Here is a 50,317-nt window from a genome sequence, read left to right as displayed (position 1 = left end):
GCCCCACCCGTATGCGCCCAGCGGTCCGCGACCACCCGATCGAGACTCCCGTTCGAAACGCATCTCTCAAGATCGGAACGACAACAGCTTCTGAGCAACCATTGAGCCAGGCCGACAGGACCGCGTGCAGATCTTGATTCGGAAACCTCGATCTTCCGTTTCGCGAGCGAGGAACAGCCCATGCCAAGACCCGAGAAGCAGTTGACTCCGGACGCGTCCCCGCGTGACTGGTTCGGTCATGAACTGCGGACCTGGCGTAAGAAGCGCGGTCCTCTCACGCACGCCGAGTTGGGCGTGAAGGTGCAGGTCAGCGGTTCACTCATTGAGAAGATCGAGAAGGGGACTGCTACCTGTTCGAAGGACTTGGCTGAGCGCTTGGACGAGGTCCTGCAGACGGGCGGAGTCCTCGCCCGGGCGTGGGGGATGGTGTTCGGGCAAACGGAAAAAGCCCGCCCCGAAACGGAAAGTGCACCTCCTGGCAGGGCGGAGGTACCGGTTCAGATCCATGAAGGTCGCATCCTGGGCAGAGGTAGTACAACACCTCCGAGCGGGAGCCCTGCCTCTGTGGACCGTCGCGCCTTCCTCGCCACGAGCGGCCTTGCCGCCATCGCCCCCATAGACCTCGTCCACCTCGTGACCCCAGCAGCCCCCCGGGAGATCCCGACTCAGATCCGCCCGCGCGAGATCAGACAGTTGAAGTCGCTGGCCGATGTCATCCATCGCGAGGACAACGAGTACGGAGGCGGCGGCGCGGTGCGAGAACTCGCCCGCGGCGCCATCATGTGGGGTGCCTCCCTGCTGCCGGTGCCCTGCCCCGAGCCCTTGCGGCCTGAACTCCTAGCCTCTGTCGCTCGGTTGGGGATTGTCGTCGGCGCCTCACAGTTCGATGCGTACGCCCACGACGATGCCCGAGTCAGCTTCCGGCTAGCCGCTGAGTGCGCGGAGGAAGCCGGGGAGTGGCACCTACGCGCCAAGACGTACTCGTTCATGGCCCGGCAGGAAATCTGGGTCGGAGATCCGGATAGTGGCTTAACCCACGCGGAGAAGGGTCTGGTGCGTTCCGACCGACTGACCGCGACCGAGCGTGCCATGCTGCACACGGCACGCGCCCGCGCCTTCGGCAAGATGCGCGACGTAGCCAACACCCTGCGTGCGGTCGGAGAAGCCGACGCCGCGTTCGAACAGTCCGACCCGGCGCAGGATCCGCCGTGGATGGCCTACTACGACTACGCCCAGCATCATGGCGACACTGCCCACGCGCTGTTCGACCTCGCGGTCCATGCGGACCAGGACCCCGGGCAGGCGGCCCGCCGCTTCGAAATCGCGGTGAAGGGACATGTCAACGCCTTTGCCCGCTCGCGCGCCATCTCCGAGACAAAACTCGCTTCTCTGGTCATGGCCAAGGGAGACGATCCGCGGCACGCGGTCGTACTCGGCCACCGAGCGCTGGATGACGTCGGCAAGCTGACCTCCTGCCGGGCCGCCGAGGATCTGCGGGAACTCGCCCGGTTCGCAGGCCGGCACCGGAACCTTCCCGAGGCCAGTGACCTGCGCGAGCGCATCGCGGCTACGGTGCAGGCGTGACTACTTCGCCCACGCCCACCCACGCCGTACTTGAGGAGGCGTGCCTCGCAGCCGGCCTCGACGCGACCAACGCCCAACCAATACGGATCGCCGAGAACGCCATATGGCGTCTGCCCGGGGGAGTGGTGGTGCGAATCGCCCGGCCCGGACAGTCCGCCGCCGCAACGCGCGAGGTTCAGGTCGCCCGCTGGCTGGCCGCCAAAGGCGTGCCCGCCGTACGCGCCCTTGACCTGCAGCAGCCGGTAGCAGTCAGCGGGCACCCAGTGACGTTCTGGCAAGAGCTGCCACCACACGCAATCGGGAGCGTCACCGACGTCGTCGTGCTCCTCAAACAACTGCACACCCTGCCGAAACCAGACCTGCCACTGGGTGAGCTGGACCCGTTCGTCCGGCTGGTTGAGCGCATCGACGCAGCGATCACAATTTCTGACGATGACCGGCTGTGGCTGAAGAGTCGGCTTGAGGATCTCAAGCAGCAATGGGCGTCGAGGCCGAAGGGCCTGCCGGAGTGTGTAGTCCACGGGGATGCATGGGTCGGCAACGTGGCGCGCACGGAGGCTGGCCCGATGTTGCTCGACTTCGAGCGCGCTTCATTCGGCCCCCCGGAGTGGGATCTCGTGTCGACCGCGGTGAAGCTCACCACGACCGGCGCGGTGTCTGCGGAGGACTACGCCGCGTTCTGCGAGACCTACGGCGCTGACGTCACGGAGTGGGAAGGGTATGAACTTCTCGCTGGCGCGCGAGAGTTGCGGATGACGACGTACGCCGCACAGCACGCCGCCAGCCGCCCGGAGTGGCGGCGCGAGGCGCAGTACCGCATCGATTGCCTGCGCGGCCGGACAGGGGCACCGCCGTGGCGATGGAAGGCAATCATGTAGTCCGCGGACAGGCTGACAACCAGATACTCACGCAGGGACGCTATCGGTGTTCGGCATGCGTGAACATCAGGTGGGCCGGGCGGTCAGCACTGGGCGAAATGGATGCCTGGTCTGAACCCGGCAGCCGTGACTTCGGCGCTCAGCCAGGTGTGGTGGCAGATCCGGCAGGACAACGGCCCAGGAACGGAGCCGAAGATCACGGCCCGCTTGGCGTACAACGGACACTGCGCGGTGACATTGCGGGCGCTTCCCCGGCCAGGGACGGAGTTGGTCGTGGCCCGTTGGGGGAAGGACTGGATTGTGCCGAGTCTTGCGCGGACGTATGCCAGCTCCGCTTCGACCATGTTGAGGGAAGACCGGCTGCGAGAGGAGTCCGGCGTGGATGAAGTCCGTCCGGAAGGGGGGGGCTGATTCCAGCCGCCCGGGTGGGGCCGCCGAACGACGTCGCGGCCAACCCCGCAGGTGCGCCGGCGGCGCACGTACGACCGGGTACGGCGGGTGCTCGCGGAGTTGGAGTAGGGGTGGCCGGCTAGGCGTGCCGGAGTTCAGCGTCGGACCACCACGGCCGCCGTGCGGGATGTCGGTGTTCAGCGCGGGGCTGCCGCAGCCGCGGTAAGGATGCGGTGTAGGGCGGAGATTGGGATCGTCGGGTTGGTGACCGCTGTGCATGCCGTCTCGCGGTCATGCAACAGCCCGGCCAGGACGCGGGCCGGCAGCCGCGGATTGCGCACCGCGGTGTCGCGGACGTGGGCCTCCGGGTCGTCCAGCAGCCGCACCGCGTCGGCCGGTGACAGCCGGGGGTTCTCAGCCGCGCGGCGGCGCACCTCGGCTTCGGGATCCCGGGCCAGGCGTGCGACGTCGGCCGGTGTCGACTCCGGATCGTCCAGGGCCAGGCGGCGCATCCGCCCGCTGGGGTCGGCGGTGTAGCGCAACAGGCCCGCGCGGGGGAAGTTGGGGTGGCTGCGGGGCCGGTCGGGGTGACTGAAGCTGCCGCCCCACCAGCGCCATACCTCCAGCAGCATGTCGGCCGGCGCGTCCTCGCACGATTCGGCGAGGAACAGGCGGACCACCCGGTCCTCGTCCCGCGCCAGGCGCGCCACGACATCCGGCGGGAGGTGCCGGGCCCGAGCCACACTGCGGCGGACCAGTGGGTGGGACGACGCGGCGAGACGGCGCATCGCGTCGGCGTCGCCGTGCAGGTCCTCGACCCAGGGCAGGGTGTGTGACATCGACGTCGGGTCGAAGTCGTGGCGGACCGCGGCACGTTGCTCCTCGGCGAGGTCGGGGCGCAGCGCCACCGCGGAGCAGATGTCGTCCTGCGGGTCCTGTGCCAGCACGGCGACGCCGTGTGCGCCCAGGCCCGGGTTGGCGGCCAGCGCCCGACGTACCTCCGCGTCTCCGTCCCGGACCAGCTCCGCCTCCAGGTCGGGCTCGAGGCGGCACCGTTCGAGCGCCTGCCGCGGGTCGGGCAGGGCGGCGAAAACCTCGCGAGGCATGGGTACGCCGCTGTGGTGGGCGAGCAGCGCAGCCGTGCGCACCGCGTAATCGGTGTCGGCCAACAGCCGCTCCCGCAGCTGCGCAGCAAGCTCCTCCCACCGGGCACAGGCGGCCGCCCGCACCCGGGGATCGGCGTCGGCCACGAGGCCAGGGAGGTGCTGTGCAGGGAGCCCCGGGAGTTCGGCGGCTCGCGCGCGGGACGGGCCGGTGAGGAGGTCGTCGTACAGGTCCTCGGGGAGTTCGGCGCTCCAGACGCAGGCGCGCTCCGCGCAGAGCGCGCGTCGATGGGGCGACGGCTCGGCGCGGACCAGACGTACCCACTGATCGGACGTGAGCTTGGGCCGGAAGGTGTCGGCGGGCCTTGACCGCACCCGCGGATCGGGGTGCGTCACGGCGGCGTCGAGGACGGCGGGCCGGTCGCATCCGTGCAGGAAGCCCTCCTCCACATCCAGCAGCCGGATCAGCAGTTCGTCCGTCGCAGCCGGATTGAAACCGATCCCCTCCGCCCAGTGCAGAGGCCACGCACGTCGGCCGGGCACCGCCGCCCACACCTCGGCGCGCTCGACCTCCGTCTCGCGCCCGGCGGCTTCGGCGGCCTCCTCCAGCTGCTCCGACAGTCGGTCGAGGGCCGTCACCCGAGGCCCGCCCTCGCCGGGCACCTCGCCCAGCAGTACCTGCCCGTCGAGGGAGAGCGCCACGAACCCGGGGTCGCCGGTCAACTCCGGCACGCCGCTCCCGGCGTGCCGGGCCCGGGTCCACCACGAGTCGTTGCCGCCGATCCGGTGCTTGAGGACGGCCACCAGAAACTCGCCGTCGACGTCGCGAAGACGGCGCCACCACGCGGCATCGAGCGCTTCCCGGGCCACGCCGTCCGGCGCCGCGATCCCCCGCGCGATCCGCCAGCCGGCCTCCGGCGGGAACAGGCTGCCCGGGCGCACATCCTCGACGACCGTGAGTCCGGCGCGTTCGAGTAGTTCGTGGAGTTTCTTCTGGTGCCGCACGCGGTCATGATCCCCGTCGGCTCGCTGTGGGACAAGGCTTTCAGCCCAGGCCCAACCGGCCCTCCTCACTCGCGCACACGTCATTGACTGCGACGTCGTCCGGGCGGTCCCACCCGGGCGGCTGGAATCGCCCCCCTGGGCATCGGCAGCTTTCTCAGACTCCGGCAGAGACCTGCCCATGCCGACACGGGGGCCGCTTCGAGCCGTCATGGATTTTCACGAACCGGGGCCGCTTCGAGTCGTCGTGCTGGGGCCGAATTGCCGACGTCGTAGCCACCGCGGTAACTGGCCCCCGGTTCGGCAGCTTCCTTTCCTTATTCGCCCACGGCAGAAGAGAAAGGCGCTGGAAAGGGTGGAAGTCGCAGTAGGGGTATGTCAACGTACAACACCCTGAACCATGTGGCCGGTCAGCCCGTCCCCGATGTAACGAGGAGCTTGCTCTGTCCGCGAACGCTGCCGATGTGTCCGCCTTCTCTTTGCCCCACCAACGTACGCGACGCACTCGGAACGTGGATCGCGTGCGGACGGCGAGCGCAACATAGACGACGATCGCCGGTTACTGAGATTGAACTCGTGGTGTCGGAGGGGCTGACGGCTCATCGCTCGTGCGGTATCACCGGGGCATGCGGTATCCACAAGGGGGCGGGTTGACCGCCGAACGGCAGCAGTTCCGCGAGGGGTTACGGCTGAAGGCGGCCGAGAGGTTCGCCCGGGGCGAGGTGAGCTCGGTGATCGCCAAGGAACTGCGGGTCAGCGTCCGCTCGGTGCAGCGGTGGCGGAAGATGTGGGACGAGGGCGGTCCGCGGGCTCTGCGGTCACAGGGGCCGGCGTCGCTGCCGAGGCTGAGCCAGAAGCAGTTCGCCCAGTTGGAGGCGGAGCTGGCCAAGGGGCCGACCGCGCACGGCTGGGAAGACCAACGCTGGACCCTGAGCCGTGTGAAGACGGTGATCGGCCGGCGTTTCCACCTGACCTACACGGTCCAGGGCGTGCGCAAGCTGCTGGTGCGCAACGGCTGGTCCTGCCAGGTCCCGGCCCGACGCACCATCGAGCGGGACGACGATGCAGTGGCCGGATGGGTCAAGGAGGTGTGGCCCTGCGCGGAAGACTCGCGGCGGCCCGTGGAGCCTGGCTGGTCTTCGAGGACGAAGCCGGCTTCTCCATGACGCCGCCGCAGGCAAAGACCTGGTCACAGCGCGGCCGGACCCCGGTGGTGCGGGTCCGTGGCCGCTCCCGCAGACGGATATCCATCGCCGCGCTGACCTGCTACAAACCCGGCCACCGGTCCCGGCTGATCTACCGGCCACGCCGGGACGACGGCCGCCGCGACGGCCGCAAGAGCTTTTCCTGGCGCGACTACCGTGACCTGCTGATCGCCGCCCACCAGCAGCTCGGCGGCCCGATCGTGCTCATCTGGGACAACCTCAACGTCCACAAAGCCGCCGGTCTACGGGAGTTCGCCGCATCCCGGGACTGGCTGACCATCTACTACCTGCCACCCTACGCACCCGACCTCAATCCCGTCGAAGGGATCTGGTCCCTCCTGCGGCGCGGCTGGCTCTCCAACGTCGCCTTCAGCACCCCCGAACACCTCATCCAGCGCATCCGACGCGGCCTACGGCACATCCAGTACCGCAGCGACCTCATAGACGGCTGCCTCGCCGAGACCGGCCTGGCCATCAGACCCACCTGAGCCCAGCGACACCACGAGTTCAACCTCAGTAGCAAAACCGGCGATCGTGAAGATCCTCGAAGCACGTTCGCGTGCGCGGCTGTGCTTGGCGGTGGAGCTGCGCGAACCTGCAGATGCCGCTCTGTGCCATGGCGCGGAACGGCGCGGTCTGTTGCCTATCAGATGAGCCAGTGCCTAGCCGGCGTAGGCCACGCACAGAAGGAGAGTGAGTACCTCCTGTCCGATCCGATCAAGAAGCTCCCGCCCAGCTCGAAGGGGCAGGTGCGATACCGGTTCGTGGTCGATGTGGGAGTCGATCCTGCTACCGGAAAGCGCAGGCAGTTGACTCGTACGTTCGCCACGCTCAAGGAAGCGAAGGTTGAGTACGCGCGCATCACCAACCGTCGCCAGGAAGGGACGTTCGTTCCTCCCAAGCCGATCACTGTCAATGAGTGGCTAGATCGATGGCTGGCCATGAAAGCGGATGATTTGGAAGAAACCACGATCTACAACTACCGGATTACCTTGGATCGGGTTCGCGGGAAGTTGGGTCACATCCGGCTTCAAGAGCTCACGGAGGAAGACGTAGAAGAGTGGATGCACTGGGCGCTGAGGTATGGACGCGCACGCGGCGGAAAAGCTGGCACTCCGCTCGGGGTGACCAGTGTGGAAATGAGCCTTGCGCGATTGAAGGATGCCTTGAATAGGGCAGTAACGCGGCGGCTGCTGACCATGAATGTGGCCCAGCACGTCACAATTCCACGCAGGGCGCGTAAGGAGGACCGGAAGAAGAAGCAGGAAGTGAAGCCATGGAACGTCCAGGAAGTCCGGATGTTCATTCACGGCGTCAGGACGGAACGGCTCTATGCTCCCCTTCTGCTGTCCCTCATGGGTCTGCGTCCTGCTGAAGTTTGCGGACTTCGATGGGAGGACGTCGACTTGGGCAATGCCACGATCACCATAGCCAACACCCGGACGATGATGGGGAATCGATACGTCGTGGAAAAGGACACCAAGTCCATGGCCGGAGAACGTGATCTTCCTTTGCCGGCTCCAGTACTGATGGCCCTCAGGACGTTCAAGACTCTCCAGGCCAAGGAGAGGCTCGTCCTCGGTGAGGCTTACTCGGACTCCGGATACGTCGTGGTGCACGAGACCGGGGAGGCTTTCACGATCAAGCAACTCCGCAGGCGCGCGTACCGGCTCATGGAGGTCCTTGGCCTGCGCAGAGTACGTCTCTACGACGCTCGTGCCTCCTGCCTCACCTTCCTCGCCAATAACGGCGTGCCGGATCACATCCTCGCCCGGTGGGCCGGGCACACGAACGTGAAGACCACGAAGAAGTGGTACGTGAAGCCAGACGTGGAAGACCTCCGCGAAGCCGCCACCACATGGGACGGCCTGCACGGTGAGGCGGAGGGTCGTGCGTGAGTTCGGCGGCGGTTCCCAAGGGTTGGTTTTCAGGTGGCGATCGGAGCGTCCCGAAAGGTCTCCCGCTACGTCGTCCCGTCCTTCGGGACGGCACCAGTGCTTTGCTGCAAACTGGGAACAGCTGGCAGCTGTGCTGATAGAGGAAGCAGCGCGTCGACGGGAGGACCGGGCGAGAGTGCGGCCGGCAGGCCACGCTGCGTCAGGAGAGGGCGTACACGCTGAAAGGCTCAGGCTCGATCGACGAGGCCGTCGGCAGTGCCCGACGATCGAGCCGCGGGTGCATCGGGCCGCCGGCTTCCCCGGGCTGTGTGAGATTTTGTGAGACGTGAGAGGGTCTGGGGCGTGAGTGAGACACCGCCGAACACCCTGCAATACCGCTTTGACGGGCCGGAAGATGCTCCGGTTCTGATCCTGGGACCCTCGCTGGGTACCACATGGCACATGTGGGACCGTCAGGTGCCCGAGTTGATGAAGCAATGGCGTGTGTTCCGGTTCGACATGCCGGGACACGGAGGCGCCCCCGCCCACCCCGCGGGCTCGGTCGCCGATCTCACCGCGCGGCTGCTCGCCACCCTCGACAGCGCCGGCGTGCAGCGCTTCGGGTACGCGGGCTGCGCGCTCGGCGGCGCCGTCGGGATCGAGCTGGCCCTGCGGCATCCCGAGCGGCTCGCGTCGCTCGCGGTGATCGCCGCCTCGCCCCGCTTCGGTACGGCCGACGAGTTCCGCCGGCGCGGTGTGGTCGTACGGACGAACGGACTCGACCCCATCGCCCGCTCCGCGCCCGAGCGCTGGTTCACCGGCGGTTTCGCCGCCGCCCAGCCCGCGATCACCGAGTGGGCCGTGCAGATGGTGCGCACCACCGACCCCGGCTGCTACATCGCCGCCTGCGAGGCGCTCGCCTCGTTCGACGTGCGTGCCGAGATCGGCAGGGTCGGCGTGCCGACCCTGGTGCTGGTCGGCTCCGAGGACCAGGTCACCGGCCCCGCCGAGGCCCGTACGCTGGTCGCCGGCGTCCCGGACGCCCGGCTCGCGGTGGTGCCCGGCGCCTCCCATCTGGTGCCGGTGGAGCAGCCGGCCGCCGTCACCGATCTGCTGGTACGGCATTTCTCCACGGCCTGGCAGCCCGCCTTCGAGTCCGTCACCGGCCACACCGCGCTGCCCGCGACGGCGACCATGGCGGGGCAGCGTGCCCCGGCCGTGGTCCCGGCGCAGCCCGCGCCCGTCGCCGAGATCGCCCCGGCCGCGGTGCCGCAGGAGACGCGGGGTGGCCGGCCTGGACCGTACGACACCGGGATGAAGGTCCGCCGGGAGGTACTGGGCGACGCGCACGTCGACCGGGTGCTGGCGGGGGCCGACGAGTTCTCCGGCGACTTCCAGGAGCTGCTCACCCGCTACGCCTGGGGCGAGGTCTGGGACCGCCCCGGACTCGACCGGCGCACCCGCAGCTGTGTCACCCTCACCGCCCTCGTCGCCGGCGGCCATCTGGAGGAGCTGGCCGTCCACACCCGGGCCGCCCTGCGCAACGGGCTCACCCCGGCCGAGATCAAGGAGGTGCTGCTCCAGGCGGCCGTCTACTGCGGCGTCCCGGTGGCGAACAGCGCCTTCTGGGTGGCCCAGCAGGTCGTCCGCGAGGAGACCACACCCCGGGAGTGAGCCGGGGCGCTCCGCGGGACCGTGCGCTCGGGGGGAGGATGGGATCCATGAGGTTCACCAAGAAATCGCACTCCTGCGTCCGTCTGGAGAAGGACGGCCGCGTTCTCGTCCTCGACCCCGGGGGGTTCAGCGAGGAGGACGCGGCCCTCGGCGCGGACGCCGTCCTGGTCACGCACGAGCACCCCGACCACTTCGACGAGGGCCGGCTGCGCACCGCCCTGGAGGCCAACCCGGCCGCCGGGATCTGGACCCTGAAGTCCGTCGCGGAACAGATCTCGGCGGCGTTCCCGGGCCGCGTGCACACGGTGGGCCACGGCGACACCTTCACCGCGGCCGGCTTCGACATCCAGGTGCACGGCGAACTGCACGCGGTGATCCACCCGGACATCCCGCGCGTCACCAACGTGGGCTACCTCGTCGACGGCGGGAAGCTCTTCCACCCCGGCGACGCGCTCACCGTCCCCGACCACCTGGTCGAGACACTGATGCTGCCGGTCATGGCCCCCTGGAACAAGATCTCCGAGGTCATCGACTACGTACGCGAGGTGCGGCCGCGCCGCGCCTACGACATCCACGACGCCCTGCTCACCGATCTCGCCCGCCCGATCTACGACCGCCAGATCGGCGCCCTCGGCGGCACGGAACACCTGCGGCTCGCCCCCGGCGGCGCGGCCGAGCTGTAGGAGGGGAGGGGCGACGGCGCCGGGCGGGCGTTGTCGGACCCTCCGGGTAGGTTGTGGGACATGCGCATCGCGACCTGGAACGTGAACTCGATCACCGCCCGTCTGCCGAGGCTCCTGGCCTGGCTGGAGAGCAGCGGCACGGACGTGCTCTGCCTCCAGGAGGCCAAGGTCGCCGAGGACAAGTTCCCGGTGGAGGAGCTGCGCGAACTGGGCTACGAGGCGGCGGTGCACGCGACCGGCCGGTGGAACGGTGTGGCGGTGCTGTCGAAGACCGGACTGGAGGACGTGGTCAAGGGACTGCCGGGCGACCCCGGTTACGACGGCTCCGTCGAGCCCCGCGCCATTTCCGCGACCTGCGGCCCGGTCCGCGTCTGGTCGGTGTACGTGCCGAACGGGCGCGAGGTGGACCATCCGCACTTCGCGTACAAGCTCCAGTGGTTCGAGGCGCTGAAGGCCGCCGTCGCCGGTGACGCGGCGGGCGGCCGCCCGTTCGCGGTGCTGGGCGACTACAACGTGGCACCGACCGACGACGACGTGTACGACCCGGCCGCCTTCGAGGGCTCCACCCATGTCACCCCCGCCGAGCGTGCCGCGCTCGCCTCCCTGCGTGAGGCCGGCCTGTCGGACGTGGTCCCCCGCCCCCTCAAGTACGAGCACCCGTTCACGTACTGGGACTACCGCCAGCTCTGCTTCCCCAAGAACCGGGGGATGCGCATCGACCTGGTCTACGGCAACGAGCCGTTCGCGAAGGCGGTCAAGGACTCCTACGTCGACCGCGAGGAACGCAAGGGCAAGGGCGCCTCGGACCACGCTCCGGTCGTGGTGGACCTCGACGTGTAGCGGGGCGCCCGGCGGTCGACGGACCCCGCGCGCCTGTGGTGCGCGGGGGGTGATGAATGACAGGCTGGAGGTATGAACATCCCTTTCCTGGGCGGCCGTCGCCGGAAGGGCGGCCTGCCCGATCCCGAGGGCATCGCCGGACTCCTGGCCGAGTGCGAAGCGTTGCGCGCCCAGGCGTACCGGGCGGGGGTCCGACTCGACGACTCCCCGGCCTCGTTGGAGGCACTGGACCAGCTGGTCCCGGGCTGGCGCGACGACGAGGAGGCGTCGGACTGGCTGGGCAACGACGCGGGGCTGTATCTGGGATCCGTCATCGTGCGCACCGTACCGGGGGCCGCCTGGGAGATCCGCTGCGACGGGCAGCCGGTCGTACGGCTGGTCTCCGGCCGGGAGTTCGACGTCGTGGACGCGGGACACGCGTGGGCGGCCAGCGGAGTACCCGAACTGTCCCAGCTGTACGCGGAGGTCGCGGAGGCCTGAACCGGGCCGGCGCCTTCCGCGGCGGTTCCCGTCGTCCCCTCTCCCACCGTCCGGCGTAAATACGGCTAATGACCGAAAGGCTCGTGTCGCGTCGTCCCGGCGATCTTGCCTCGATACGTTGCGGCGACCACCACAACGTGGAGAACGAGCAGAGGTGGGTATGGCCGTCGATCCGCTGACCGAACTGCGAGACGTCAACACGTACTTCGAGGGCCCGCGGGCGCCGCGGGACACCGGCCCGGCCGGCGGCGGGGCGCCGGCGCGGCCGCGCGCCGACGGTGCCGAAGACTCTCCAGCACTGAGCGGGTGACGTCAGCAGACCCGTCGGTCCGGACGTCGACTAGGATGTTCCCTCCGTCCCGGTGGGGGAGGGGACTTCGCGGCAGGAGCGCGGACGCCGCCGCCGGGAGGGGCCCACCGCGGACCTCGCCCGCGGGGGCGGCGGGTCACATCGGCCGGTCCCGTCCGGCGGCAGCCGGAGATCACTGCTCGCGCGGCGAACCGACAGTACGACGGGTCGTCCGCCGACGAGGAGAAGGTCAGCTGCGCGCCGGACGGGGAGCGCCGAGGCGCCGGTGGCGGGAGTGCCGGCGGGAGCGCCGGTCGCGGGAGTACCGGCCGGGTTCACTCCGCCCGGTGCGTCTTGCGCGGTGCCGGAGCGGGAGCCGGCAGCGGCGTCTGCGCCGCCTTGGTCACGTCCCCGACCAGTTCCACCACATCGGGGCCGTAGGCCTGGGAGTTGATCACCTTCAGCAGCAGCACGAAGGAGTTGGACCCGTGCTTGCGGGCCAGCCGCTCGTGATGGCGGGCGAGATAACGGGTCGCGGCCTGGTTGGTGATCGCGCGCTGGCCGCAGAACAGGAACACCGGCCGTGTCTCGTGCCGTTCACCGGCGGTCAGCCGGGCCAGCAGGACGTACTCGGCGACGCCCGGGTCCATGCGGTAGCGCTCGGGGCCGATCTGGAAGGCGCCCCGGTCCGGTCCCGGTTCCGGGTCGACATTGACCCGCACCCCCGGCAGCATGGCCGCCATATGGGCCACCATCCGCCGGTTCGAGCCGGGACCGCCCACGCAGAACTCGGTCCGCTCGCCGAAGCCCTGGTGCGCCGCGTCCTGCGTCACCACCTGGACATGCGCCCCGCAGTCCTTGATCAGCGCGGACAGTTCGAGCAGCGCGAACACGTCGAACCGGTGCACCGCGGGTTCCGCCGTCGCCGAATCGCGGTTGACGACGAGCAGGGACTCGGAGTTCTCGGGCAGGCCGAAGAAGGCCTGCTTGCGCCGGAGCTTGCGCTTCCACACAGAGGTACGGGCGATCCAGCCCAGCGCGGCACTGATACCCACGGCCAGCACGGCCAGCACGATATTGCGTACGTCGTCGGTCATGGGCGCGCATGCTAGCGGTCCGACGCAAACCCGTGTTCGACACCCGGGTGGCCGACCGTCCCCCGGACCACCCGCGCGGCACGCCTCCCGACATCGCTGACGGGAGCATGACGTCGAACTAAGCTGCGCGGACGGCCCTTTACCGGAGGTGCGGATGCGTCGCTCTGTCGTACGGAAGCTCGCAGTCCTGGCGGCCGGTGCCGCCGTGACGTCGGTGGGGGCGTTCGCGCCGCCCGCCGAGCACGACCGGCCCGCCTCACACGACTGGCCCGCTTTACACGACGGGCCCGCTTTACACGACCGGCCCGGCCGGCCCGCCCCGCACCCGCCCAAGGCCCCGGTGGCCGTCGGATACGGCGGCGCGGTCTCCAGCGTCGACGCCGACGCCTCCGCCGCCGGGATCGAGATCCTGCGCCAGGGCGGCAACGCCGTCGACGCGGCAGTCGCCACGGCGGCCGCGCTCGGCGTCACCGAGCCCTACTCGGCGGGGATCGGCGGGGGCGGCTACTTCGTCCACTACGACGCCAGGTCCCGCACCGTGCACACCCTCGACGGCCGCGAGACCGCGCCGCTGTCCGCCGGCTCCGGGCTCTTCCTGGAGGACGGCGCGCCGATCCCGTTCGCCGAAGCCGTCAGCAGCGGTCTCGGCGTCGGTACGCCCGGCACGCCCGCCACCTGGCAGCGGGCGCTCGACACCTGGGGCAGGCGCGGCCTCGGCACGGTCCTGAAGCCCGCCGAACGCCTGGCCCGCGACGGCTTCACCGTCGACGGCACCTTCCGCGCGCAGACCGCCGCGAACGAGAGCCGCTTCCGGTACTTCCCCGACACCGCCGAGCTGTTCCTCCCGGGCGGTGAACTCCCGGCCGTCGGCTCCACCTTCAAGAACCCCGACCTGGCCCGCACCTACGCGGAGCTGCGCCGCAAGGGCGTCGACGCGCTCTACCGGGGAGCCATCGGGCGGGACGTCGTCCGTACGGTCAACAGGCCGCCGGTGGACCCGGACTCCGGCTGGAACGCCCGTCCGGGCGACCTGTCCGCCCGGGACCTCGCCGCCTACCGCGCCACGGACCAGCCGCCCACGAAGACCTCCTACCGCGGCCTGGACGTCTACTCCATCGCGCCCTCCTCCTCCGGCGGCACGACGGTCGGCGAGGCGCTCAACATCCTGGAGCGCACCGACCTGTCCAGGGCGAGCGACGTCCAGTACCTGCACCGTTTCATCGAGGCGAGCCGCATCGCGTTCGCCGACCGGGGGCGCTGGCTCGGCGACCCCGCCTTCGAGGACGTGCCGACGAGGGAACTGCTCTCCCAGCGGTTCGCCGACTCGCGCGCGTGCCTCATCCAGGACGACGCCGTCCTCACCAGCCCTCTCGCCCCCGGCGACCCCCGCGACCCGAAGCCCTGCGCCACCGGAGGCGAGGCCGCGCCGACGACGTACGAGGGCGAGAACACCACGCACCTCACCACCGCCGACCGCTGGGGCAACGTGGTCGCCTACACCCTCACCATCGAGCAGACCGGCGGCAGCGGCATCACCGTGCCCGGACGCGGCTTCCTGCTCAACAACGAACTCACCGACTTCTCCTTCGCTCCGGCGAACCCGGCCGTGCACGACCCGAACCTGCCCGGCCCGGGCAAGCGGCCCCGGTCGTCGATCTCACCGACGATCGTGCTCGACCGGCACGACCGGCCGGTGGTGGCGCTCGGCTCGCCCGGCGGCTCCACCATCATCACCACCGTCCTGCAGACCCTCACCGGTTTCCTCGACCGCGGACTGCCCCTGGCCGACGCGATCGCCGCGCCGCGCGCCAGCCAGCGCAACACGGCGCAGACGGACCTCGAACCCGGCCTGTACGACAGTGAGCTGCGGCGGAGTCTGGAAGCCATCGGGCACTCCTTCCGGGAGAACCCGGAGATCGGCGCGACCACCGGTATCCAGCGGCTGCCGGGCGGCAAGTGGCTCGCGGCGGCCGAGAAGGACCGCAGGGGCGGCGGCTCGGCCATGGTGGTGCGTCCGGCACCCTAGTGCCGCGGAGGGGCGCCCCGGACGGAACCGGGGCGCCCCTCCGCGCGGCTCACAGCCCGGGCGCCGGTGCCTCCTGGGTACGGAAGGTCAGGTGCCCGTCCTGGGTGTCCACCGTCACCCGGCCGCCCTCCTGGACCCGGCCGTCCAGAAGCAGCCGGGACAGCTGGTTGTCGACCTCGCGCTGGATCGTGCGGCGCAGCGGCCGGGCGCCGTACTCGGGCTGGAAGCCGCGCTCGGCCAGCCAGTCCACGGCCCCATCGGTGAAGTCCACCGAGACGCCCCGGCCCGCCAGCCCGCGCCGGGTGGCCTCCAGCAGCAGGTCGGTGATCCGCCGCAGTTCCTCGGCGGTCAGCTGGCGGAACACCACGATCTCGTCGATCCGGTTGAGGAACTCGGGCCGGAAGTGCTCCCGCAGGGGCCGCAGCACCTGCTCGCGCCGCGCTTCCTCGTCCGCGTCCGCGCCGCCGGACGCGAAGCCCAGGGTGGCGCCGCGCCGGGTGATCACCTCGGAACCGAGGTTGCTGGTCATCACGATGACGGTGTTGGTGAAGTCCACCGTCCGGCCCTGCGCGTCGGTCAGCCGGCCGTCGTCCAGGACCTGCAGCAGGACGTTGAAGACATCCGGGTGGGCCTTCTCCACCTCGTCCAGCAGCAGCAGCGAGTACGGGTGTCGGCGGACCACCTCGGTCAGCTGTCCCGCCTCCTCGTGACCCACGTAGCCGGGCGGGGCGCCCACCAGCCTGCTGACCGTGTGCCGCTCCTGGTACTCGCTCATGTCGAGCCGTACCATCCGGTCCTCGCTGCCGAACAACGCCTCGGCGAGTGCCCGCGCCAGTTCCGTCTTGCCGACGCCCGTCGGCCCGAGGAACAGGAAGCTGCCGATCGGCCGGTCGGGGCTGGCGAGCCCCGCGCGGGAGCGCAGTACGGCGTCCGAGACGACGCGCACCGCCTCCTCCTGGCCGACGACCCGCTGGTGCAGGTGCTGCTCCAGGCCCAGCAGCCGGTCCTTCTCCTCCTCCGTGAGGCGGCTGACCGGGATGCCCGTCTGCCGGGCCACCACCTCGGCGATCGCCTCGGCGTCCACCCACAGGCTCTGGCCCTCGTCGACCTCGTCGTCGCCGCCGGCCTGGGCGATCCGCTCCTTCAGCTCCCCGATGCGGTCCCGCAGCCGCGTCGCCTGCTCGTACTGCTCGTCGGCAACCGCCTGGTCCTTGTCGCAGGTGAGCTGATCGATCTCGCGTTCCATGGCCCGTACGTCTGTGCCCTTGGTCCGGGCCCGCAGCCGCACCCGGGCGCCCGCTTGGTCGATGAGGTCGATGGCCTTGTCGGGCAGCCGGCGGTCGCTGATGTAGCGGTCGGACAGCTCCACGGCCGCCACCAGTGCCTCGTCGGTGTAGCGGACCTGGTGGTGGGCCTCGTACCGGTCCCGCAGGCCGCGCAGGATCTCGATCGCGTCCGCGGGGGTCGGCTCCGGCACCATGATCGGCTGGAAGCGGCGGGCCAGCGCGGCGTCCTTCTCGATCCGGCGGTACTCCTCCAGCGTGGTCGCCCCGACGATGTGCAGCTCGCCGCGGGCGAGGGCGGGCTTGAGGATGTTGCCGGCGTCCATCGAGCTGCCCTCGCCCCCGCCGCCACCGGCGCCGACGACGGTGTGCAGCTCGTCGATGAAGATGATCAGCTGGTCGGAGTGGGAGCGGATCTCCTCGACGATGGTGTTCATCCGCTCCTCGAAGTCGCCCCGGTAGCGGGTCCCGGCCACGACCGCCGTCAGGTCGAGGGCGACCACCCGCCGGCCGAGGAGGATGTCGGGCACGTCCCCCTCGGCGATCCGCTGGGCCAGCCCCTCGACGACGGCGGTCTTGCCGACACCCGCGTCACCGATCAGCACCGGGTTGTTCTTGCCACGCCGGGACAGCACCTCGACGGTCTGCTCGATCTCCTGGTCCCGTCCGATCACCGGGTCGATACGGCCCTCGCGGGCCAACGAGGTGAGATCACGGCCGTACTTGTCCAGCGTGGGGGTGCCCGTGGCGGGGTGCGGGCGCTCGGCACGGGACTGCTGGGCCTCCGGTGTCTCGGGCGGGGGAGAGGGGGCGAACCGGGCGGCGTTGAGGATGTGCCCGGCGGCCGAGTCGGGGTTGGCGGCGAGGGCACTGAGCACATGCTCCGGGCCGATGTAGCCGACGCCGCTCGCCCGGGCCAACTCGTGCGCGTCCAGGAGCGCCCGCTTCACGGCGGGGGTCAGGGACAGCGAGGTCGGCGGCGGGGCTTCGCCCGGTTCGTGCTGGACGGGGCCCGACCGGTCGTCGATCTGGGACGCGAGCGAGTCCGGGTCCGCGCCCGCCCGGCTGAGCAGGCTCCGGGTCGGCTCGGCGCTGAGGGCGGCGCGCAGCAGGTGCTGGGTGTCCAGGTCCCGGCTGCCGTGCTCGGCGGCGTACTGGGCGGCTCCGCGCACCAGTTCCCGGGCGGGCTGGCTGAGGAGCCTGCCGATGTCTATCTGACGGGGGCGCTGTCCGCCGAAGAAGCGGGCGAGAAATTCTGCGAACGGGTCACCCTCCGGGCCGACGAAACCATTCGTCATGGTCATCCGTTCCTTCGCTGGGTCGACGTGCCGGGGCCGGGTAACCCGGCCGGGGCTCGCTCATGTCAACGATGACACGATCCGTTTGGGCGGGCATGTCAGGAGGGGGACGGAGCACGGCCCGTGCGGCGACGGTCGCCCGGACGCAGCATCTGGCTCGTGGCCAGCTCCCGGTAGAGGGGGTTCGCCGCCAGCAGCTCCTCGTGCCGCCCCTGGCCGACCGTGCGGCCCCCGTCCAGGACGACGATCCGGTCGGCGTGCCGCACGGTGGACAGGCGGTGGGCGACGACCAGCACGGCGCACTCCCGCGCCACCTCCTTCATCACCGTGGTCAGCGCCGCTTCGTTGATCGCGTCCAGGTGGGAGGTGGGCTCGTCGAGCAGCAGCAGGGCGGGGCGGGCGAGCAGGGCCCTGGCCAGTGCCACGCGTTGGCGTTCGCCGCCGGAGAGCGTGCTCCCGCGCTCGCCGACGACGGCGTCGAGACCGCCGGGCAGCCGCTCGACGACCTCCTCGAGCCGCGCCAGTTCCACCACGCGCAGGAGTTCCCTCTCCGGGGCGTCGGGCACGGCGTAGGCGATGTTCTCCCGCAGGGTGCCGTGCACGACGTGGGTGTTCTGGTCCACGACGGCGACGCGGCGCCGGCACGCGTCGCGGCCCAGTTCGCCGGCCGCCCGGCCGTCGAAGAGCACGGTTCCCGAGTCCGGCTCGTAGAAGCCCGCGACCAGGGCGAAGACCGTGCTCTTCCCGGCGCCCGAGGGACCCACCAGGGCGACCTGACCGCGCGGGGCGACGGCGAAGGACACGCCTCGCAGGACGGGCCGGCGCGGTTCGTAGCCGAAGTGGACGTCGTCGAGGGCGAGGGCGGGCGACTCGCCGCCGTCGGCCGGTGCCCCTGGGCGGGACCGGACGGTGGGGCGGACCGGTGCGGCGACCGGACCGGTGTGCTCGACGGGCAGGCGCATCGCCTCTTCGACCCGCCGGTGGGCGCCCATGCCCCGCTGGATCTGTCCCACCGAGTGGAACAGGGAGGACAGCGGCAGGACGAGGTACGAGGCGTACAGCAGGAAGGCGACGAGGTCACCCAGGGAGCCCGACCGTCCGCCCACGCGCAGGCCACCGATGACGAGGACGAGGAGGAAGGAGCCCTGGACGGCGAGTTCGACGGCGGGACTCATCACGGAGGCGAGCTTCGCGGTGCGCACGCCCGCGTCATGGGCCTCGGCCACCCGGGCGCCGACGCGGGCCGCCTCCCGTGCCTCGGCGCGGTGCACCCGGACCATGGGGAGGGCGCCCAGTGCCCGCTCCAGGTCGGCGGCGATGGCCCCGATCGCGTGCTGCATACGCTCCGAGGCGCACCGGATCGCCTTGAGCAGCGAGGTGACGACACCGGCCGCGACGGCCACGGTCAGCACCACGAGGAGCAGCAGCAGCGGGTCGAGCAGCGCCATCAGGACGAGCGCCCCGGCGGCGACGATGCTCCCGGTCACCAGGTCGGCCAGGGCCTGGGAGATGACCTCTCGCAGAAGGGTCGTATCGGCGGTGACGCGCGAGACGAGGTCGCCGCCGCGGTGGCGGTCGTACGCGCGCATCTCCAGCCGGAGCAGCCGGTCGACCAGGCCGAGGCGGAGCTGCCGTACGACGCCCTCGCCCGTGCGCTCCAGGAGGAAGCGGCCCACCGAGCCGGTGGCGGCCTCGGCGACGAACAGCACGCCGAGCAGCCCCAGCAGCGGCCAGACGACCTGCCCGCGGCTGCTCGCGTCCACGGTCTCCCGGGCCACGAGCGGCTGGGCCAGCCCGAGCGCGGAGCCCGCGAGGGTCAGCAGGACGGCCAGCCCGATGGCCCGCCGGTGTCCGGCGGTGAGGCGGTAGAGCGTACGAATCGCCGCCCGGGTGGACCGATCCCCACCCGGGTCCGCCGGGAGCCCGCTGGGGTCGGTCTGCTGTCCTGCGTCCTGGGCCGGGTTCTCGGGAGCCGGCCCGTGTCCTGTGCCCTCGGCTAAGGGCTCGGGGGTTGGCCGGTGTCCTGCGTCCTCGGCTAAGGGCTCGGGGGTTGGCCGGTGTCCTGCGTCCTCGGCCGAGGTGTCGGGGGTTGGCCCGGTGGGGTCGGTCCGCTGTTCCGCGTCCCTGGCCGGGGTGCCGGCCGCCGGCCCGGTGGAGCAGGTCCGCCGACGCCCGTCCACGCCCGGGACGCCGCTCGATGCCCCGGCATGCGATGGGCTGTCGGGCGGGCGGGCGGGGCGGGTCCGGCGGGGGACTGCGGGGTGGTCGGTCGTCGGTCCGGGGTGTGCCGGGCCGGGGGCCGCTGGGGTGTGGGGTGTCGGTTCGGCGGGGGGCGGGTGGCCGGTCATCGGGACGGTGGAGGGGAGACGGGTTCCACGGAGACGAGTCGGGTGAAGTAGCCGTCGGGCAGGCCTTCGCCGACGGGGTGTCCCTCGGCCTCGATCCAGGCGTGCGCGGTGAAGGGCGGCACGACACGGACGCCCGTGCACCAGGTCGGCCACGTCCCCCGCAGCCGGCACAGCAGTGCGGCGCCCAGGGAGCGCGGCAGGCACCCCTTCGGTCCGCTGCAGCGCAGGCTGACGGCACACAGGGCGTCGCGCGCGGCCTGTGCCTCGACGGCGGTGGCGGGCGCCGCGCCGCGTCGCAGCACGCCCAGCACGCTGCGGATGCGGCGCGGCGGCAGCAGGGTGAGCACGAGGGCGGGCACCAGCACCAGCCGGGCGGCAAGCCGTTGCCCGAGCGGTACACCGGTGGGGCGTTCCAGCGCGCTGGGCGTCGTCATGAGGCCAGCCCCGCCTCGCGCAGGTCACCGACGAGTGCCTCGACGTCCCGCAGGGCCTGCGCCCGCTCGATGTCGAACTCGCGGACCAGGGCGGCGGCCGCGTCGGCGACCTCGCCGCCGTCCAGCAGCGTCCGTACCACCAGTGTGGCGGTGGGGTTCAACTCCCAGTAGGCACCGGCCCGTTCGTCCAGGAGCACGGTGCCGTAGTCGGTTTCGGCCGTGGAGACGTGCGCGTCGAAACGCAGGGACATGGCATTGCCTTTCTGTGCCGTGGGCAGGACCCCCACGGCCGCGGAGGGCTACGGGATACGGGTACCGCCGCGGCTGCGGGCCAGCCCGCGCAGCCACACCTCGGCGGCGATCGTCGAGTAGAGGATGGCGTCGGACAGCCCGGGGGAGGCCGGCCGACGGGCGAGACGGCGCAGCTCGGCGGCGTCCACCAGGCCCATCCGCGCCAGCCGGGAGTCCTCCCAGAGCGCCAGCAGGTCGGCACGGTTCTCGCGCAGCCCGTTGGAGGCGTCCATGGAGGCCGAGGCCTTGTTCGTCCTGCGCAGGCACGGTTCGGGAACCACCCCGCTCATCGCGGCGGTCAGCAGTGGCTTGTACCGGAACGGTGTGACGCGCTCGGCCGGGCGTACGGCGAGGCACGCCTCGATGACCCGGTCGTCGAAGAAGGGCGAGGCCATGGGCAGACCGGTCCGGGCCGCCATGTGGTCCCACTGCCGGATGACGCGGGTGGTCACCCGGATCTGCTCCAGGTCCGCGTGCATGCCCCGGTCGGGGTGCAGGGGCGCGGCCGACGCCGCGGCGTCGAGCAGGGCACGCCGCGCCAGCCGCTCGGCGTCTGCGGTCACCCAGTGGAACAGGCGGGGGGCCACGCTCCAGCCGAGTCCCGAGGCGACGGAGGACGGGGACGGGGCGCGCAGTTGGCCGGCGGCGTCGGCGAGCCACTTCCCGTACGGCCGTGTGTCGGCCAGGGCGCGGACGGTGCCGCCGAGCGGCCACTGCCACAGGGCCCGGAACCCGCGCAGATGCCGCAGGGCGTGCAGCGGACTGGTGCGCAGCAGCCGGTGGTAGTAGGCCTCGGCACACCAGGTCACGTGGTCACCCCCGATGCCGGTCAGATGCACGCGGCTGCCGCGCGCGGCGAGTCCGGGCAGGTGGTGCAGGGCACGGGAGCGGTCCATGACGCCGACGGTGGGTTCGTCCAGCACGTCGTCGATGTCCAGCAGATCGTCGTAGACCAGGGGCGAGGCGTCGGCGTCCCAGACCAGGTGCTCGACGTCCGGGAGGTACCGGGCGGCCTGCTCGGCCCAGTACAGGTCGGTGTCCGCCGGGTCTCGTCCCGGCCAGGTGGAGGCCACCACGCGGGCGGGGGAGCGGTCGGCGAGAAAGCACAGGGACGTGGAGTCCAGCCCGCCGGACAGGTCGCAGCTGACCACACCGCCGTGCCGGGTCCGCGCGCCGACGGCTTCCCGGAGTGCCGCCCGCACCGGGCCGGTCCCCTCGGCCAGCGGCACCACCGGCTCCGGCGGCGTCCACCAGCGGGAGTGCCGGGCGGTGTGCCCGTCCGGAGCGACGATCACCGCCTCGTGCGGGGGTACGGCGGTGACCGCGGGCCACAGTGACGTCTCGTGGAGCGGGTACGGGACGGGCCACATCAGCCGGACGGCCAGTTCCGCGGGATCGGGGTCGAGGCCGAGGGCGTCGGCGAGTATGTCGGCACGGGTGGCGACGACCCGGGTACCGGCGATCCTCGCGTGGAAGACCAGCCGCAGGCCCGAGGCCGTGCCCTGGGCGCGGATCCTCCCGTCGAGTGCGGCCACCAGGTGGAAGCTGCCGGGGAGGCTGCGGGCCAGCGCGCCGACCTCCGCGAGGTCGCGCAACCGCGCGGCCCTGCGCCGTAGTTCGTCCTCCTCCACGGGACAGCACCCGATGACGGCCAGGGCGGCGTCACCGGCGCGTACCGTGACGGACTCGTCGTCGTGCCAGTGGCCGACCAGCCAGGGCCGGCCCGAGGGATGGTTCACGATCCGGCAACCGGGCCGGGCGAAGGAGCGGGCCACGGCGGCCGCGTCCTCGCAGTCGGTGAAGACCGCGAAGTGCGCGTCGCCGGGGCCCGTCCCCGCACGTGCGTGCAGTGGTGTCATGACGTCGGGTCGGTGCCGTCGTCCGTCAGTTCTTGCTGAAGATCAGCCGGTCGTTGCCGTTCTTCAGCAGGAGCCCGGTCTCCTTGCGGAACGTCCCGAGGCGGACGAGGGTCGGCGCTTCGTATGCCTTCTTCATGACTCTCCTCGTGTGCTGACTGCCCGGCCACTCCCCTCGTCGACGTGCCCGTGGCTCATCGGGAGCCGGGGCGAGGAGCGGCGCGGCACCCAGCTAGCGCCAGAACTACCGGGCAGGGCAAGAAGGTGCGAAAAAGTACGACTATGTGTAAACGCTCAGGGATTCCGTCTGCCGGTCGGCTCGATCTCGTCCGCACGGGCGTTGCGCGTGTGCGCGCATGGTGTGGACGCCTACGAGAAGAAACGTTTTCACCTCGACTCCCGTGCCGGAATGCTCGCCCGGCGCACCGCTCCCGGCCTGGTTGCGGAAGGGAGCCGCCGGGGCGCGTTCGCGGAACTCTACCGCGCAACGCCGATTCCGCTTCGTGCGTGGTGACAAGGAGCGACCGGTTCTCACTCGGTTCGGCGGGCCGTCAGCACCCGCGGCCCGTTCTCGGTGATCGCCACCGTGTGTTCCGCATGCGCCGCCCGGGTGCCGTCGTTCGTGCGGAGCGTCCAGCCGTCCGGGGCGGCGTGGTAGGAGTCCGTGCCGCCGCCGATGAGCATGGGCTCGATCGCGAGACACATGCCGTGCCGCAGGGGCATCCCCCTGCCCGGCCTGCCCTCGTTCGGCACCGCCGGGTCCTCGTGCATACGGCGGCCGATGCCGTGGCCGCCGAAGTCCTCCATGATCCCGTAGCCCGCGCCGCGGCACACCGTGCCGATCGCGTGGGCGATGTCGCCGATGCGGTTGCCGACGACGGCCGCCTCGATGCCCGCCGCGAGCGCCCGCTCGGCGGCCCCGATCAGCGCCACGTCGGCCGGACGCGGGGTGCCCACGGTGAAACTGATCGCCGAGTCCCCGGCCCAGCCGCCCAGTTGGGCACCGCAGTCGATGGAGACCAGGTCTCCGTCGCGCAGCCGGTACCCGTCCGGGATGCCGTGCACGATCGCGTCGTTCACGGAGGCGCAGATCACCGCGGGGAACGGCGTCGGGGCGAAGGACGGCCGGTAGCCCAGGAAGGGCGAGGTGGCACCCGCCGCACGCAGCACCTCCCGTGCCACCTCGTCCAGCTCGAGCAGGGAGACGCCCACGTCGGCGGCCTCGCGCACGGCCGTCAGCGCGCTCGCGACGACCTGGCCGGCCTCGTACATGGCATCGATCGATGTGTCGGTCTTGAGCTCCATCATGCCAATTACTATACCGGTATTAGAATGGGCTCCATGGTGCGCACCCCCTTGACCCCCGAAGAGCGCGAACGCGGCGAGCGGCTCGGCCGGCTGTTGCGCGAGACGCGCGGCGATCGCAGCATGGCGGAGATCGCGGCGCGCGCCGGGATCTCCCCGGAGACCCTCCGGAAGATCGAGACCGGACGGGCCCCGACCCCGGCGTTCTTCACCGTGGCCGCGCTGGCCGGCGTGCTCGGGCTGTCGATGGACGTACTGGTGGAGCGCTGCGCGCCGGACCCGTCGATCGCCGCCTGAGCCCGGCCGCCAGGCCCGGCACCGGGTTCGCATCCCGCCGGAAAACTCACCGTAGCGCCGCTGTAACACGACGGGTGTTGCCTACGGAGCTGAGTACTCCGGAACCGGCGGGAGTTGACCATGACGGCTGAGCAACTCCAGGACCCGGTCCGGGAGTTCACGAACTACCTGCGGGATCTGCTGACGCGCCTCGATCGGTACGGCGGCTGGTGCCTGGTGTTCTGGCGGCGGGACCCCGAGAGCATGCGGGCGTGCCTGGAGGGGCGTGAGCCGCCGCCCTGGGACGTGATGGAGTCCCTGCTCCAGGACCTCGCCACCGCCTACGGTCCCGGAGCCGCCGAGGCCGAGGCGCCGGGGGCCCGCTCCCTGCACACGGCCGCGCTGGACGCGTACGACGCCCGGCCCGGGGCCCGGGAAGCCCTGAGCGACCGGCTCGACGTCATGCTGCGCGAACAGCGGTACGCGGCGGAGCGCCGTACGGAACTGACCCGCCGGCTCGCCTCCGCGGCCACCCCCGAGGAGGCCCGCGCCCTCCGCGACGACCTCGCCTGGGCCGAGGACGACCACGCACGCGCCACCGCGCGGTGCGCGGAGATCAACGCGCGCACGGCCGCCCTCGACCGCCACGCCCGCCGGGCGGGACACCCTCCGCCACCGCACGGCAGGTACGAGAACCCCCGCCCGACCCCCGACCCGGGCCGGACGTCCCCCGCCGGCCGGGGTGGGCCGTCCGGCCCCGGAGACCGCGCACACGCCGGCGGAACGGGACAGCCCGCGCCCGCCCCCGGGAGACGCAAGCGGCGCCGGGGTGGGGCACGCTTCGCCGGAGCGGCGGACGACGAGGGGAGCGGGCCCGTCCCCGTACCGCCCGCCGCCGTGCCGAGCCTGCCGGCGGTCGATCCCGGCGCGCGAGGCGCGCGGTTCGCCGGGGCGGCCGGGGAGCCGGAGGCGGAGTCCTGGAGCGAACGGCCCGCCGACGCGGCCGACCGGCGCGAGGTCGCCCGCACCGTGGCCACGCTCGCGCGGCTGCGGGGCGAGGGGCGCGGCGGCGAGGCGCACGCGCTGCTGAATGAGGTCGCGTACTCGCCCGCCGCACGGTTCCCGCTGCTGGCCGACGCGATGCGGCGGGCCGGGCTCGGTGCCGACTGGGCGACGCTGCTGTGGGAGGCCGCCGCCGCGCAGCCCGCCGACCGGCTCGCCACCGCGGCCGACGCGCTCGCCGCGGCGGGCCGCGCGGAGGACGGCGACCAGATCCTCAGACAGGGTGTCGTACGCCCGGCCGACGAGATCGGGCAGGCCGTGCTGACCCTGGACGCGCAGGCGCGGCACGGGGAGGCACGGGCCCTGCTCGACGCCTGCGTCCGGATGCGCACCCCGGTGGACGCGGCGCGCACGGCCGCCGCCGATCCGCGCAGGCTCGTCCCTCTGCTCCTGACCGCCGCGCGGGCGGTCTCCGACACCCGGCACCGCGAGCTGCTGCACGCGCTGCGCGTCGTGGGATTCGCCACCTGAGCGAGGACCGGCGCACCGGCCGGCTCACCCACAGGGGTGTCAATCACGATCGACTCCGCGGCCTTGACGACGATGGTCTTGGCAAGGCCGCCCGAGAGGCTTACGTTCGACCCTCTACGACCCCTTTCTACGGGCGTAGAGGCGCTGACGCCGCGTCCGAGGAGCAGCTCATGACCCATGTCGTACGTGCCGCTCTGGTCCAGGCGACCTGGACCGGTGACACCGAGTCCATGCTGGCGAAACACGAGGCGCACGCCCGCGAGGCGGCCCGGCGGGGCGCGCAGGTCATCGGGTTCCAGGAGGTGTTCAACGCCCCCTACTTCTGCCAGGTCCAGGACCCCGGACACTATCGCTGGGCCGAGCCCGTCCCCGACGGCCCGACCACCCGCAGGATGCGGGAGCTGGCCCGGGAGACCGGCATGGTGCTCGTCGTGCCGGTGTTCGAGGTCGAGCAACCGGGCCACTACTACAACACCGCGGCCGTGATCGACGCCGACGGCACCGTCCTCGGCAAGTACCGCAAGCACCACATCCCCCAGGTCAAGGGGTTCTGGGAGAAGTTCTACTTCCGTCCCGGCAACCTCGGCTGGCCCGTCTTCGACACCGCCGTCGGCAAGGTGGGCGTCTACATCTGCTACGACCGGCACTTCCCCGAGGGGTGGCGACAACTCGGTCTCAACGGAGCGCAGTTGGTCTACAACCCGTCGGCCACGCACCGCGGCCTCTCGTCCCACCTCTGGCGTCTTGAGCAGCCGGCCGCGGCCGTCGCCAACGAGTACTTCGTCGCCGCCATCAACCGCGTGGGCGTGGAGGAGTACGGGGACAACGACTTCTACGGGACCTCGTACTTCGTCGACCCGCGCGGACAGATCGTCGGCGACGTCGCCAGCGACAGCAAGGAGGAACTCGTGATCCGCGACCTGGACTTCGACCTCATCGACGAGGTGCGGCAGCAGTGGGCCTTCTACCGCGACCGCCGCCCCGACGCCTACGAGGGGCTGGTGCGGCCGTGACCGACGACCTGCTGGGCCGCCACCGCTCCGTGCTCCCCGACTGGCTCGCCCTCTACTACGAGCAGCCCCTGGAGATCACCCACGGCGAGGGACGCCACGTCTGGGACTCCGAGGGCAACCGCTACCTCGACTTCTTCGGCGGCATCCTCACCACCATGACCGCCCACGCCCTGCCCGAGGTCACCAAGGCGGTGAGCGAACAGGCCGGGCGGATCGTCCACTCCTCCACCCTCTACCTCAACCGGCCGATGGTGGACCTCGCCGAACGCATCGCCAAGCTGAGCGGCATCCCCGACGCCCGGGTCTTCTTCACCACCTCCGGCACCGAGGCCAACGACACCGCCCTGCTGCTCGCCACCGCCTACCGGCGCAGCAACACGGTCCTGGCGATGCGCAACAGCTACCACGGCCGCTCCTTCAGCTCGGTCGGCATCACCGGCAACCGCGGCTGGTCCCCCACCTCGCTCTCCCCGCTCCAGACGCTCTACGTGCACGGCGGCGTGCGCACCCGGGGCCCGTTCGCCGCACTCGACGACTACGACTTCGTCGCGGCCTGCGTCGACGACCTCAAGGACCTCCTCGGCCACACCCGTCCGCCCGCCGCGCTGATCGCCGAACCCATCCAGGGCGTCGGCGGCTTCACCTCGCCGCCCGACGGGCTGTACGCGGCCTTCCGCGAGGTGCTGCACGAGCGGGGCATCCTGTGGATCGCCGACGAGGTGCAGACCGGCTGGGGCCGCACCGGCGAGCACTTCTGGGGCTGGCAGGCACACAGCCGCAGCGGCCCGCCCGACATGCTGACCTTCGCCAAGGGCATCGGCAACGGCATGTCCATCGGCGGCGTCGTCGCCCGTGCCGAGATCATGAACTGCCTGGACTCGAACAGCATCTCCACCTTCGGCGGCACCCAGATCACCATGGCGGCCGGCCTCGCCAACCTCACCTACCTGCTGGAACACGACCTCCAGGGCAACGCCCGCCGGGTCGGCGGTCTGCTCATCGAGCGGCTGCGGGCGGCCGCCGCCCAGGTCCCGGCCGTACGGGAGGTACGCGGACGCGGGCTGATGATCGGCATCGAGCTGGCGAAACCCGGCACCGACGAGGCCGACCCCGAGGCGGCGTCCGCCGTCCTGGAGGCGGCCCGCGAGGGCGGCCTGCTCATCGGCAAGGGCGGCGGACACGACACCAGCGCCCTGCGGGTCGCCCCGCCGCTGTCCCTCAATGTCGCGGAGGCCGAGGAGGGCGCCGACATCCTCGAACAGGCACTGCGGAGCATCCGGTAGGAGCGGTACACCGAGCAGAAGGACGCGGCCATGACCACCTGGGAGCCACCGGCACCGGCCCTCTCGGTCCGGCAGGTCCTCGCCCTGGAGCGGGTCCTCGCCGGGGAGCCCGAGGTGGTGGCCGGCGCGGGCCGGCTGGACCGGCCGGTGCGCTGGGTCCATGTCGCCGAGGCGGCCGACGTCGGGGTGATGCTCAGCGGCGGCGAGATGGTGCTCACCACCGGTGTGCTGCTCGCCGGTGACGAGGGCAAGCAGGCGGAGTACGTCCGCTCCCTGCACCGCGCGGAGGCATCCGCCGTGGTCCTCGGGCTCGGCCGGGCCTTCCCGGCCCCGCCGGAGGCCATGCGACGGGCGGCTGAACGGTGCGGACTGCCCCTGGTGGTCCTCCACCGCCCCTTCCCCTTCGCCCAGTTGACCGAGGAGGTGCAGTCCCGGCTGGTACGGCGCAAGTTCGCCGCCGTCAGTCTCTCCGAGGCCGTGCGCACCGAACTCACCGCGCTGATCACCACCGGGGCACCGTTGCAGCGCCTGCTCGACGAGGTGGCCCGGCACAGCGGCTGCCCCGTCGTCGTCGCCAACCTCGCCCACCGGGTCCTCGGCACGGCGGGGGAGCGGCCGGCCGTGGACGACGTCCTGCGCGACTGGGAACGTGTCGCCCGGCAGGCCGGCGGCCGTGAGGGCGACGGCTGGATCCGCGCCGAACTCGGCGGACGGGGCGAGCGGTGGGGCCGGATCGTCCTGTGCGGCTACCGGGGCGACACCGCCACCGGACGGCTGCTCGCGGACCGCGCCGCGGAGGCCCTCGTGCTGCACCGCATGCTCGGTGGAGGCGCCTGCTCCTGGGAGGAACAGTCCGCGCAGAGCCTGCTGACCGACCTGGTCGGCGGTTCCGTACCGGCCCGGCAGCTGCTGCCCCGGGCGCGCGCGGCCGGGCTGCCGGTGAACCGGCGCACCTTCGTGCCGCTGGTCGTGCGCGGCCGGGACGCGGCCCGGCTCGATCGTGTGCTGCGCCTGCTCGGGCTGCCCGGGATCGTCGCCGAACTGTCCGGCTCCGCGACCGCCGTGCTGCTCAGCCTGGCCCCCGACCAGGACGCCGACGCCCTCACCACCCATTTCGCCGCGCGGCTGCGGGCCGAGCCGGAGGGGGTGCCCGTCGTGGTCGCGGCGGCCGGCGCCCGCACCTCCTTCGACGACGTGCCCGCCGGGCTGCGCGAGGCCCGGCACGTCGCGGACGCGGTGGCGGACTCCGCCGCGGCGCTCGACCTGCCGGTCGTGGTCCGCCTCCGCGACGTCCATCTGCGCGGACTGATCCGGCTGTTGCGGGACGACCCCCAGGTGCAGTCCTTCGCGGAGCGGGAGTTGAACGGCCTGCTGGGCGATCCGGACGAGGACCTGCTCCCCGTGCTGCGCACCTACCTCGCCACCGGCCGCAACAAGTCCCGGACCGCGCAGCTCCACCATGTCTCACGGCCCGCGCTCTACCGCCGGCTGGAGGCGATACAGGTCCGCCTGGGCGTGGACCTCGACGACTTCGAGCAGGCCGCCTCGGTGCACATCGCACTCCTCGCGCACGACGCGCAACGGCGCTGAAACAAGCGAACCACCTGCGGCAACGGCGGTGAGACATGGGCCCATCGAGGGGTGACACGGTGACACGCCGCACCCCCGCAGACGTGACACGGTGCACCTCACCGCGGGCGCACGGCCTCCCTAGGCTCACCGCACACCGAGCGACCGGAGGTCCCGATGAGCCGAGTGATCCGTGCCGCCGTCTTCCAGACCGCCTGGACCGGCGACAAGGAGTCGATGATCCAGGTCCACGAGCAGGCCGCCCGCGACGCCGCCGCCCAGGGCGCCCAAGTGCTCTGCTTCCAGGAGCTGTTCTACGGGCCGTACTTCTGCCAGGTGCAGGATCCGGCCTTCTACGCGTACGCCGAACGCATCCCCGACGGCCCCGTGGTGCAGCGCTTCCAGGCGCTCGCGCGGGAGCTGGGCATCGTCCTGGTGCTGCCGATGTACGAGGAGGAGCAGCCCGGAGTCCTCTACAACACGGCCGCCGTGATCGACGCCGACGGCTCCTACCTCGGCAAGTACCGCAAGACGCACATCCCCCAGGTGCGGGGGTTCTGGGAGAAGTTCTACTTCCGCCCCGGAAACAGCGGCTGGCCCGTCTTCGACACCGCGGCCGGCCGGATCGGCGTCTACATCTGCTACGACCGGCACTTCCCCGAGGGCTGGCGCGCGCTCGGCCTCGCGGGCGCCGAGATCGTCTTCAACCCCTCCGCGACCTCACGCGGACTGTCCGGCTACCTCTGGCAGCTGGAACAGCCGGCGGCCGCCGTCGCCAACGAGTACTTCGTCGGCGCGATCAACCGGGTGGGCGTGGAGGAGTACGGGGACAACGACTTCTACGGCACGAGCTACTTCGTCGACCCGGAGGCCCGGTTCGTCGGCGAACCGGCGAGCGACAAGGAGACCGAACTCGTCGTCCGCGACCTGGACCTGGCGAAGCTGAGGGAGGTCCGCGACCGCTGGCAGTTCTACCGCGACCGCGCCCCGGGCTCGTACGGCCCCCTGACCACTCCCTGAAGGGCAGCACACCCAGGGGCGCGGGACCGCGTCCGATGTGCGGCTGCCGGCCGCGCGGGCGCGACCGGCCGTACACAACCCGCACGTACCCACCGCGAGGAGTGACCCGTGAGCCGAACATTGATCCGCGGCGGACTCGTCATCACCGCCTCCGACGAGATCCACGCCGACGTCCTGATCGAGGACGGCCGCATCGCGGCCCTCGCCTCCGCAGGCAGCCACGCCTTCACCGCCGACCGCACCGTCGACGCCACCGGCAAGTACGTCATCCCGGGCGGTGTCGACGCCCACACCCACATGGAGCTGCCGTTCGGCGGCACCTTCGCCTCCGACACCTTCGAGACCGGCACCCGGGCCGCCGCCTGGGGCGGTACGACCACCATCGTCGACTTCGCGGTGCAGAGCGTGGGCCACTCCCTGCGCGAGGGCCTGGACGCCTGGCACGCCAAGGCCGAGGGCAACTGCGCCATCGACTACGGCTTCCACATGATCGTCTCGGACGTCAACGCCGGGACGCTGAAGGAAATGGATCTCCTGGTACAGGAAGGGGTCACGTCCTTCAAGCAGTTCATGGCGTACCCCGGCGTCTTCTACTCCGACGACGGCCAGATCCTGCGCGCCATGCAGCGCTCCGCCGAGAACGGCGGGCTGATCATGATGCACGCCGAGAACGGCATCGCCATCGACGTACTCGTCGAACAGGCCCTGGCCCGGGGCGAGTCCGACCCGCGCTTCCACGGCGAGGTCCGCAAGGCCCTCCTGGAGGCCGAGGCCACTCACCGCGCCATCCGGCTCGCCCAGGTCGCCGGTGCCCCGCTGTACGTGGTGCACGTCTCCGCCACCGAGGCCGTCGCCGAACTGGCCAGGGCCCGCGACGAAGGCCTGAACGTCTTCGGCGAGACCTGCCCGCAGTATCTGTTCCTGTCCACCGACAACCTCGCCGAGCCGGACTTCGAGGGCGCCAAGTACGTGTGCAGCACTCCGCTCAGGCCGAAGGAGCACCAGGCGGCCCTCTGGCGGGGCCTGCGCACCAACGACCTCCAAGTGGTCTCCACCGACCACTGCCCCTTCTGTTTCGCGGGCCAGAAGGAACTCGGCCGCGGCGACTTCTCCAGGATCCCCAACGGGCTCCCGGGCGTGGAGAACCGCATGGACCTCCTCCACCAGGCCGTCCTGGACGGGCACATCTCCCGCCGCCGCTGGATCGAGATCGCCTGCGCCACCCCGGCCCGGATGTTCGGCCTCTACCCGAAGAAGGGCACCATCGCGCCGGGCGCCGACGCCGACGTCGTGATCTACGACCCGGGCGCCGAGCAGGTCATCTCCGCCGACACCCACCACATGAACGTCGACTACTCGGCCTACGAGGGCAAGCGGGTCACCGGCCGGGTCGACACCGTCTTCTCGCGCGGGGTCCCCGTCATCACCGGGCGGGAGTACACCGGGCGCGCCGGGCACGGCGTCTACACCCCACGTTCCACCTGTCAGTACCTCATCTAGGAGCACCGCGCATGGACTTCGGACTCGTACTGCAGACCGACCCGCCGGCCTCGCGGGTGGTCAGCCTGATGAAGCGCGCCGAGCGCAACGGCTTCACCCACGGCTGGACCTTCGACTCCGCCGTGCTGTGGCAGGAGCCCTTCGTCATCTACAGCCAGATCCTGGCCAACACCACGAAACTGAAGGTCGGCCCGATGGTCACCAACCCGGGCACCCGCACCTGGGAGGTCACCGCCTCCACCTTCGCCACCCTCAACGACATGTTCGGCAACCGCACCGTCTGCGGCATCGGCCGCGGCGACTCCGCGATGCGCGTCGCCGGACGCAGGCCCAACACCCTGGCCCGTCTCGGCGAGGCGATCGACGCCATCCGCGACCTCGCCGAGGGACGCGAGAGCGAGGTCGACGGGCAGCCGCTGCGCATCCCGTGGGTGCGCGACGGACGGCTGCCCGTCTGGATGGCGGCGTACGGGCCCAAGGCCCTGGCCCTCGCCGGGCGGAAGGCCGACGGCTTCATCCTCCAGCTCGCCGACCCCTACCTCACCGAGTGGATGGTGAAGGCGGTACGGGCCGCGGCCGAGGAGGCGGGGCGGGACCCCGGCTCCGTCACCATCTGCGTCGCCGCTCCCGCCTACGTCGGTGACGACCTGGCGCACGCCCGCGAACAGTGCCGCTGGTTCGGCGGCATGGTCGGCAACCACGTCGCCGACCTCGTCTCCCGATACGGCGAGCACTCCGGCATGGTCCCCGAGGCGCTGACCGCGTACATCAAGGGGCGGCAGGGCTACGACTACAGCCACCACGGACGGGCCGGCAACCCGTCCACCGACTTCGTCCCCGACGAGATCGTCGACCGGTTCTGCCTGCTCGGCCCTGCCGAGGCACACATCGAGAAGCTGACGGCGCTGCGCGACCTGGGCGTGGACCAGTTCGCCGTCTACGACATGCACGACGCGCAGGAGACGACGATCGACGCGTACGGCGCGGAGATCATCCCCGCACTCGACCGCTGACCGGTACCACCCCCGAAGGACACGCCCATGACCGCCACCGTCCCGCCCACGCCGTCCGACAGACCGATATCCGACCCGGCGGGACGCGTCGAGCTCCCGCCGGGCACCGCCCTCACCGACAGCCGCTTCGTCAACGACGACCTGCTGCCCGTTCCGCTGGCCCGCCGCCGCTGGACGACGTACAACTTCACCGCTCTGTGGGTGGGGATGGCGCACAACATCCCCTCCTGGCTGCTGGCCTCCGGTCTGGTCGCGCTGGGGATGGACTGGAAGCAGGCCGTGTTCACCATCGCGCTGGCCAATGTCATCGTGCTCGCGCCGATGCTGCTCACCGGTCACGCCGGACCCAAGTACGGCATTCCGTTCCCGGTGCTGGCCCGTGCCTCGTTCGGGCTGCGCGGCGCCAATCTGCCGGCGATGCTCCGGGCCGGGGTGGCGTGCGCCTGGTTCGGCATCCAGACCTGGATCGGCGGCCAGGGCATCTTCGTGCTGCTCGGCAAGATCTTCGGCGGCTGGGCGGAGGCGTCGGAGGTCGGCGGCCAGCCGTGGACGCTGTGGGTGTGCTTCGTGCTGTTCTGGGCGCTCGAACTGGCCATCATCTACCGGGGGATGGAGACCCTGCGGCGGTTCGAGAACTGGGCCGCGCCGTTCGTCATCGTCGGCGCGTTCGCCCTGCTCGCCTGGATCGCGTACCAGGCCGGGGGCCTCGGCCCGCTGCTCGACCAGCCGTCGCGGCTCGGCTGGGGCGCCGACTTCTGGCCGGTGTTCTTCCCGTCCCTCATGGGCATGATCGCCTTCTGGTCGACCCTGAGCCTGAACATTCCCGACTTCACCCGCTTCGGCGCGGGCCAGCGCGCCCAGGTGTGGGGCCAGACCCTCGGACTGCCCACCACCATGACCCTGTTCGCTCTGCTGTCGGTGTTCGTCACCTCCGGCAGCCAGGCGGTGTACGGGGCCCCGGTGTGGGACCCCGTCGCGCTCGCCGCCGAGACCGACAACGTCTTCGGGCTGCTCTTCGCCCTGGTGACGGTGCTCATCGCCACCATCTCGGTGAACATCGCGGCCAACGTGGTCTCGCCGGCGTACGACCTGGCGAACCTGGCGCCGCGGATCATCAGCTTCCGCACCGGTGCCCTGATCACCGGGGTCGTCGGCGTGGTGATCATGCCGTGGAAGCTCACCGAGACACCCGAGCTGTACATCTTCACCTGGCTGGGTCTCGTCGGCGGGCTCCTCGGCACCGTCGCCGGAATCCTCATCGCCGACTACTGGATCGTCCGCCGCACCGCCCTGGACCTGCCCGACCTGTACACACCCGGCGGACGGTACTGGTACACCTCCGGCTGGAACCTGCGCGCCGTCGCCGCCTTCCTGGCCGGCGGGGTGCTCGCGGTCGGCGGCTCCCACTCGGCCCCCGGGAAGGGGCCCTTCCCGGAGGACGGGCTGATCCCCTTCCTCCGGCCGCTCGCGGACTACGGGTGGGCGGTGGGCCTCGCGGCGTCGCTGATGGTGTACATGGCCCTGATGGCCGGACGCCGGCGGGTGTGAGCGTGCGGCGCCCTACCGGGCCGTGCCGAAGTCCTGGGTCCAGTAGGAGCCGGGCTGCGCCAGACCGACACCGATCTCCTTGAACGCGCAGTTGAGGATGTTCGCCTTGTGGCCGGGGCTGGTCATCCAGCCGGTCATCACCTGCTCGGGGGTGGAGTAGCCGTAGGCGACGTTCTCGCCGTAGGTGCTCCAGGCGTAGCCGGCGCGGGTGATGCGCTCACCGGGGTCGGAACCGTCGGAGCCGGTGTGCGACATGGTGCCGGTCGCGGCCATGTCCGCGCTGTGCTTCTGCGCCGCCTCGGTCAGCGTGGCGTTCAGCTTGACCGGGGAGCAACCCACCTTGCCGCGCTCGGCGTTGACGAGTTCCACGACCCGGGCGACGGCACCGGAGGCGGCGGGGGCGGCGGGGGCCGAGGTGGTGGCGGTGGGCTCCGGGGTGGCGGTGGGCTTCGGGGCGGATGTGCTGGGCCGGGGAGCGGCCTGGGTGGGCTCAGGGGCGGCCGTGGTGGGCTTGGGTGCCGCCGTGGTGGGCCTCGGGGCCGTGGTGGTGGGCGTGGAGACGGGCCGGGAGGTGGCGGGTGCCCCGGGGGCCGCCTTCGTCGGCTTCTGTGACGGCCTGGCGCTGCTCGGCTTCGGCGTGCCGGGCTTCGAGGGGCTGGGGGCGGTGGCGGACGGGGTGTCCGACGGCACCGGGGAGTGCGTGCCGTGCGGTCGGCCGTTCCACGCGTGGTACCGGCCCGGGCCGTCCCATCGGTCGAGGTTTGCGACCGGGGCGGAGCCACCCCGGTACTGCCGTTCCCCGTCGCCCGGCCAGTCGGTACAGGCCATGGCGACCGAGGGTATGCCTATGACGCCGATGGCGACTGCCGCGACGACCGTACGGCGGTACTGCTGCTGATGGCGGTGCTTTCCCATGTGTGACCTCACCCCTGCTGTCCGGAGGCTGGTCATTCTTGGGACGGCCCCGCACCGGGCGCAAAGGGCCTTTCTCCTACCGTGCCTCGTAGTCCCGCCGGGGTCTTGCGGTGGGCGGGAGAGCGTGCCGACCTCCGGTGAAGGGGTGTGCGGGAGGCCTGCCGCCGTGTCAGAAACCCGCACACGCCCCAGCGGCCGTGGCTCCCGGTTCCCCTGCGGAACACCACCCGTGCCGCCCCGGACCGCTTTCGTGTCAAGCCGGACAAGTCCCTTATGTCGCCGGGGTGGTTTCTACTAAGCGACCCGCGCAGATCGGGAACACGCTGTGACAGATGTCACGGAACCATCAATTCCGGTTCACTGCCGGGGCGCCCCGAGAGCGGCCACGGCTTCCTTCGCGGCCCTGATCGCGCCCTTGTTGATCTCGTCCGTGCCCGGCGCCTTCTTCGACTCGAAGTCGCTGCCGTTGTACGTGACGATCACCAGCGCGTTGGAGGCGCGCGCCAGCACCACGCCCTCACGCGTCTGCTGCTTGTCCTCCGTCGTGAGGTTCACGACCGAGTACGCCGCGTCCCCGAGCCCGGGAACCACGCCCCCGCCGCTCTTCTCCTCCAGCCGTCCCTGATACGACTCCTTCGCCGCCTCGTCCGACTCCAGCACCTCGTAGGACACGTCGAGCCAGCGGTACTCGTAGCCCTTGAGCGCGTTCCAGGAGCAGGTGCGGCGCAGCTTCGTGTCGGTGGACGCTATCTCCTTGCCCGCCGTCTTGGCGCCCGGCACAAGGGACTTGACACTCTTTTCGGTGATGCTGTCGCACGGCGCGGGGGCGGCGGCGTACGTCTTCGCGACCTGGGTCTCGGAAGGAGCGCCGGCGGACTGGGTCTTCGTCTTCTCGGTCGGCTTGGTCTCGGCGGCCTGCGGCGCGGCGAGCGGACCCGAGGACAGCGCCCAGCCGGCCGCGGCGAGGACGACCACCGGGGACAGGCGCGCGGTCAGGGCGATCGGCAGAGGAAAGGAACGCACGGCGCACTTCTCGTGGGGTTGGTGCGGAGAGAGTCCGCACTGCGGACGGGACGCCAGTGTCACACGCATTGTTGTGACGCGGAAGGGTCAACTCGCTCCGTAGGCGCGTGGTGACGGGGGCGTACCGTCCGGGGCGGCCGGTTGCTTCGATTCCGCTGGGAAACAGGCGATTTGGGGGCGCCAGGGCACGCGCGCGATCCCCTTCGGCGAGGTGAACCCGGTGTGCGCGAGGCCATCGCCGACCGGATGCTCCGGACGTGGTTCGGGCAGGCCGTCGACGAGACGGGGGATGCCCGGCGGGTTGTCCGTGCGCAGTTCCTCGGGCAGAAGGGGGTTGGGGAACGACTGGTGGCGGACCGGCCTGAGCCGGCGTTCGATCGCCAGGGTTCCGACGCTGGTGGTGCCGGGTGAGGATGTGGCGGGCCACGGGCCGCGCACCATCGCGTGGCAGACCTCGACCCCCGTCGGCCGCCCGCCCCGCACGATGCGCCCCGCTCGCTGGAGATCCAAGGGCTCCACCTCGCTCATGTCCCGGTGAAGTCACGCCGTCGGGGGCGTTGTCTTCGGGTCGGTCGGATGTATAGCCTGCACAATGGCATGTGACATTGCACTAACTGGTGGAGGAGGAGCGGGTGGCCCAGAAGGTCGTCGTCGTGGGCGCGGGCGTCGTCGGAGCGGCCTGTGCCTTCCACGCAGCCTCTGCGGGCATGGACGTCACCGTCGCCGACCGCGGACCCGTCGGTGCCGGGACGACGAGCCGCGGGGAGGGCAACATTCTTCTCTCCGACAAGGAGCCCGGTCCCGAACTGGCCCTGGCCCGGCTGAGCCGCGCGCTGTGGGACGAGGCCGGTCAGGAGCTCGGGCCGGACTCGTTCGAACTGGAGCCCAAGGGCGGCCTGGTCGTCGCGCGTACGGCCGAAGGCCTCACGGCGCTGGGCGAGTTCGCCGCGCGACAGGCGGCGGCCGGCGTCCGGATCGAGCCGGTCGATCGCGTGCGGAGTCTGGAACCTCACCTCGCGCCAGGGATCCCCGGTGGCGTCCACTACCCGCAGGACGCCCAGGTGCAGCCGGTCCTGGCGGCGGCCGCGCTGCTCCGGGCCGCCGTGCGGCGCGGCGCGCGTTTCCACGCGGGTGAGATCACCGCAGCGGTGACCGGCCGGGACGGCCGGATCACCGGCGTCCGGACGGCCGCCGGTGAGGTCCTGCCCGCCGACGCCGTCGTCAACGCGGCGGGTACCTGGGGCGGCGAGGTCGGCCGGCGGCTCGGTGCGCCCGTCGAGGTACTGCCACGCCGAGGCTTCGTCCTGGTGACCGAACCACTGCCGCCGATGGTCCGGCACAAGGTCTACTCGGCCGACTACATCGCCCATGTCGCCTCGTCCGACGCCGGGCTGGAGACCTCGTGCGTCGTCGAGGGCACACGCGGCGGCACGATCCTCATCGGCGCCAGCAGGGAACGCGTCGGCTTCGACATGACGATGAACACCGCCGTGGTCGCCAAACTCGCGGCACAGGCGTGCCGGCTGTTCCCCTTCCTGCGCGGAGTCCACCTGATCCGCGCCTACCGCGGCTTCCGGCCGTACTGCCCGGACCATCTGCCGGTCGTCGGCCCCGACCCGCGTGTGCCCGGGGTCGTCCATGCGTGCGGTCACGAGGGGGCGGGGATCGGGCTCGCCCCCGCGACCGGCGCGCTGGTGACGGCCCACCTGCTCGGCCGCCCCTGGCGGGGCGCCGATCCCGCCGCGCACACCGGTCTTCTGCCGAGCCGCTTCCTCACCTGTGGAGGTGTATCGCAGTGAGCGAGATCGTCGTCGACGGCGAGTCCTTGCCGTTCGTCGAGGGACAGACCGTCGCCGCGGCCCTGGTGGCCGTGGGCCGCGTCGCCTGGCGCACCACCCGTGTCGGCCACCGTCCGCGCGGCGTCTTCTGCGGGATCGGTGTCTGCTTCGACTGCCTGGTGACCATCGACGGATCCGGCGGGCAGCGCGCTTGTCTGGTACCGGCGCGTCCGGGTATGACCGTCACGACCGGGGAGGGCGACGATGAGTGAGCCGGTGGACCTGGTGGTCGTGGGCGCGGGTCCGGCCGGTATGGCCGCGGCGGCCACGGCCCTGGCCGGCGGGCTGCGCGTCGTGCTGGCGGACTCCGGACCCGCCGTCGGCGGTCAGTACTGGCGCCACCCGCCGGAGCATGCGCGAGGTGCCCTCCCCACCGGGGACCTGCACCACGGGCTGCGCGAGTACCGTGCGCTGTGCGGGGCGCTCTCGGCGGGCGGGGCGGCGAGCCGGCTCGACCTGCGCCTGGAGCATCATGTGTGGTCCGTCGTCCGCGAGGAGCACGGATTCGCCGTGCACGCGGTCGACCGTCAACAGGCGCCGCGGGAGAGGGCCGTGGTCCTGCGCGCGCCGAGACTCCTCGTGGCGACCGGGGCCTACGACCGGCACCTGCCCTTCCCGGGATGGGACCTGCCCGGTGTGCTCGGTATCGGCGGACTCCAGGCGTTGCTCAAGGGCGGCGGAGTCGTGGCAGGGAGCCGCGTGGCGCTGGGCGGTACCGGCCCGTTCCTGCTGCCGGTGGCCGCCGGTCTCGCGGCGCGCGGGGCCGAGGTGGTCGTGGTCTGCGAGGCGGCCCACCCCCGGGCCTGGCTGCGGCACCCCGGGCCACTCCTGCGCAACCCCGGCAAATGGGCCGAAGCGGCCGGCTACGCCGCCGCGTTCGCACGCCATCGCGTCCAGGTCCGCCCGCGTACCGCGATCACCCGTGCCGAGGGAACCGACCGCGTCACGTCGGTCCGTATCGCCTCCCTGACGCCGGACGGCAGCCCTCGCCCGGGCACCGAACGGCGCGTCGAGGTCGATGCCGTCGGGGTCGGCTGGGGATTCGCACCGCAGATCGATCTGCTCGTCCCTCTGGGCTGCGCTCTCGCGGAGTCGGCGGACGGCAACGCGGTCGTCGCGGTCGACCGGGGCCAGCGCACCACCGTTCCCGGTCTTTATGCCGCGGGGGAGACATGCGGTGTGGGCGGGGCGGTACTCGCGGTGGGCGAGGGCCGACTGGCCGCGGAGTCGGTGCTCGCCGACTCCGGCGCCGCTCCCGTACTGGGCGGAAGGCGCCTGGCGGCGGTGCGTTCCACGGTGGCCGGGCAGCGCGCGTTCGCGCGGGCGATGGCCCTCGCCCACCCGATTCCCCCGGCCTGGACCTCGTGGCTGACCGACGAGACCGTCGTGTGCCGCTGTGAGGAGGTGACCGCCGGGGCGGTCCGGGCGGCCCGCGTCGACGGCGCGCATGACCACCGGCAGGTCAAGCAACTGACCCGGGCCGGTATGGGCTGGTGCCAGGGGCGTATGTGCGGACCGGCCGTGCACTGCCTCACGGCACCGGAGCGGGCATACGAGCCCGCGGAACGGCTCGTCGCGACGCCCGTCACCCTCGGCGCGCTCGCCGACCTCGATGACTGACCGCCGATTCCGCCGAGACCGCCGCGACGACCGAGACCGGCGGACCCAAGGAAGAACCGACAAGGAGTGCTCATGAGCGAGACCCGCAAGCCCTGGCACGGCGTCATCGTCGCCACCGGCCTGCCGTTCCACGACGACCTCACGGTCGACTTCGACGCCTATGGTGAGAGCGTCGCCTGGCTCGCCGAGCAGGGCATGCACGGCGTCGCCCCGAACGGGTCGCTGGGCGAGTACCAGACCCTGACGGACGAGGAACGCGACCGCGTCGTCGAGACGGCCGTCGCGAACGCCCCCGACGGCTTCACCGTCATGCCGGGTGTCGGCGCCTACGGCGGTGGTGCGGCCAGGCGGCACGCCCAGTTCGCCAAGGACGCGGGCTGCCAGGCCGTGATGTGCCTGCCGCCCAACGCCTACCGCGCCGACGACCGCGCGGTCCTGGAGCACTTCGAGCTGGTGGCCTCGGCCGGCCTGCCCGTCACCGCGTACAACAATCCCATCGACACCAAAGTGGACCTGCGCCCCGACCTGCTGGCGAAGCTGCATGCCGAGGGGTTCATCGTCGGGGTCAAGGAGTTCTCCGGCGATGTACGGCGCTGCTACGAGATCTCCGAGCTGGCCCCCGGACTGGACCTCATGATCGGCACCGACGACACCGTGCTGGAGGTCGCCCTCGCCGGGGCCAAGGGCTGGGTGGCCGGATACCCGCAGGTCTTCCCCCAGGCCTGCCTCGCACTCTACGAGGCGTCCGTCGCGGGTGATCTGGAGACCGCGCTGCCGCTCTACCGCCGGCTGCACCCCGTTCTGCGGTGGGACAGCAAGACGGAGTTCATCCAGGCCATCAAGCTGGGCCAGGAGATGACCGGCCGCCGTGGCGGCGGCTGCCGCCCGCCGCGGCAGCCGCTAGCCCCGGAGACGGAGGCCGTTGTGCGCGCCGCCACCCAGGCTCTCATCGACGCCGGGGTGAACTGACGATGCGCTCGACGGTCTGTTACCACGCCGTCGACTCGCACACCGAGGGGATGCCCACCCGCGTGATCACGGGGGGTGTCGGTGTCCTTCCCGGCGCGACGATGTTCGAGAGACGGCAGCGGTTCGTCGCGGAGCGCGATCACCTGCGCACCCTGCTCATGTGCGAGCCGCGCGGGCACGCCTCGATGTCCGGGGCCGTCCTGCAGCCCTCGACCCGGCCGGACGCCGACTACGGCGTGCTCTTCATCGAGGTCTCCGGCTGCCTGCCGATGTGCGGGCACGGAACCATCGGCGTCGCGACGGTCCTCGTCGAGACCGGAATGGTCGAGGTGGTCGAGCCGGAGACCCTGGTACGGCTCGACACACCGGCCGGGCTGGTCACGGCCCGGGTGCGGGTGCGCGACGGCCATGCCGAATCCGTGACCCTGGAGAATGTCGCGTCGTACTGCCACGCGCTCGATCAGGTCGTCGACGTACCGGGCTACGGCGCGGTGCGTTACGACATCGCCTACGGCGGCAACTTCTACGCCTTCGTCCGGACCGAGGATCTCGGTATCCCCTTCGAACGGGCGCACAAGCAGCGGCTGCTGGACGCCGGACTGGCCGTCATGGACGCGATCAACCGGCAGAATCCGGTGTCCCACCCGGAGAATCCGGAGATCGACGTGTGCCACCACGTCTATCTCGAGGCGCCCGGATCCACCGCGGAACACTCACGACACGCCATGGCGATCCATCCGGGATGGTTCGACAGGTCGCCCTGCGGCACGGGCACCAGTGCCCGGATGGCCCAACTGCACGCGCGCGGGCAGTTGCCGGTCGGCCGGGACTTCGTCAACGAGTCGTTCATCGGCTCCCGGTTCGTCGGACGCGTCCTGGGGGAGACGACGGTCGGGTCCCGGCCGGCCGTACTGCCCGCCGTCACCGGCCGCGCCTGGATCACAGGCACCGCACAGTACCTGCTCGATCCGACCGATCCGTACCCGGCCGGCTTCACCCTCTGACGGAAAATGTGTGCGGTCCGCGGCAGCGGTGGTCGAAAAAAGTCACACCTCCATCACAAGCGGGGGAGTGTTCCTCCTTCTGTGCGACACCACCCGTTAGGGTCAGCGCAATGTCACACGGCACCCTGTGTGGCAGTGCGCGGACGGGGGGTCACGTGTCTGTCGCGACCTCCGGGAGCAGTTCGGACCCGGCGGCGTCGATTTTACGTGCGATGCGCATTCTCCACCGGCAGCCCTGTGCAGGATTACACCTGCAATGTGACATTGCATAACCTTAGGCAATCTCGGACACATCGTCCGCCCTCGTCGGCGGATCACACGAGACGGAGTACGGCATGACCCACATGCGTCGCGGAACCGTGGCAGCAGCCGCCATGGCACTCGGGCTCACACTCGCCGCGTGCGGCGGCAGCCTCACCGAGGATGGTTCCGGGAAGGACGACTCGGGCCCCATCAAGCTGGGCATGCTCACGCCGCTGACCGGCAGTTCGGCCGCCATCGGCCCCTACATGAAGGGCGGCGCCCAGCTCGCCGTCGACGAGATCAACGCGGAGGGCGGGATCGACGGGCGCAAGCTCACGCTCACCGTCGAGGACGAGGCGTGCGACCCGAAGACGGCCGCCGCCGGTGCGGCCAAACTGGTCAGCGCCGGTGTCAGCGTCTCCGTGGGCGGCTACTGCTCCTCGGCGACCCTGCCCACGCTGAGCATCTTCGACAAGGCCCACATCCCCATGATCATCCCGGCGGCCAACTCCGCCGACCTCCTGGCGGAGCAGCGGCGGAACGTGTTCCTGATCAACGGCACGGGCATCCAGCAGGCGAAGGCCGCGGCGGATTTCATCAAGGCCGAGAAGAGCAAGAGCGTCGCCCTGGTCGATGACAACACCTCCTACTCGACCGACATCGCCAAGCGCACCGAGGCCGAACTGGGCCTGCTCGACATCAAGGTGGCCGACATGCAGTCGGTCACGGCGGGCGAGTCGGACTACTCGGGTGCCGTCAACGCCGTGCTGGACTCCAAGGCGGACTTCGTCTACTGGACCGGGTACTACCAGGAAGGCGGGCTGCTCATCAAGCAGCTCAGGGCCGCCGGTTACAAGGGAGGGATCATGGTCGCGGACGGCTCGGTCGACGGCAAGCTGATCGAGATCGCCGGCAAGAACAACGCCCAGGGTGTCTTCGCGACGATGACCCAGACGCCGCAGACCATCCCCGGTGGCGAGGAGTGGGTCGCCAAGTACAAGAAGAAGTTCGACTCCGACCCGGGCCCGTACTCGCCCCAGGCCTACGACGCGGTGCGCGTCGCCGCGGAGGCCGTCCGGAGCGCCGGCTCCACCGACGGCCAGAAGGTCATCGAGGCACTTGAGGAGATCGACGGCTTCAAGATCTTCTCCGGCCCGCTGAAGTTCACCATCCAGCACACGCTGAGCGTGGGCGGTTTCGACATCCTCGTCGTCCGGGACGACGAGTTCGCTCTGGACAAGTAACCACGGCCGGGCGGGGGCCGGTGCCCCGCGCGCCGGTCCCCGCTCGTCCACGCTTCCCCTCACGTACCGGGAACTACCCATGAATCACTTGCAACTTGTGCTCAGCGGCCTGTTCGTAGGCTCGTTCTATGCGCTGGTCGCACTCGGCTACTCGATGGTCTACGGCATCATCAAGCTGCTCAACTTCGCCCACGGCGATCTCTACATGCTCGGGGCGTTCACAGGCTTCACCGTGCTGAGCATCGGTGCGGGTGCACTCGGCGGCGGGTTCGTCGCCCTCATCGCCATCATGATCATCGCGATGATCGCGACCGGTACCTTCGGGGTGGTCCTGGAACGGGTGGCCTACCGCCCGTTGCGCGGGGCCCCGAGACTGTCCATCCTCATCACCGCCGTCGGCGCCAGCTTCGCGCTCGAGTACGGCATCGCCGTCACCCACGGATCCAACCCGGAGGTGTACCGGATCGGCATCCAGGGCGGGACGCTGGACATCGCCGGCGCGCGGATCACCTACGCCCAGTTGGCGATGATGGCGATCGCGGTCGTGCTCATGGTCGTCCTCGACACCCTGGTCCGCAAGACCCGCTCGGGCCGGGCGATGCGGGCCATCTCCCAGGACCCGAAAGCATGCCTGCTCATGGGGGTCAACGTCGACCGGGTCATCGCGCGGACGTTCTTCATCGGGTCCGCCCTGGCGGGTGCGGCGGGTGTCATGGCCGGCGCGTACTACGGGAAGATCGACTTCCTGATGGGCTTCATCATCGGGCTGAAGGCGTTCACCGCGGCGGTCATCGGCGGCATCGGCAACCTGCGCGGAGCCGTTCTCGGGGCCATCGTGCTCGGTCTGCTGGAGTCGTTCGGGTCCGCCTACCTCGGCAGTGAGTGGCGTGACGTCTTCGCGTTCGGCTTCCTCATCCTCTTCCTGACCGTGCGTCCCACCGGGCTGCTCGGCGAGCGTGTCACGGAGCGTGTGTGATGAACGACGAGTCCACTCTGCGCGCAGGCGAAGAGCCCTCGGCGTATGTCAGCGCCGTGGAGGAGCGCGCGTCCGGGAAGACCCCGGCCACCCGCAGGAGAGCCGGCGGCTCCGCATCGCCCCGTGGGGCCGTCGCGGACACCCTCTCGAAAGGCCTGGCCAGCCGGTGGCTCGGCCCCGTCGCGGCCGTTGCGGCACTGGCGCTGCCGTTGGTCAACTCCAGCACCTACGTCATCCAGATCGGCGTGGACGCGCTCATCTTCGTGATGCTCGCAGTCGGGCTGAACATCGTGGTCGGCTACTGCGGGCTGCTCGACCTCGGATACGCCGCGTTCTTCGCCATCGGCGCGTACACCGCGGGCCTGCTGACGACCAGGTTCGGATGGCCGCTGCTCGCGACCGTTCCCGTGGTCGTGCTCGCCGCGATCATCGGCGGACTCGTCATCGGCGGACCGACACTGCGGCTGCGCAGCGACTACCTGGCCATCGTCACCCTCGGTTTCGGCGAGATCATCCGCATCACGGCGAACAACCTCGACTTCACCGGCGGGCCGAACGGCCTGTACGGCATCCCCGACTTCGGTGACTTCGGGCTGCGCTCCGACATCGCGCTCTACTGGATCACCGCGGCCGTCGTCATCCTCGCCGTGCTGTTCTCGAGTCGGCTCGGACGCGGCCGGCTGGGCCGGGCGTGGCGGTTCGTCCGTGAGGACGAGGACGCCGCCGAGGCGATGGGGATCCACACCTACAAGGTGAAGTTCGCCGCCTACATCGCCGGAGCGGTCTTCGGTGGCATCGCCGGTGTGCTGTTCGCGGCACACCAGTCGGCGGTCTCCCCGCCGAGCTTCAACTTCCTGTGGTCCGCGCTCATCCTGATGGCCGTCGTCCTCGGTGGCATGGCGTCCACCCCGGGGGTCGTCGTGGGAGCCCTGGTGATCTCGCTCCTGCCCGAACTGCTGCGTGGCGTGGAGAACTGGCGGTACCTCCTCTTCGGTCTGCTGCTGATCGTCGTCATGATCTTCCGTCCGCAGGGACTGCTCCCGGCCCGTACGGGCGTTGAACCCCGGCGGCGCGGACGCCGGGCGAAGGAAGGTGTGTCGTGAGCAAGGTGCTCCTCGAAGTGACGGACATGGCGGTCGCGTTCGGTGGAGTGCGCGCCGTCGACGGCCTGACGTTCTCTGTCCACGAAGGCGAGGTGCTCTCGGTCATCGGCCCGAACGGCGCCGGCAAGACGAGCGCCTTCAACTGCATCACGGGCTTCTACAAGCCGACCGCGGGATCGGTGACGTTCGACGGCGCCGACATCACCGGGAAACGGCCGGCCGTGATCGCCGCGAGCGGGATCGCGCGCACGTTCCAGAATCTCCGGCTCTTCGGCGACCTGACGGTGCTGGACAACGTACGGGCGGGCATGCACGTCCGGATCAAGCAGAACTTCCTGGACGCGATGCTGCACACGCCGCGCTACTGGCGCGGTGAGGACACCGCGGCCGACGAGGCCCACGGCTGGCTCGACTTCGTCGGCATGAAGTACGACCGGAACGCACAGATCCGCAACCTCCCGTACGGCGAACAACGGCGCGTCGAGATCGCGCGGGCCCTGGCCCGCCGGCCGCGGATGCTGCTGCTCGACGAGCCCGCGGCCGGGCTCAACCACGGGGAGAAGGAACAACTCCTCGACCTCATGCGGCGGATCGCCGCACTCGGGATCGCGGTCGTTCTGATCGAGCACGACATGGGCCTCGTCATGCAGGTGTCCGAGAGAATCGTCGTACTGAGCTACGGCAAGGAGATCGCCGACGGGACACCGGCGTCGATCCGCTCCAACCCGGCGGTCATCGAGGCGTATCTCGGCGCGGAGGACGAGGAGGCGCACGCGGAGGCCCGGCGCATCGCGGCCGAGGCGGGTTCGGACGGTACGGCGGAGGTGGAGCGATGAGAACCGTTCTCGACATCAAGGGTCTGGAAGTCGCCTACGGCAAGGTGGACGCCCTCAAGGGCCTCGACCTCACCGTCGGCGAGGGGGAGATCGTCGCCCTGCTGGGCAACAACGGCGCGGGCAAGTCGACCACGGTCTCGACGATCTCCGGGGTGGTACGGTCCCGGGCCGGGACGGTCACGGCGTTCGACGAGGACATCACCGCGGCGACACCCTGGTCGATCGTCGAACGCGGGATCGTGCACGTGCCGGAGGGCCGGCGGATCTTCTCGCGGCTGACCGTGCACGAGAACCTCCAACTCGGCGGCTACACCGTGCGCGACGGTGCGTCGGTCGACAAACGGATCACCCGGGTCTACGAGTTGTTCCCGCGCCTGGCCGAGCGCCGGGAACAGCAGGGCGGCACCCTGTCCGGCGGTGAGCAGCAGATGCTCGCGATCGGCCGGGCGATGATCGCCGGCCCCCGGCTGATCATGCTGGACGAGCCGTCGATGGGCCTGGCCCCGCTGGTCGTCGCCCAGGTCATGGATGCCATCGTGTCGATCAACCGGTCGGGTACCTCGGTGCTCCTCATCGAGCAGAACGCGCGGGCCGCGCTGAAGGTCGCCCACCGGGGCTATGTCATCGACTCCGGTCGCGTGACACTGACCGGGCCCGCCGCCGAACTGCGCGCCGACCCGCAGGTCGTCGAGGCATACCTGGGGGCGTGAGTCATGAGGGGCGCGGGAGCGATCGCGACGATCGACTGGCACACCGGGGGCGAGCCGTTCCGCATCGTGCCGGACAGTCCGGCCGCGGTGACCGGTCCCGGACTCACCGTCGCCCAGCGCCGGATCGTCGCGGCGAAGAGCACGGACGTTCAGTGGGTACGTGCGCTGTTGAGCAGTGAGCCACGCGGCCACGCGGACATGTACGGCGGATTCCTGGTCCCGCCGGACGATGCCGGCGCCCATCTGGGCGTCCTGTTCTGGCACAAGGACGGATTCTCCACCGCGTGCGGACACGGCACCATCGCTCTCGGGGCCTGGGCGGTCGCCTCCGGCCGGGTCCCGGCCCCCGCCGACGGGGTGACCGACGTCGTGGTCGACGTGCCCTCGGGACGCGTCACGGCGAGCGTCCGTACCGGAGCGGGCCTGGTCGAGGACGTGACCTTCACCAACGTTCCCAGTCACGTCCACGCCCGGAACGTCCCGGTGACGACCTCGCGCGGGACGGTCACCGTCGACATCTCCTTCGGGGGCGCGATGTACGCCGTGCTCCCGGTGGAGTCGGTCGGTCTGCGCGTCCGGCCAAAGGACGTCACACCCCTCATCACGGTCGGACGGGAGATCCGCGACGCGCTCAACTCCGTGGAGGCGGCCGAGCATCCGGGCGACGCCCGGCTCTCCGGTCTCTACGGGACCGTCTTCACCGAGGAGATCCGCCCTCCGTCGCCGCTGCCCGGAGGCGGCCGCCGGCTGCATCAGCGCAACCTCACGGTGTTCGCCGACGGCGAGGTCGACCGGTCCCCGTGCGGTTCCGGTACCTCGGCCCGGGTCGCCCTGCTGGCCGAGACGGGGGAGCTGCGTCCCGGCGACGAACTGCGGCACGAGTCCGTAGTGGGTTCCGTGTTCACCGCCCGGATCGCGGAACGGACCACGGCACACGGAATCCGGGCGGTCGTCCCGACGGTGACGGGCACCGCCCACGCGATCGGCACCAGCCGGTTCACCGTCGATCCCCGTGACCCCCTCGTTCCCGGGTTCGTGCTGCGATGAGTGTCATCATCGACGCCGAGGGCGTCTTCGCACTCACTCCCGTCGCGGCCGTCGCCGCGATACGCGACGCCCTGGCCGACGGACTCGATCCGCGACGCGATGTGCCCCGCGCGGTCCTTCCGCTGTCCCGCGGGCAAGGGCTGCTCATGCCGTCGGAGGCCGGCGGCTGGTTCGGTGTCAAGGTCGCGACCGTCGCGCCCGGCAACGCCGCGCGGGGCCTGAGACGCATCAACGCGACCTATCTCCTGCACGACAGCGAGACGCTGACCCCTGTCGCGATCATCGACGGCGTCGCGCTGACGACCCTGCGTACGCCCGCGGTCACGGTCGCCGCCTGTCTCGACCGGCTCCGCGCCCTCGCGGACGCCTCCGCCGGTGGGCTGCGGCTCGTGGTCTTCGGTACGGGACCGCAGGGAGAAGGGCACGTCCGTACGATCCGGGCGCATGTGCCGGTGGCCGACGTCACGGCCGTCACGCGCCGGGGCGGTGCGGTCCCGTCGTGGGCGGACCGCCATCTGGCGGCGGACGACGCGGCGGTTGCCGGCCGGGTCCGTGGTGCCGATGTCGTCGTCGCGGCGACCTCGTCCCGTGGACCGGTCGTCGACGGGTGCCTCGTGCGCGACGCGGCGGTGGTACTGGCCGTCGGTTCGCACGAGCCGACCGTGCGTGAACTCGACGGTGGGCTCATGGGACGCGCCACGGTCGTCGTCGAAAGCATCGGCACCGCCCTCTCCGAGGCCGGTGACGTCGTCCTGGCGGTGCGGGAGGGCCTCCTCGAACCGGAAGCGCTGGTGACCATGGCGGATCTGCTCGGCTCGGGAGCCCCGGTCCGCGCCGACCGCCCGATGGTCGTGAAGACGAGCGGGATGGCATGGCAGGACCTGGTGGTGGCGATCGAGGTGTACCGGCAGGGAGGCGGAGGAGCGTGACAGGCGCGGGGACACGTCCGGCGGTATCCGGGATTGACGATCGGCGGGCGGTTCCCGGGACCGGGACCTGGCCGCACAGCGGGACAAGCCCTGGCGAGCGGGGGAGCGGCCGGGGCCCAGGGGTGAGGCGTGGTGTCGTCGCGGACCTCTCACGCGACGACCGGTTGAGGGCGCGCCATTGAGATCCGCAGTGCCCGGTTCGGCCCGGTGTCGGGTGGCCCGGCCGTCAGGGGTCATCGCGCGGAGCGCGGCCCGGTGCCGAGCGGCGGACGGGGTGACGAGGGGCTGTCCGGCGGGAGTTCGGGGCCGCGGGCACCCGGGTTCGCCGCCCGCCGCGCCGTTCCTCGGTGGTCAAAAGCCCTACCTGTCACCGAGCCGGAGTGCCGGTTCGCGCTCCCCGTCGTCCGTCCGGCCGTCCGCCCACAGATCGCGGATGTGCTCGAGATGGCGTCGCATGCACTCCTCCGCCTCATGAACCCGGCCGGCCGCCATCAGGTCCAGGAGCTCGACATGCTCCTCGGCCGAAGCGACCAGCGCCCCCGTCTCGTTGAGGCTGCCCAGTCCGAACAGGCGCGAACGCTTGCGCAGATCGGCCACCACATTCACGAGGTGGCGATTGCCGGCCAGGGCCAGCAGTTCAAGGTGGAACCGGTGATCGGTCTCGAGGTACCTGAGGACGTCGTGTTCCCGGGCCGCTGCGACGATCTGCCGCGCCAGCGGACGCAGAGCCTCCAGTTGCCCGGCGGTCGCCGTCGCGGCGACACGGCCCACGGTGGGGACCTCGATCAGGGTCCGGATCTCGGTGAACTCGTCGAGGTCCTGCTCGGTCATCTCCGTGACCCGGAAGCCCTTGTTGCGCACCGCTTCGACCAGGCCCTCCCTGGCCAGGTCCAGCATGGCCTCACGCACCGGAGTGGCGGAGACACCGAGCTCCGCCGCGAGGGCGGGGGCGGAGTAGACGACCCCCGGACGCAGCTCGCCGGCTATGAGGGCGACCCGGAGGGCATCGGCGACCTGATCGCGCAGGTGCGTCTGGACGGAGATCGCCTGAGGCTTGAGATGAGGCATCCTTGCTCCTCCGTCCGACCGGTAAATGACAACCCACTATACAATGTCACGTTTCCTTGAGGGTGGCCTCGTACGATGCCGTGCGGCGCGGGCA

The 50,317-nt window shown here is 71.2% G+C and carries 45 protein-coding genes; 32 read left to right on the top strand and 13 right to left on the bottom strand.

What is annotated here, in order from left to right; translation table 11 throughout:
• Positions 1–180 precede the first annotated feature (180 nt).
• Together ACIF9R_RS15625 and ACIF9R_RS15620 are read left to right on the top strand one after the other, a co-directional pair.
• On the top strand, positions 181–1,584 hold the full coding sequence (locus tag ACIF9R_RS15625) for a helix-turn-helix domain-containing protein (protein WP_399979555.1): 1,404 nt from the start codon (positions 181–183) through the stop codon (positions 1,582–1,584).
• The gene (locus ACIF9R_RS15620; protein WP_399979553.1) at positions 1,581–2,462 is read left to right on the top strand and encodes an aminoglycoside phosphotransferase family protein; all 882 of its coding nucleotides are present in this window, start codon (positions 1,581–1,583) and stop codon (positions 2,460–2,462) included. Before ACIF9R_RS15625 ends, ACIF9R_RS15620 begins: the two co-directional genes overlap by 4 nt.
• 587 nt (positions 2,463–3,049) lie before the next feature.
• Here ACIF9R_RS15620 and ACIF9R_RS15615 read toward each other — a convergent pair.
• A complete protein-coding gene (locus tag ACIF9R_RS15615) occupies positions 3,050–4,960 on the bottom strand; it encodes a hypothetical protein (protein ID WP_399979551.1) in 1,911 nt (636 codons plus the stop codon).
• 623 nt (positions 4,961–5,583) lie between these two features.
• On the opposite strand from ACIF9R_RS15615, the gene ACIF9R_RS15610 reads away from it, so the two are divergent.
• From ACIF9R_RS15610 to ACIF9R_RS15575, 8 genes are all read left to right on the top strand, one after another.
• Positions 5,584–6,123: a transposase gene (locus ACIF9R_RS15610; protein WP_399979548.1), complete on the top strand. Its 540-nt coding sequence runs from the start codon at positions 5,584–5,586 to the stop codon at positions 6,121–6,123.
• Positions 6,120–6,650 (top strand): transposase, encoded by a 531-nt coding sequence (locus ACIF9R_RS15605; RefSeq protein ID WP_399979596.1) that lies wholly within the window; start codon positions 6,120–6,122, stop codon positions 6,648–6,650. Before ACIF9R_RS15610 ends, ACIF9R_RS15605 begins: the two co-directional genes overlap by 4 nt.
• 162 nt (positions 6,651–6,812) lie before the next feature.
• A complete protein-coding gene (locus ACIF9R_RS15600; protein WP_399979546.1) occupies positions 6,813–8,060 on the top strand; it encodes a tyrosine-type recombinase/integrase in 1,248 nt (415 codons plus the stop codon).
• A gap of 342 nt (positions 8,061–8,402) precedes the next feature.
• A complete protein-coding gene (gene pcaC / locus ACIF9R_RS15595; RefSeq protein ID WP_399979543.1) occupies positions 8,403–9,713 on the top strand; it encodes a 4-carboxymuconolactone decarboxylase in 1,311 nt (436 codons plus the stop codon).
• A gap of 47 nt (positions 9,714–9,760) precedes the next feature.
• Positions 9,761–10,396, top strand: coding sequence for an MBL fold metallo-hydrolase (locus ACIF9R_RS15590; RefSeq protein WP_399979540.1), 636 nt, complete (start codon positions 9,761–9,763; stop codon positions 10,394–10,396).
• Positions 10,397–10,456: 60 nt separating this feature from the next.
• Entirely contained in the window at positions 10,457–11,236 is a 780-nt protein-coding gene (locus tag ACIF9R_RS15585; RefSeq protein ID WP_399979537.1) for an exodeoxyribonuclease III, read from the top strand.
• Positions 11,237–11,308: 72 nt separating this feature from the next.
• Positions 11,309–11,716, top strand: coding sequence for a DUF6278 family protein (locus ACIF9R_RS15580; RefSeq protein ID WP_399979535.1), 408 nt, complete (start codon positions 11,309–11,311; stop codon positions 11,714–11,716).
• Between the two features lie 160 nt (positions 11,717–11,876).
• A complete protein-coding gene (locus ACIF9R_RS15575) occupies positions 11,877–12,026 on the top strand; it encodes a hypothetical protein (protein ID WP_399979533.1) in 150 nt (49 codons plus the stop codon).
• A 314-nt stretch (positions 12,027–12,340) separates the two neighbouring features.
• Here ACIF9R_RS15575 and ACIF9R_RS15570 read toward each other — a convergent pair whose 3' ends face one another.
• Entirely contained in the window at positions 12,341–13,102 is a 762-nt protein-coding gene (locus ACIF9R_RS15570; protein WP_399979530.1) for a hypothetical protein, read from the bottom strand.
• A 154-nt stretch (positions 13,103–13,256) separates the two neighbouring features.
• On the opposite strand from ACIF9R_RS15570, the gene ggt reads away from it, so the two are divergent.
• Positions 13,257–15,128, top strand: a complete 1,872-nt coding sequence (ggt, locus tag ACIF9R_RS15565; RefSeq protein WP_399979527.1) for a gamma-glutamyltransferase — start codon at positions 13,257–13,259, stop codon at positions 15,126–15,128.
• A gap of 49 nt (positions 15,129–15,177) precedes the next feature.
• Here ggt and ACIF9R_RS15560 read toward each other — a convergent pair whose 3' ends face one another.
• The 7 genes from ACIF9R_RS15560 to map form a co-directional block, all read right to left on the bottom strand.
• Positions 15,178–17,709: an ATP-dependent Clp protease ATP-binding subunit gene (locus tag ACIF9R_RS15560; protein ID WP_399979524.1), complete on the bottom strand. Its 2,532-nt coding sequence runs from the start codon at positions 17,707–17,709 to the stop codon at positions 15,178–15,180.
• Positions 17,710–17,807: 98 nt separating this feature from the next.
• Positions 17,808–19,589 carry an ABC transporter ATP-binding protein gene (locus ACIF9R_RS15555; protein ID WP_399979594.1) on the bottom strand — a complete coding sequence of 594 codons (1,782 nt, stop codon included), beginning with the start codon at positions 19,587–19,589 and terminating at the stop codon, positions 17,808–17,810.
• 464 nt (positions 19,590–20,053) lie between these two features.
• Positions 20,054–20,491, bottom strand: a complete 438-nt coding sequence (locus tag ACIF9R_RS15550; protein WP_399979521.1) for a lasso peptide biosynthesis B2 protein — start codon at positions 20,489–20,491, stop codon at positions 20,054–20,056.
• Positions 20,488–20,742 (bottom strand): lasso peptide biosynthesis PqqD family chaperone, encoded by a 255-nt coding sequence (locus tag ACIF9R_RS15545; RefSeq protein WP_399979518.1) that lies wholly within the window; start codon positions 20,740–20,742, stop codon positions 20,488–20,490. The genes ACIF9R_RS15550 and ACIF9R_RS15545 overlap by 4 nt, the downstream gene beginning before the upstream one ends.
• A gap of 48 nt (positions 20,743–20,790) precedes the next feature.
• Complete coding sequence (locus tag ACIF9R_RS15540) at positions 20,791–22,641, bottom strand: lasso peptide isopeptide bond-forming cyclase (protein WP_399979516.1); 1,851 nt, start codon at positions 22,639–22,641, stop codon at positions 20,791–20,793.
• Positions 22,642–22,666: 25 nt separating this feature from the next.
• The gene (locus tag ACIF9R_RS15535; RefSeq protein WP_399979514.1) at positions 22,667–22,777 is read right to left on the bottom strand and encodes a keywimysin-related RiPP; all 111 of its coding nucleotides are present in this window, start codon (positions 22,775–22,777) and stop codon (positions 22,667–22,669) included.
• Positions 22,778–23,169: 392 nt separating this feature from the next.
• On the bottom strand, positions 23,170–23,946 hold the full coding sequence (map, locus tag ACIF9R_RS15530; protein ID WP_399979512.1) for a type I methionyl aminopeptidase: 777 nt from the start codon (positions 23,944–23,946) through the stop codon (positions 23,170–23,172).
• Positions 23,947–23,979: 33 nt separating this feature from the next.
• Between map and ACIF9R_RS15525 the strand changes: the two genes are divergently transcribed.
• The 9 genes from ACIF9R_RS15525 (at position 23,980) to ACIF9R_RS15485 (ending at position 34,698) form a co-directional block, all read left to right on the top strand.
• Positions 23,980–24,240 (top strand): helix-turn-helix domain-containing protein, encoded by a 261-nt coding sequence (locus ACIF9R_RS15525; RefSeq protein WP_399979510.1) that lies wholly within the window; start codon positions 23,980–23,982, stop codon positions 24,238–24,240.
• Positions 24,241–24,360: 120 nt separating this feature from the next.
• Positions 24,361–25,752 carry a hypothetical protein gene (locus ACIF9R_RS15520; RefSeq protein WP_399979508.1) on the top strand — a complete coding sequence of 464 codons (1,392 nt, stop codon included), beginning with the start codon at positions 24,361–24,363 and terminating at the stop codon, positions 25,750–25,752.
• A 170-nt stretch (positions 25,753–25,922) separates the two neighbouring features.
• Entirely contained in the window at positions 25,923–26,765 is an 843-nt protein-coding gene (locus ACIF9R_RS15515; RefSeq protein WP_399979505.1) for a nitrilase-related carbon-nitrogen hydrolase, read from the top strand.
• A complete protein-coding gene (locus tag ACIF9R_RS15510) occupies positions 26,762–28,048 on the top strand; it encodes an aspartate aminotransferase family protein (RefSeq protein WP_399979503.1) in 1,287 nt (428 codons plus the stop codon). Before ACIF9R_RS15515 ends, ACIF9R_RS15510 begins: the two co-directional genes overlap by 4 nt.
• 30 nt (positions 28,049–28,078) lie before the next feature.
• Positions 28,079–29,638, top strand: a complete 1,560-nt coding sequence (locus ACIF9R_RS15505) for a PucR family transcriptional regulator (RefSeq protein ID WP_399979501.1) — start codon at positions 28,079–28,081, stop codon at positions 29,636–29,638.
• 156 nt (positions 29,639–29,794) lie between these two features.
• Entirely contained in the window at positions 29,795–30,637 is an 843-nt protein-coding gene (locus ACIF9R_RS15500) for a nitrilase-related carbon-nitrogen hydrolase (protein ID WP_399979498.1), read from the top strand.
• A gap of 108 nt (positions 30,638–30,745) precedes the next feature.
• Positions 30,746–32,137 (top strand): dihydropyrimidinase, encoded by a 1,392-nt coding sequence (gene hydA / locus ACIF9R_RS15495; RefSeq protein WP_399979496.1) that lies wholly within the window; start codon positions 30,746–30,748, stop codon positions 32,135–32,137.
• 11 nt (positions 32,138–32,148) lie between these two features.
• A complete protein-coding gene (locus ACIF9R_RS15490; protein WP_399979493.1) occupies positions 32,149–33,150 on the top strand; it encodes a TIGR03842 family LLM class F420-dependent oxidoreductase in 1,002 nt (333 codons plus the stop codon).
• Between the two features lie 27 nt (positions 33,151–33,177).
• Positions 33,178–34,698, top strand: coding sequence for an NCS1 family nucleobase:cation symporter-1 (locus ACIF9R_RS15485; RefSeq protein ID WP_399979490.1), 1,521 nt, complete (start codon positions 33,178–33,180; stop codon positions 34,696–34,698).
• A 12-nt stretch (positions 34,699–34,710) separates the two neighbouring features.
• On the opposite strand, the gene ACIF9R_RS15480 is transcribed toward ACIF9R_RS15485, so the two are convergent.
• The 3 genes from ACIF9R_RS15480 to ACIF9R_RS15470 form a co-directional block, all read right to left on the bottom strand.
• Positions 34,711–35,613, bottom strand: coding sequence for a CAP domain-containing protein (locus ACIF9R_RS15480; RefSeq protein WP_399979488.1), 903 nt, complete (start codon positions 35,611–35,613; stop codon positions 34,711–34,713).
• Positions 35,614–35,970: 357 nt separating this feature from the next.
• Entirely contained in the window at positions 35,971–36,636 is a 666-nt protein-coding gene (locus ACIF9R_RS15475; RefSeq protein WP_399979485.1) for a hypothetical protein, read from the bottom strand.
• A gap of 87 nt (positions 36,637–36,723) precedes the next feature.
• Positions 36,724–37,146 carry a hypothetical protein gene (locus ACIF9R_RS15470; protein ID WP_399979483.1) on the bottom strand — a complete coding sequence of 141 codons (423 nt, stop codon included), beginning with the start codon at positions 37,144–37,146 and terminating at the stop codon, positions 36,724–36,726.
• A 122-nt stretch (positions 37,147–37,268) separates the two neighbouring features.
• Here ACIF9R_RS15470 and ACIF9R_RS15465 point away from each other — a divergent pair, with 122 nt between their 5' ends.
• The 12 genes from ACIF9R_RS15465 (at position 37,269) to ACIF9R_RS15410 (ending at position 49,155) form a co-directional block, all read left to right on the top strand.
• Positions 37,269–38,435: an NAD(P)/FAD-dependent oxidoreductase gene (locus ACIF9R_RS15465; protein ID WP_399979480.1), complete on the top strand. Its 1,167-nt coding sequence runs from the start codon at positions 37,269–37,271 to the stop codon at positions 38,433–38,435.
• The gene (locus tag ACIF9R_RS15460; protein WP_399979478.1) at positions 38,432–38,686 is read left to right on the top strand and encodes a (2Fe-2S)-binding protein; all 255 of its coding nucleotides are present in this window, start codon (positions 38,432–38,434) and stop codon (positions 38,684–38,686) included. The genes ACIF9R_RS15465 and ACIF9R_RS15460 overlap by 4 nt, the downstream gene beginning before the upstream one ends.
• Positions 38,679–40,094, top strand: coding sequence for an FAD-dependent oxidoreductase (locus tag ACIF9R_RS15455; protein WP_399979476.1), 1,416 nt, complete (start codon positions 38,679–38,681; stop codon positions 40,092–40,094). The genes ACIF9R_RS15460 and ACIF9R_RS15455 overlap by 8 nt, the downstream gene beginning before the upstream one ends.
• A 72-nt stretch (positions 40,095–40,166) precedes the next feature.
• Positions 40,167–41,063, top strand: a complete 897-nt coding sequence (locus ACIF9R_RS15450) for a dihydrodipicolinate synthase family protein (protein WP_399979473.1) — start codon at positions 40,167–40,169, stop codon at positions 41,061–41,063.
• 2 nt (positions 41,064–41,065) lie between these two features.
• Positions 41,066–42,067, top strand: a complete 1,002-nt coding sequence (locus ACIF9R_RS15445; RefSeq protein WP_399979470.1) for a proline racemase family protein — start codon at positions 41,066–41,068, stop codon at positions 42,065–42,067.
• 335 nt (positions 42,068–42,402) lie between these two features.
• A complete protein-coding gene (locus ACIF9R_RS15440) occupies positions 42,403–43,554 on the top strand; it encodes a branched-chain amino acid ABC transporter substrate-binding protein (RefSeq protein ID WP_399979468.1) in 1,152 nt (383 codons plus the stop codon).
• Between the two features lie 79 nt (positions 43,555–43,633).
• A complete protein-coding gene (locus ACIF9R_RS15435) occupies positions 43,634–44,530 on the top strand; it encodes a branched-chain amino acid ABC transporter permease (RefSeq protein WP_399979466.1) in 897 nt (298 codons plus the stop codon).
• Positions 44,530–45,633 (top strand): branched-chain amino acid ABC transporter permease, encoded by a 1,104-nt coding sequence (locus tag ACIF9R_RS15430; protein WP_399979463.1) that lies wholly within the window; start codon positions 44,530–44,532, stop codon positions 45,631–45,633. The genes ACIF9R_RS15435 and ACIF9R_RS15430 overlap by 1 nt, the downstream gene beginning before the upstream one ends.
• Entirely contained in the window at positions 45,630–46,469 is an 840-nt protein-coding gene (locus ACIF9R_RS15425; RefSeq protein WP_399979461.1) for an ABC transporter ATP-binding protein, read from the top strand. The genes ACIF9R_RS15430 and ACIF9R_RS15425 overlap by 4 nt, the downstream gene beginning before the upstream one ends.
• Positions 46,466–47,179, top strand: a complete 714-nt coding sequence (locus ACIF9R_RS15420; RefSeq protein ID WP_399979459.1) for an ABC transporter ATP-binding protein — start codon at positions 46,466–46,468, stop codon at positions 47,177–47,179. Before ACIF9R_RS15425 ends, ACIF9R_RS15420 begins: the two co-directional genes overlap by 4 nt.
• Before the next feature lie 3 nt (positions 47,180–47,182).
• Positions 47,183–48,226 carry a proline racemase family protein gene (locus ACIF9R_RS15415; protein ID WP_399979456.1) on the top strand — a complete coding sequence of 348 codons (1,044 nt, stop codon included), beginning with the start codon at positions 47,183–47,185 and terminating at the stop codon, positions 48,224–48,226.
• A complete protein-coding gene (locus ACIF9R_RS15410) occupies positions 48,223–49,155 on the top strand; it encodes an ornithine cyclodeaminase family protein (RefSeq protein WP_399979455.1) in 933 nt (310 codons plus the stop codon). The genes ACIF9R_RS15415 and ACIF9R_RS15410 overlap by 4 nt, the downstream gene beginning before the upstream one ends.
• Positions 49,156–49,515: 360 nt before the next feature.
• On the opposite strand, the gene ACIF9R_RS15405 is transcribed toward ACIF9R_RS15410, so the two are convergent.
• Positions 49,516–50,223 carry a GntR family transcriptional regulator gene (locus ACIF9R_RS15405; protein WP_399979452.1) on the bottom strand — a complete coding sequence of 236 codons (708 nt, stop codon included), beginning with the start codon at positions 50,221–50,223 and terminating at the stop codon, positions 49,516–49,518.
• Between the last annotated feature and the right edge of the window lie 94 nt (positions 50,224–50,317).

Origin of the sequence: Streptomyces sp. NPDC086080 (assembly GCF_044540255.1) — a bacterium.
In the GTDB taxonomy this organism is placed as follows: Bacteria; Actinomycetota; Actinomycetes; order Streptomycetales; family Streptomycetaceae; genus Streptomyces.
This window is presented reverse-complemented; position numbering and strand designations above follow the sequence as displayed.

Excerpts from the sequence above, each read along its gene's own strand:
- ACIF9R_RS15625 (WP_399979555.1), top strand. The coding sequence starts at position 181 with ATGCCAAGACCCGAGAAGCAGTTGACTCCGGACGCGTCCCCGCGTGAC.
- ACIF9R_RS15610 (WP_399979548.1), top strand. The coding sequence starts at position 5,584 with ATGCGGTATCCACAAGGGGGCGGGTTGACCGCCGAACGGCAGCAGTTC.
- ACIF9R_RS15605 (WP_399979596.1), top strand. The coding sequence starts at position 6,120 with ATGACGCCGCCGCAGGCAAAGACCTGGTCACAGCGCGGCCGGACCCCG.
- ACIF9R_RS15600 (WP_399979546.1), top strand. The coding sequence starts at position 6,813 with ATGAGCCAGTGCCTAGCCGGCGTAGGCCACGCACAGAAGGAGAGTGAG.
- ACIF9R_RS15590 (WP_399979540.1), top strand. The coding sequence starts at position 9,761 with ATGAGGTTCACCAAGAAATCGCACTCCTGCGTCCGTCTGGAGAAGGAC.
- ACIF9R_RS15585 (WP_399979537.1), top strand. The coding sequence starts at position 10,457 with ATGCGCATCGCGACCTGGAACGTGAACTCGATCACCGCCCGTCTGCCG.
- ACIF9R_RS15580 (WP_399979535.1), top strand. The coding sequence starts at position 11,309 with ATGAACATCCCTTTCCTGGGCGGCCGTCGCCGGAAGGGCGGCCTGCCC.
- ACIF9R_RS15575 (WP_399979533.1), top strand. The coding sequence starts at position 11,877 with ATGGCCGTCGATCCGCTGACCGAACTGCGAGACGTCAACACGTACTTC.
- ACIF9R_RS15570 (WP_399979530.1), bottom strand. The coding sequence starts at position 13,102 with ATGACCGACGACGTACGCAATATCGTGCTGGCCGTGCTGGCCGTGGGT.
- ggt (WP_399979527.1), top strand. The coding sequence starts at position 13,257 with ATGCGTCGCTCTGTCGTACGGAAGCTCGCAGTCCTGGCGGCCGGTGCC.
- ACIF9R_RS15560 (WP_399979524.1), bottom strand. The coding sequence starts at position 17,709 with ATGACGAATGGTTTCGTCGGCCCGGAGGGTGACCCGTTCGCAGAATTT.
- ACIF9R_RS15550 (WP_399979521.1), bottom strand. The coding sequence starts at position 20,491 with ATGACGACGCCCAGCGCGCTGGAACGCCCCACCGGTGTACCGCTCGGG.
- ACIF9R_RS15545 (WP_399979518.1), bottom strand. The coding sequence starts at position 20,742 with ATGTCCCTGCGTTTCGACGCGCACGTCTCCACGGCCGAAACCGACTAC.
- ACIF9R_RS15540 (WP_399979516.1), bottom strand. The coding sequence starts at position 22,641 with ATGACACCACTGCACGCACGTGCGGGGACGGGCCCCGGCGACGCGCAC.
- ACIF9R_RS15535 (WP_399979514.1), bottom strand. The coding sequence starts at position 22,777 with ATGAAGAAGGCATACGAAGCGCCGACCCTCGTCCGCCTCGGGACGTTC.
- map (WP_399979512.1), bottom strand. The coding sequence starts at position 23,946 with ATGATGGAGCTCAAGACCGACACATCGATCGATGCCATGTACGAGGCC.
- ACIF9R_RS15525 (WP_399979510.1), top strand. The coding sequence starts at position 23,980 with ATGGTGCGCACCCCCTTGACCCCCGAAGAGCGCGAACGCGGCGAGCGG.
- ACIF9R_RS15520 (WP_399979508.1), top strand. The coding sequence starts at position 24,361 with ATGACGGCTGAGCAACTCCAGGACCCGGTCCGGGAGTTCACGAACTAC.
- ACIF9R_RS15515 (WP_399979505.1), top strand. The coding sequence starts at position 25,923 with ATGACCCATGTCGTACGTGCCGCTCTGGTCCAGGCGACCTGGACCGGT.
- ACIF9R_RS15505 (WP_399979501.1), top strand. The coding sequence starts at position 28,079 with ATGACCACCTGGGAGCCACCGGCACCGGCCCTCTCGGTCCGGCAGGTC.
- ACIF9R_RS15500 (WP_399979498.1), top strand. The coding sequence starts at position 29,795 with ATGAGCCGAGTGATCCGTGCCGCCGTCTTCCAGACCGCCTGGACCGGC.
- ACIF9R_RS15490 (WP_399979493.1), top strand. The coding sequence starts at position 32,149 with ATGGACTTCGGACTCGTACTGCAGACCGACCCGCCGGCCTCGCGGGTG.
- ACIF9R_RS15485 (WP_399979490.1), top strand. The coding sequence starts at position 33,178 with ATGACCGCCACCGTCCCGCCCACGCCGTCCGACAGACCGATATCCGAC.
- ACIF9R_RS15480 (WP_399979488.1), bottom strand. The coding sequence starts at position 35,613 with ATGGGAAAGCACCGCCATCAGCAGCAGTACCGCCGTACGGTCGTCGCG.
- ACIF9R_RS15455 (WP_399979476.1), top strand. The coding sequence starts at position 38,679 with ATGAGTGAGCCGGTGGACCTGGTGGTCGTGGGCGCGGGTCCGGCCGGT.
- ACIF9R_RS15450 (WP_399979473.1), top strand. The coding sequence starts at position 40,167 with ATGAGCGAGACCCGCAAGCCCTGGCACGGCGTCATCGTCGCCACCGGC.
- ACIF9R_RS15445 (WP_399979470.1), top strand. The coding sequence starts at position 41,066 with ATGCGCTCGACGGTCTGTTACCACGCCGTCGACTCGCACACCGAGGGG.
- ACIF9R_RS15440 (WP_399979468.1), top strand. The coding sequence starts at position 42,403 with ATGACCCACATGCGTCGCGGAACCGTGGCAGCAGCCGCCATGGCACTC.
- ACIF9R_RS15435 (WP_399979466.1), top strand. The coding sequence starts at position 43,634 with ATGAATCACTTGCAACTTGTGCTCAGCGGCCTGTTCGTAGGCTCGTTC.
- ACIF9R_RS15430 (WP_399979463.1), top strand. The coding sequence starts at position 44,530 with ATGAACGACGAGTCCACTCTGCGCGCAGGCGAAGAGCCCTCGGCGTAT.
- ACIF9R_RS15420 (WP_399979459.1), top strand. The coding sequence starts at position 46,466 with ATGAGAACCGTTCTCGACATCAAGGGTCTGGAAGTCGCCTACGGCAAG.
- ACIF9R_RS15415 (WP_399979456.1), top strand. The coding sequence starts at position 47,183 with ATGAGGGGCGCGGGAGCGATCGCGACGATCGACTGGCACACCGGGGGC.
- ACIF9R_RS15410 (WP_399979455.1), top strand. The coding sequence starts at position 48,223 with ATGAGTGTCATCATCGACGCCGAGGGCGTCTTCGCACTCACTCCCGTC.
- ACIF9R_RS15405 (WP_399979452.1), bottom strand. The coding sequence starts at position 50,223 with ATGCCTCATCTCAAGCCTCAGGCGATCTCCGTCCAGACGCACCTGCGC.